At 44.3% G+C, this 57,671-nt stretch carries 47 protein-coding genes and 1 tRNA gene (1 of these 48 running past the window's edge); 26 read left to right on the forward strand and 22 right to left on the reverse strand.

The features are described 5' to 3' along the window. Positions 1 to 170: 170 nt before the first annotated feature. The 17 genes from BLS59_RS26115 (at position 171) to BLS59_RS26195 (ending at position 28,909) form a co-directional block, all read left to right on the forward strand. A complete protein-coding gene (locus tag BLS59_RS26115; RefSeq protein WP_091154918.1) occupies positions 171 to 1,868 on the forward strand; it encodes an RICIN domain-containing protein in 1,698 nt (565 codons plus the stop codon). A gap of 45 nt (positions 1,869 to 1,913) precedes the next feature. Beyond that, the gene (locus BLS59_RS26120) at positions 1,914 to 3,299 is read left to right on the forward strand and encodes an SGNH/GDSL hydrolase family protein (RefSeq protein ID WP_091154922.1); all 1,386 of its coding nucleotides are present in this window, start codon (positions 1,914 to 1,916) and stop codon (positions 3,297 to 3,299) included. A 3-nt stretch (positions 3,300 to 3,302) separates the two neighbouring features. Then, entirely contained in the window at positions 3,303 to 4,148 is an 846-nt protein-coding gene (locus tag BLS59_RS26125; protein WP_240315346.1) for an alpha/beta hydrolase, read from the forward strand. Positions 4,149 to 4,640: 492 nt separating this feature from the next. Next, positions 4,641 to 6,398 carry a RagB/SusD family nutrient uptake outer membrane protein gene (locus tag BLS59_RS26130; RefSeq protein ID WP_091154924.1) on the forward strand — a complete coding sequence of 586 codons (1,758 nt, stop codon included), beginning with the start codon at positions 4,641 to 4,643 and terminating at the stop codon, positions 6,396 to 6,398. Positions 6,399 to 6,422: 24 nt separating this feature from the next. Beyond that, a complete protein-coding gene (locus tag BLS59_RS26135) occupies positions 6,423 to 6,866 on the forward strand; it encodes a DUF5004 domain-containing protein (protein WP_091154927.1) in 444 nt (147 codons plus the stop codon). A 28-nt stretch (positions 6,867 to 6,894) separates the two neighbouring features. Further along, positions 6,895 to 7,896 carry a DUF4961 domain-containing protein gene (locus BLS59_RS26140; RefSeq protein ID WP_091154930.1) on the forward strand — a complete coding sequence of 334 codons (1,002 nt, stop codon included), beginning with the start codon at positions 6,895 to 6,897 and terminating at the stop codon, positions 7,894 to 7,896. Between the two features lie 100 nt (positions 7,897 to 7,996). Beyond that, entirely contained in the window at positions 7,997 to 11,092 is a 3,096-nt protein-coding gene (locus BLS59_RS26145; protein WP_091154934.1) for a SusC/RagA family TonB-linked outer membrane protein, read from the forward strand. Positions 11,093 to 11,116: 24 nt separating this feature from the next. Further along, positions 11,117 to 12,820, forward strand: a complete 1,704-nt coding sequence (locus BLS59_RS26150) for a RagB/SusD family nutrient uptake outer membrane protein (RefSeq protein ID WP_091155285.1) — start codon at positions 11,117 to 11,119, stop codon at positions 12,818 to 12,820. 35 nt (positions 12,821 to 12,855) lie between these two features. After that, positions 12,856 to 15,975, forward strand: a complete 3,120-nt coding sequence (locus tag BLS59_RS26155) for a SusC/RagA family TonB-linked outer membrane protein (protein ID WP_091155291.1) — start codon at positions 12,856 to 12,858, stop codon at positions 15,973 to 15,975. Positions 15,976 to 16,289: 314 nt separating this feature from the next. Further along, entirely contained in the window at positions 16,290 to 17,465 is a 1,176-nt protein-coding gene (locus BLS59_RS26160) for a prolipoprotein diacylglyceryl transferase (RefSeq protein ID WP_091154938.1), read from the forward strand. A gap of 28 nt (positions 17,466 to 17,493) precedes the next feature. After that, positions 17,494 to 18,696: a DUF4185 domain-containing protein gene (locus BLS59_RS26165; protein ID WP_091154940.1), complete on the forward strand. Its 1,203-nt coding sequence runs from the start codon at positions 17,494 to 17,496 to the stop codon at positions 18,694 to 18,696. Between the two features lie 597 nt (positions 18,697 to 19,293). After that, positions 19,294 to 19,956, forward strand: coding sequence for an SGNH/GDSL hydrolase family protein (locus BLS59_RS26170; RefSeq protein WP_091154943.1), 663 nt, complete (start codon positions 19,294 to 19,296; stop codon positions 19,954 to 19,956). Positions 19,957 to 20,035: 79 nt separating this feature from the next. Beyond that, positions 20,036 to 22,318, forward strand: coding sequence for a GH92 family glycosyl hydrolase (locus tag BLS59_RS26175; RefSeq protein ID WP_091154946.1), 2,283 nt, complete (start codon positions 20,036 to 20,038; stop codon positions 22,316 to 22,318). A gap of 21 nt (positions 22,319 to 22,339) precedes the next feature. After that, positions 22,340 to 25,303, forward strand: a complete 2,964-nt coding sequence (locus BLS59_RS26180) for a discoidin domain-containing protein (RefSeq protein WP_091154949.1) — start codon at positions 22,340 to 22,342, stop codon at positions 25,301 to 25,303. 333 nt (positions 25,304 to 25,636) lie between these two features. After that, positions 25,637 to 26,872, forward strand: a complete 1,236-nt coding sequence (fucP, locus tag BLS59_RS26185; protein ID WP_091154952.1) for an L-fucose:H+ symporter permease — start codon at positions 25,637 to 25,639, stop codon at positions 26,870 to 26,872. A gap of 108 nt (positions 26,873 to 26,980) precedes the next feature. After that, positions 26,981 to 28,003, forward strand: a complete 1,023-nt coding sequence (locus BLS59_RS26190; RefSeq protein ID WP_091154955.1) for a LacI family DNA-binding transcriptional regulator — start codon at positions 26,981 to 26,983, stop codon at positions 28,001 to 28,003. Between the two features lie 6 nt (positions 28,004 to 28,009). Next, entirely contained in the window at positions 28,010 to 28,909 is a 900-nt protein-coding gene (locus tag BLS59_RS26195; RefSeq protein ID WP_091154959.1) for an alpha/beta hydrolase, read from the forward strand. Between the two features lie 11 nt (positions 28,910 to 28,920). Here the strand turns inward: BLS59_RS26195 and BLS59_RS26200 are convergent, their stop codons facing one another. Next, entirely contained in the window at positions 28,921 to 29,241 is a 321-nt protein-coding gene (locus BLS59_RS26200; RefSeq protein ID WP_091154964.1) for a hypothetical protein, read from the reverse strand. Between the two features lie 194 nt (positions 29,242 to 29,435). Between BLS59_RS26200 and BLS59_RS26205 the strand changes: the two genes are divergently transcribed. From BLS59_RS26205 to BLS59_RS26215, 3 genes are read left to right on the forward strand one after another with little or no spacing between them, the layout of a single operon-like run. Then, entirely contained in the window at positions 29,436 to 29,840 is a 405-nt protein-coding gene (locus BLS59_RS26205; protein ID WP_091154967.1) for an EVE domain-containing protein, read from the forward strand. Continuing rightward, complete coding sequence (locus tag BLS59_RS26210) at positions 29,840 to 30,958, forward strand: carbohydrate-binding family 9-like protein (RefSeq protein ID WP_091154970.1); 1,119 nt, start codon at positions 29,840 to 29,842, stop codon at positions 30,956 to 30,958. Before BLS59_RS26205 ends, BLS59_RS26210 begins: the two co-directional genes overlap by 1 nt. Positions 30,959 to 30,961: 3 nt before the next feature. Then, the gene (locus BLS59_RS26215) at positions 30,962 to 32,035 is read left to right on the forward strand and encodes a family 10 glycosylhydrolase (protein WP_091154974.1); all 1,074 of its coding nucleotides are present in this window, start codon (positions 30,962 to 30,964) and stop codon (positions 32,033 to 32,035) included. A gap of 392 nt (positions 32,036 to 32,427) precedes the next feature. On the opposite strand, the gene BLS59_RS26220 is transcribed toward BLS59_RS26215, so the two are convergent. The 9 genes from BLS59_RS26220 to BLS59_RS26255 form a co-directional block, all read right to left on the reverse strand. Then, entirely contained in the window at positions 32,428 to 32,877 is a 450-nt protein-coding gene (locus tag BLS59_RS26220) for a MarR family winged helix-turn-helix transcriptional regulator (protein ID WP_091154977.1), read from the reverse strand. Positions 32,878 to 32,960: 83 nt separating this feature from the next. Then, complete coding sequence (locus BLS59_RS31850; RefSeq protein ID WP_162842779.1) at positions 32,961 to 33,134, reverse strand: C1orf53 family protein; 174 nt, start codon at positions 33,132 to 33,134, stop codon at positions 32,961 to 32,963. Further along, positions 33,134 to 34,075 carry an MBL fold metallo-hydrolase gene (locus tag BLS59_RS26225; protein ID WP_091154979.1) on the reverse strand — a complete coding sequence of 314 codons (942 nt, stop codon included), beginning with the start codon at positions 34,073 to 34,075 and terminating at the stop codon, positions 33,134 to 33,136. Before BLS59_RS26225 ends, BLS59_RS31850 begins: the two co-directional genes overlap by 1 nt. Continuing rightward, on the reverse strand, positions 34,072 to 34,668 hold the full coding sequence (gene coaE / locus BLS59_RS26230; protein WP_091154982.1) for a dephospho-CoA kinase: 597 nt from the start codon (positions 34,666 to 34,668) through the stop codon (positions 34,072 to 34,074). The genes BLS59_RS26225 and coaE overlap by 4 nt, the downstream gene beginning before the upstream one ends. After that, positions 34,669 to 35,616 (reverse strand): CdaR family protein, encoded by a 948-nt coding sequence (locus tag BLS59_RS26235; RefSeq protein ID WP_091154985.1) that lies wholly within the window; start codon positions 35,614 to 35,616, stop codon positions 34,669 to 34,671. A gap of 128 nt (positions 35,617 to 35,744) precedes the next feature. After that, a complete protein-coding gene (gene yajC, locus BLS59_RS26240; protein WP_091154989.1) occupies positions 35,745 to 36,071 on the reverse strand; it encodes a preprotein translocase subunit YajC in 327 nt (108 codons plus the stop codon). A 12-nt stretch (positions 36,072 to 36,083) separates the two neighbouring features. Further along, positions 36,084 to 36,548, reverse strand: a complete 465-nt coding sequence (locus BLS59_RS26245) for a DUF1573 domain-containing protein (RefSeq protein WP_091154992.1) — start codon at positions 36,546 to 36,548, stop codon at positions 36,084 to 36,086. A 9-nt stretch (positions 36,549 to 36,557) separates the two neighbouring features. Next, a complete protein-coding gene (locus tag BLS59_RS26250) occupies positions 36,558 to 37,505 on the reverse strand; it encodes a transcription antitermination protein NusB (RefSeq protein WP_091154994.1) in 948 nt (315 codons plus the stop codon). Positions 37,506 to 37,556: 51 nt separating this feature from the next. Then, positions 37,557 to 38,642 carry a Glu/Leu/Phe/Val dehydrogenase dimerization domain-containing protein gene (locus BLS59_RS26255; protein ID WP_091154997.1) on the reverse strand — a complete coding sequence of 362 codons (1,086 nt, stop codon included), beginning with the start codon at positions 38,640 to 38,642 and terminating at the stop codon, positions 37,557 to 37,559. 582 nt (positions 38,643 to 39,224) lie between these two features. On the opposite strand from BLS59_RS26255, the gene BLS59_RS26260 reads away from it, so the two are divergent. Both BLS59_RS26260 and BLS59_RS26265 read left to right on the forward strand, forming a co-directional pair. Further along, complete coding sequence (locus BLS59_RS26260; RefSeq protein ID WP_091155001.1) at positions 39,225 to 41,021, forward strand: ABC transporter ATP-binding protein; 1,797 nt, start codon at positions 39,225 to 39,227, stop codon at positions 41,019 to 41,021. A 121-nt stretch (positions 41,022 to 41,142) separates the two neighbouring features. Then, on the forward strand, positions 41,143 to 41,475 hold the full coding sequence (locus tag BLS59_RS26265) for a DUF3276 family protein (protein ID WP_091155005.1): 333 nt from the start codon (positions 41,143 to 41,145) through the stop codon (positions 41,473 to 41,475). A 90-nt stretch (positions 41,476 to 41,565) separates the two neighbouring features. Here the strand turns inward: BLS59_RS26265 and BLS59_RS26270 are convergent, their stop codons facing one another. Further along, positions 41,566 to 42,066, reverse strand: coding sequence for a DUF5362 family protein (locus BLS59_RS26270; protein ID WP_091155008.1), 501 nt, complete (start codon positions 42,064 to 42,066; stop codon positions 41,566 to 41,568). Between the two features lie 80 nt (positions 42,067 to 42,146). Next, positions 42,147 to 43,520: a magnesium transporter gene (mgtE, locus tag BLS59_RS26275; protein WP_091155012.1), complete on the reverse strand. Its 1,374-nt coding sequence runs from the start codon at positions 43,518 to 43,520 to the stop codon at positions 42,147 to 42,149. A gap of 261 nt (positions 43,521 to 43,781) precedes the next feature. Here mgtE and ychF point away from each other — a divergent pair, with 261 nt between their 5' ends. Continuing rightward, entirely contained in the window at positions 43,782 to 44,885 is a 1,104-nt protein-coding gene (gene ychF / locus BLS59_RS26280) for a redox-regulated ATPase YchF (RefSeq protein ID WP_091155016.1), read from the forward strand. Between the two features lie 144 nt (positions 44,886 to 45,029). Here ychF and BLS59_RS26285 read toward each other — a convergent pair. Next, positions 45,030 to 45,101 (reverse strand) — tRNA-Arg (locus tag BLS59_RS26285). A 210-nt stretch (positions 45,102 to 45,311) separates the two neighbouring features. On the opposite strand from BLS59_RS26285, the gene BLS59_RS26290 reads away from it, so the two are divergent. The 3 genes from BLS59_RS26290 to BLS59_RS26300 all read left to right on the forward strand — a co-directional run bounded on the left by BLS59_RS26290 (position 45,312) and on the right by BLS59_RS26300 (position 50,278). Then, a complete protein-coding gene (locus tag BLS59_RS26290; protein WP_091155020.1) occupies positions 45,312 to 46,988 on the forward strand; it encodes a hypothetical protein in 1,677 nt (558 codons plus the stop codon). Positions 46,989 to 47,090: 102 nt separating this feature from the next. Next, positions 47,091 to 49,661 carry a M1 family metallopeptidase gene (locus BLS59_RS26295; RefSeq protein WP_091155023.1) on the forward strand — a complete coding sequence of 857 codons (2,571 nt, stop codon included), beginning with the start codon at positions 47,091 to 47,093 and terminating at the stop codon, positions 49,659 to 49,661. A gap of 101 nt (positions 49,662 to 49,762) precedes the next feature. Next, positions 49,763 to 50,278, forward strand: coding sequence for a hypothetical protein (locus tag BLS59_RS26300; protein ID WP_091155026.1), 516 nt, complete (start codon positions 49,763 to 49,765; stop codon positions 50,276 to 50,278). Here BLS59_RS26300 and BLS59_RS26305 read toward each other — a convergent pair whose 3' ends face one another. The 9 genes from BLS59_RS26305 to BLS59_RS26345 all read right to left on the reverse strand — a co-directional run. After that, the gene (locus BLS59_RS26305; RefSeq protein WP_091155030.1) at positions 50,279 to 50,647 is read right to left on the reverse strand and encodes a DUF1801 domain-containing protein; all 369 of its coding nucleotides are present in this window, start codon (positions 50,645 to 50,647) and stop codon (positions 50,279 to 50,281) included. A 3-nt stretch (positions 50,648 to 50,650) separates the two neighbouring features. After that, on the reverse strand, positions 50,651 to 51,058 hold the full coding sequence (locus BLS59_RS26310; protein ID WP_091155034.1) for a hypothetical protein: 408 nt from the start codon (positions 51,056 to 51,058) through the stop codon (positions 50,651 to 50,653). A gap of 73 nt (positions 51,059 to 51,131) precedes the next feature. Next, positions 51,132 to 51,800 (reverse strand): hypothetical protein, encoded by a 669-nt coding sequence (locus tag BLS59_RS26315; RefSeq protein ID WP_091155038.1) that lies wholly within the window; start codon positions 51,798 to 51,800, stop codon positions 51,132 to 51,134. A gap of 96 nt (positions 51,801 to 51,896) precedes the next feature. Further along, complete coding sequence (locus BLS59_RS26320; RefSeq protein ID WP_091155042.1) at positions 51,897 to 52,283, reverse strand: response regulator; 387 nt, start codon at positions 52,281 to 52,283, stop codon at positions 51,897 to 51,899. Positions 52,284 to 52,373: 90 nt separating this feature from the next. Next, positions 52,374 to 52,979: a TetR/AcrR family transcriptional regulator gene (locus BLS59_RS26325; RefSeq protein ID WP_091155045.1), complete on the reverse strand. Its 606-nt coding sequence runs from the start codon at positions 52,977 to 52,979 to the stop codon at positions 52,374 to 52,376. Positions 52,980 to 53,030: 51 nt separating this feature from the next. Beyond that, complete coding sequence (locus tag BLS59_RS26330; RefSeq protein ID WP_091155049.1) at positions 53,031 to 54,572, reverse strand: DHA2 family efflux MFS transporter permease subunit; 1,542 nt, start codon at positions 54,570 to 54,572, stop codon at positions 53,031 to 53,033. A gap of 66 nt (positions 54,573 to 54,638) precedes the next feature. Further along, on the reverse strand, positions 54,639 to 55,382 hold the full coding sequence (locus BLS59_RS26335; RefSeq protein ID WP_091155053.1) for an SDR family oxidoreductase: 744 nt from the start codon (positions 55,380 to 55,382) through the stop codon (positions 54,639 to 54,641). A gap of 563 nt (positions 55,383 to 55,945) precedes the next feature. After that, a complete protein-coding gene (locus tag BLS59_RS26340) occupies positions 55,946 to 56,539 on the reverse strand; it encodes a LutC/YkgG family protein (protein ID WP_091155057.1) in 594 nt (197 codons plus the stop codon). Continuing rightward, a protein-coding gene (locus tag BLS59_RS26345) for a lactate utilization protein B (protein ID WP_091155060.1) crosses the window boundary here: on the reverse strand, positions 56,536 to 57,671 show its 3' portion. 250 nt of this gene lie beyond the right edge of the window; only the last 1,136 of its 1,386 coding nucleotides appear in the window; its start codon lies off the right edge, out of view — the gene reads right to left on this strand; its stop codon occupies positions 56,536 to 56,538. The genes BLS59_RS26340 and BLS59_RS26345 overlap by 4 nt, the downstream gene beginning before the upstream one ends.

The following is a 57,671-nucleotide window of genomic DNA, read 5'->3' on the forward strand; positions in this document are numbered from 1 at the left end:
AAAGGTGAAAGGTGAAAGGTGAAAGGTGAAAGGTGAAAGGTGAAAGGTGAAAGGTGAAAGGTGAAAGGTGAAAGGTGAAAGGTGAAAGGTGAAAGGTGGGTCGATTTGCTAAATCGATTTATAGTTTTTTTGAAAAACCAATTGTAATAAAACCATATACCTAAACAATTATGAAAACAAAATTACCTGTCTGTTTAGCACTCTGCTTGCTTGCCATGCAAGGGTGTAAACATGATAAATCGGCCGATCCTGCTAAAACAGCGGGCAATGGCGATAAACCTGTAACCACCTCATCGGGCGTGGCCGTGGCGGCATACGGTACATTTTATATCACCAATGTATCAAGCGGTAAAATAATGGAGGTTAATGGCACCGGGATGCTTAATGATGGTAACGGCGTGCAGCAGTATCAATACTTAGGGCACGGTGTATCTACCAATCCCAATCAAAAGTGGATCATTATACAACAAGGTACAGGCGGCATAAGCAGTACAACAAAGTTTAAGCTGATGAATGTAGCCAGCGGTAAATACCTCGAAGTACCTTTGGCTACCACCACAACCGGCATTGGCTTATGGCAGGATAAAGCCAATACCAATGATGCGCAGCAATGGTATATCCAGGAAGTAAGCGCCGGTATTTATAAGATAATTAACGTAGGCAATGGGCTGGCGGTAACCAACCAAAACGCTTCAACCAGCAATGGTACAGTCATCACCCAGGAAACCTTTGCAGCCGGCAATACCGCCCAAAACTGGGCGCTTACCGGTATAGATGCCGAGGCCTACCGCGACGATGATGTGGTGAATTTTTTCCACCGTAAAAATGGTACGGTAGCTTTTGATGAAGGTAAAAGTATTCCGCTTACCTATGGCGCCAACAATGGTAAAGTGCTTTGGATAACCGAAGATACCTATGCGGCAGACCAGCTGCAGGCCAACGGGCAGCTATATTGCCAGTTTTTTAAATACCATAATTCGGCATTGCTGCAGCCGGCAAGCCATAGCTGGGACCAGGCCTTAACGCCTAATATTACCACAACCAATTCGCCGGTAAGTAATCTGGAGATCATTGAAAGCCCGGGCGATCATAACAGCACTTACCGCTGGCCGGGTGCGGGTATCGAGGCCGATAGCCATGTCTTTATTTATACGTTTGAGTCGGCAAACGGCACTTCACCCGAAAATCAGTCGATATATGACATCACTCAAAATCCCGCGGGATTAAACTGGGGAGTGGCTACGCGTATCGCGCCAAACGGCATGTCGGGCCAAACGGATGTTATTTTCTCCAACGGAATGGTAAAAAATGCCGGTAAAGACACTATTTACATTTACGGCAGCAAAAGTGTTTACTTTAACTCTACCAATATATTCCTGGCAAGGTTCCCGGTAAATAACCCCGCCAGCTGGACGTTTTGGACAGGTACCAGCTGGTCGTCATCGCTTACATCGGCATCAACCGCAGCTATAACCGTTGGTACGGCTAATACCACGCAGCAAAATGCTACTATCTCCTATGTTAACGGCAAGTACGTGATGATGCAAATGGACCTGGGTTACTTTTGCGACCCAGCCAGTCATGATATTTATATGTCGACAGCTACCAGTCCTTTTGGCCCGTTTACAGCACCTAAACGTGTATTTACCATTAACGATACTTACAACGGACATCTGGCCAAATATTATACGCCATCTATTCATCCCGAATTTAATAACGGGCATAACGAGCTACTGGTTACCTATAGCCTGAATTACAATGCCGACGGCGGTAGCTGCTCTACTAATACTTGTGTAAACAATAACCAGGACCCTAACTATTACCAGGTTAAAGGTGTTAGGGTTCCCTATTCGCTAATAGGTTTATAGTGTTAAAAATGAGTGAATTATATTATACATCAACTAAATAAAAAAATGAGAAAGGCTTTATTACTGCTCATCATCTTCAGCACTGCTTACCGTGCAAATGCCCAAAAGATAGGGCCATTTCATGCCGGCGACCGCATTGCCTTTGTAGGCAACAGTATAACCGACGGCGGGCATTACCACTCGTACATCTGGCTGTATTATATGACGCATTTTCCTAATATGCGCATCACCTGTTTCAATGCCGGTATTGGCGGCGATGCCATTAACCAAATCTATGACCGGTTTGATGATGATGTTTTCGCCAAAAAGCCCAACGTTTTAACACTTACCTGGGGTATGAATGATACCGGTTATTTTGAATGGTACCGTGCCGATGCGCAGGATTTTATGGACAAAAGGATCCAGGGATCATATAAATATTACGCGCAGCTGGAGGATAAGCTAAAGCAACGGCCGGATATTAAGAAGATCTTTATTTTAGGATCGCCGTATGATGAAACTTCCAAATTCACTACCAAAAACACCTACCCTAAAAAGAGTGCCTTGTTTTCAAAAGTTATTGATTTTCAGCAGGATGCAGCTAAGAAAAATAACTGGGGATATGTAGATTTTTATCACCCAATGACCGCCATAAACCAGCACGAGCAGGCAAAAGATTCTACCTTTAGCCTTACACCCAACGACAGGATTCACCCTGATAACGACGGGCATTTGGTAATGGCCTACCTGTTTTTAAAAGCGCAGGGTTTGGATAACCAGGCGGTGGCCGATATCAGCATAAACGCACAAAGCAAAAAGGTTTTAAAATCTGTTAACTGCCGCATTAGTAATGTTACGGCCGCTACCGATTCGGTGGGATTTAATTACTTAGCTAATTCATTGCCATATCCTATAGATACCATTCCGCGTGCATGGGGCAACCGTAAGAAACAGGCGGACGCGCTTAAAATTGTGCCGTTTACGCAGGAGTTTAACCAGGAAATTTTGGCCGTAAAAGGACTTAAAGCCGGCAGCTACAAAGTAACCATAGATGGCGAGCAGATTGGAACATGGAGCGCCGAAAAACTAACCGAGGGTATAAATATGGCCGAAATTACCACCACGCCGCAATACCAGCAAGCCATCCAAATTCGCGAGCTTAATGAAGAGCGCTGGGATATTGAGCGTCGTATCCGCATGTACAACTGGATGCAATTTGACTTTTTGAAAGGCAAGGGTTTGCTGCATAATGATAGCAATGCCGCTATGGATACCGTAGCCAAGTATGCGGTGAAAGATATATTTGTAAATGGTAATAAAGATAACTACGCCCGTGCCCGTTATAAAAGTGTAAGGGATGCCTGGCAAATGGAACAGGATGTGTTAACAAACCAGATTTATGCTATTAACAAGCCTCAAAATCATCGCATTAGCATCACCGCTGTTAAATAACCTATGAACTTCGAAATTATGAATACTACTAAACGAATTTATTTGCTGCTTACCGTTTGCCTTGCTTTAATTGGGATCAAGGGTAACGCGGCAACGGTTGATACCGCGTTAACGCACAGCGCTGCCATGAATAAGGATATCAAAGCGGTAGTTATTATACCCGATGGTTACACCAAAAGTAAAAAATTCCCGGTGTTGTACCTGCTGCATGGCTTTAGCGGTAACTACAGCGATTGGATCAAGAAAGTACCCACTATTGGCAAACTGGCCGACGAATACCAGATGATAATTGTATGTCCAGACGGCGCTTTTGCAGGCTGGTATTATGACAGCCCCGTTAGTAATGAGTGGAAATATGAAACCTACGTTGGTACCGAGCTGGTAAGCTGGGTTGATAAGCATTACTCCACCATTAACGATAGGGCAGGGCGGGCCATAACAGGTTTAAGTATGGGCGGCCATGGTGCTATGTACCTTGCCATAAAACACCAGGATACTTTTGGGGCGGCAGGCAGTATGAGCGGCGTGCTGGATATCAGGCCATTTGCAGAAAGTTTCGGTATTGCGCAGGTACTGGGTAAATACAGCGATAAACCGGCCATATGGGATCAAAATACGGATGTAAATTTGATAAGCCTGTTAAAACCTAACGCGCTCAGTATTACGTTTGATTGCGGGTATGACGACTTTACCTATAAGGTAAACCTTGCCTTTCATGATAAATTATTAGCACAAAAAATCCCGCATGATTTTACGGTGAGAGCCGGTTCGCATACCTGGGAGTATTGGGGTAACTCCATTAACTACCAGGCGTTGTTCTTTAGTCGTTTTTTTAACAAACAGCAGTGAAAATTATAAGTGGTCTAAATTTGATTTAGATTATTTAAGTATCATATAAAATTCATTGCCATTGACTTTAGTCAACGGAATAATTCCCGGAAAACGAGGGCTTTAGCCTAAATTTCACTTGGGTAATTGGGCTGAAGCCAGCAATAATGCATTTCATTGCCGTTGACTAAAGTCAACGGCAATGAATAACTTTCATTTTTAGGCAATTTCTTAACGGGCTTATAATTTAAAGCATTATTAGCCAACAGGATTTTAATTTTTACGAGCGTTTTTTGCAAAGAAAATAAAATTAAAAAAATCAGATAAAAAATTTGCTAAATCGTTTTTATAACTTAAATTAGCATTCAGATTTACACATCTGTTATAAACCAGTTAATACTAATATTCTTTTAAGCCAGTTCAATAATTAGATTACCTATTTGCTAAATCGATTTTTAGATTTTGTAACCAGGCATCGCTCTATATAAATGTTATTGCATATAAACTTATAATATGAAAAAAATTTACTCCCAGTTTGTTGCTTTTTCAGTTGTCGGGGTTGCGCTGTTCTATATGTCGTCATGTAAAAAGGATGGCTTTTTAGGGCAAACCCAAACCTCAAACCTTACACCCAATAATGTTTTTACCGATAGCGCCCGTACGGTGGCTTTCCTTACTAACATTTACAACAATGTAGGTTTCAGCTTTAACCCGGGCCGGTTTTTGTATGGTCCGGATCTGGCGCAGGTTACCAATGGTGGTTTGGATGCTGCGTCTGACGAGGCTGAGGTGTTCCTGCCGCAGGGTTCAACAGCGCTGGCCTTTGCATCGGGAACTATAAACGCTGCCGTAGTAACAGATGATGCATATAAAACAAGCTATACAAACATCCGCTCGGTTAACCAGTTGCTGGCCAACATCACCAAATCGCCCATAAACGCGTTTGTTAAAACCCAGATGAAGGCCGAAGCCCGATTTCTGCGGGCATGGTACTATGCTATTTTAGTGAAACATTATGGCGGCGTGCACCTGGTTGGCGATAGTATTTATACTTATACAGATCACATTCCCGCTGCACGTAACACCTATGAGCAATGCGTAAACTATATTTTATCTGAGTGCGATGCGGCAGGTAACGACCTGCCCGTAACGCAATCGGGCATAAACTACGGGCGGGCATCAAAGGGGGCATGCCTGGCTTTAAAATCACGCGTGTTGTTGTATGCTGCCAGTCCGCAATTTAATGATCCTTCATTAACGGCAGCTAATACATTGGAAGGGCTCACCGGATATCCAAAGTATGATCCCGACAGGTGGAAACTGGCTAAGGCCGCTGCCGAAGCCGTTATTGGCACCGGGTCATACAGTTTAGTGGTTGATAATGCCACAAGGCCCGGCTTCGGTTTTCAATTTTTGTTTACCAAACCGTTCAATACCGAATATATTTTCGCGGCTATGCGTCAGCGCGGTAATGCCGATTTTGAAAGCCTTTGGGATCCGCCATCGCGTAGCGGCAGAAACGGCGCTTTTCCCTTACAGGGTTTGGTTGATGCTTTCCCGATGAGTAATGGATTGCCTATAACCGACCCGGCATCGGGCTATAACCCACAGGACCCGTACAAAGATCGCGACCCGCGTTTAGATAATTCTATCATTCATGATCAAACACCATTGCTGGTTCGTTTAGGTGCTTCATTTGAACCTATAGATATTTTTATTGGCAGCTACCAGGGCCGAAACACCGGACCCGATGCCGTAAGGGTGGGTACCCGTACCGGCTACTATACCAATAAAATGCTTGACCCCAATGCCGTATCCCAGGATTTTTTACACGGAACTGACCGTGCCTGGCCGCTGATGCGCTACGCCGAGATCCTGCTGAATTTTGCCGAAGCCACCAACGAGGTTGACGGCCCTACAGGAGATGTTTACACTGCCATTGGAAATATTCGCCAGCGTGCGGGCTTAGTTCCTTTTGCGCTGCCTGCCGGCTTAGATAAAAATGGTATGCGGTTGGCCATCCAAAACGAACGCCGTATTGAGCTCGCTTTTGAAGAGCATCGTTTTTGGGATGTAAGGCGCTGGAAAATTGCCGATCAGACGGATAATATTCAAACCATGGGTATGGAGGTTGACAGGGATAATAACACGGTAACCTATAAAACTTTCCCGGTTCGTAAACGCAATTTCCGCGCGGCCATGTACCTGTGGCCATTGCCCGAAAGCGAAGTGGCAAAATCTCCGGAGGTAAAACAAAACCCAGGTTATTGATCATCAACAGTAAAAATAATTGCAATGAGAAAAATTTACAAAGCACATAAGATTTACATTTTACCCATCCTGGCGGCTATAATAATGCTGGCCTCATGCAAAACCGAAAGGGTATTGCCGGTAACAGAATCTGTAAAAGACATCAGCGGCAGCTGGCAGGTAATAAGGGCCACCCGCAACGGTACCGATTTAACCAACATTATTGATTTCAGCAAATTCAGGGTGAACTTTAAGGATGGCGCTTACACGCTGGTTGACCGCTTGCCATTTTTAGTGAACAAGGATGGTGCTTATACGCTGGATGATCCGCAGTATCCTTTTAAAATAACCTTTATAGCTACCGGCGCGCAGCCTGTTGCAACCGCCTTCACTTTCCCTATTGTAAATGGCAAAAGGCAGCTAAGTTTAACGTTTAGTCCGGGTTGCCCCAATAACAGCTATGTGTATGTACTCCAGAAAACCAATTAACCGATAAGCCAATTAACAGAAAATATTTATGAGATCATATTTACATATTAAAGGTAAAGGTTTGTGGAAGTTTTGCGCTTTTGTAACCCTGGCCATTTTATTAGCCTGCTGCGGCGAAGAAATTCAAAGTGTCGACCAGCCCTCAACCGCCGTTGCCGGTTCAACTATAACCGTAAAGGTAACCGTTAACATCCCAACTGCGAGCAATGGCGGGCCCGATAACCTGGTGCTGGGCATATTGGTGCCCAAAGCCTGGAATATCAAACAGAATACTACTATTACTTACAGTGGTCCCTCGGGCAGCGGTATTATGACGCCTATCCAGGAAAGCGTGTTGCCTAAAAATGGCAATGGCCTTACCTGGGCAGCTTATATGAAACAAACTTTTAAAATTGCGGGCAACCTTATTGATGATATGGAATGGGTACCCTTCCAAACAGATAAGGGCTATACACATGATGGTACAACATTAAGCGGCGTACTTAATATACAAATGAAAGTAGGGGCCGATGGAAATAATACCCTTTGCAAGCTGGCCTATGTAATTACTGATACAGGTAATGGTTTCACCAGCAACCAGTTTGGTACCTATTACAGCGAAAAGATAGTAGAAGACTGCTTTGAGGTAACCGGCGGCTCGGGCGATCTGATTGACTTTTGTAACCCGCAGCTCACCATTGTTGATCCGCCGAAGTCACAGGATAATGATCTGGTAACGATGACCTTTGATGGTACAGTAGCTTCAACCCAGCTTGATGGTGCACCGGAAGTATACTTATGTGCCACAGCCTATACCAATGATGGTAAAACCATAAACGTGTGCGAACAAACCGATAAAACAAAGTTAACGCAAACATCGGCCGTTAGTAAAAGATACCAGCTTACAATTTGGCCGCACACATTTTTTGGACTTACAGATGCGCAAACGATAGTTAAGATGGAGTATTTCCTTACGGATAAAACCGGCACCAAGAAGGTAGGCTACGGCAATACCGCGGCGCCGTTTGTATATACGTTCAAATGCCAGTAAACCAATTATAAACATGTCATCATCCGGCGAAAACGATTGCCGGAAGCGGCATTGCTAAAACGATATTTTAATCTTTTGCCAACAATTTAAATCCTATACTATGGCTAATAGTTACTTAAAGAAAAGCCTTACAGGTTTCGTGATATTGATGCTTATACTGGTAAAAACCGGTTATGCAGCTATGCAGGATACCACCGGGAGGGTTAGCGCCCATCCCGATTGGATAAGCGGTACCGTGCTTGACGAATACGCGAACCCGTTAAAAGGGGTAAAAGTTACCATCAAGGGTAAAAAAGCTGATGCTGTTACCACCGGCCCCGACGGCAGGTTTGAAATAAATGCCGCTCTTAATGATCAGCTGATATTTACCGCGCCAAATTACAATGCCCGTTTAATTACCGTTAAAGGTAAAAATGCAGTTACTGTAAGGCTGATAGATACCTATATTCAATCGCCGGAGAAAATTGATGTGCTGTACGGTACAAAAAAAGTATCCGATAATTTGGGTGCGGTATCCACTATTTATACCAATCAGTTAACTACCACACCGGCTACTTTATATACATCGGCTTTGCCGGGCCAGCTGCCGGGTTTGTTTACCCATCAGTTTACCGGGTTTGGTGCGCCGCAAACCGCTTCCCAAACTGTTGGCGATTTTATTGGTAACGTGGTACAGCACAATAACTACTCGGCCAATGATAACTTTGAAATTGGTTTAAGCCTGCGCGGTCAGCAACCCATCACCATAATTGACGGTGTACAGCGCGAAATTTCTTCTATAGACCCGGAGAGCATCGAATCAGTATCGGTATTGAAAGATGCCTTGTCAAATATATTGATGGGAATCAACAGCTCGCGCGGGGTATTGCTTATCACTACAAAACATGGCAGGCCGGGTGCGCCCCGTATTTCGTTCACTGCCCAAAGTGGTACGCAAACACCGTTAGATCTGCCTACGCCTTTATCTGCATATCAGTATGCTTACCTGTATAATGAGGCGCTGCAAAATGATGGCAAACCTGCCCTTTATAAGGCCGACGATTTTAACGCCTACCGTAACCATACCGACCCCATTGGCCATCCCGATGTAAACTGGTTCAAAACCATCCTGCGCGATAATTCGCCCATGACCGCCTATAAGCTTAACGTTAACGGTGGTACAGGCGTGGCCCAGTACAGCGTATCCTTAAACTACTTTGATCAAAAAGGGATGTTTAAAACAGACCCAAGCGTGGGTTATAACACCAATAACGACCTTAACCGCTACATCATCAATTCGGACCTGAGTGTGGCCGTAAGTAAAAAATTCACGGTTGATCTGCAATTGTTTGGCCGTATACAGCAGGTTACACAGCCGGGCGGTGGTTTTGGCAATATCTTAACAGATTTGTACAGTACACCAAATAACGCCTACCCAATCCGTAACGGTAATGGTTCGTTTGGTGGTACCACACTGTTTTCTAACAACCTGTTATCCGAAACCGAATTTTCGGGCTATCAGCGCACAAACAGTAATGATGTAATGGCCAACCTCGATCTTAATTATGATTTGAGCGGCATTACCCAGGGCCTGGCCTTCAAGGCAAAAGGTAACCTGGCATTTGAATCGCAAGGACTTTTGAGCAGGGGGCTGGTAAACAGCGCCTTCCTTTTTACTAAGGATAGTACTTATGCTGCTGTTAATTCACCGGCTTCGCAGGTAAATTCGTTCAGTTCGGTATCAAGCGCGCGTTATTCATATGCACAGTTAGCCGTTAATTACGACAGGCAATTTGGCAAGCACAACGTAACCGGTATGCTGATGTATGATACCCGCTCGGCAGTGTTAAACTTCGATCTTTCGGGCGTTACCACAAACCGGGCTGCAAAAGTGGGTTATAATTACGATGGAAAATACTTTGTGGAAGCATCTGTTAACAGCAGCGGTTACAGCCGGTATCCGCCGGGCCATCAGTTTGGTTTGTTTTACGCCGTTGGTTTAGGCTGGCAAATGGGTAAAGAAGATTTTATGAAGGATGCCACCTGGGTAACTTCATGGAAATGGCGAGCCACATACGGTAAAACAGGTAATGGCAACATTGATAATTATGGCTACTATAACTTTTTGCAAACCTACAGCAAACCCAACGGCTATGCTTACGTATTGGGTACCACCCGTGCCGGTATCCAGGGCTTTCAGGATAATGGCCTTGCCAATCCTTTTGAGGAATGGGAAAAAGCCCGCAAACTGGATATAGGTACCGATATATCCCTGTTTAACGATCATTTTAAAATTACTGCCGATTACTACCACGACAGGTATTATGATGTAATGCAGATTCGTGGAAACAGCATAGCGCTTTTAGGTATCCAGTATCCGTATGAAAACATCGGCATTAACCTGTATAAAGGTACCGAGCTTTCGTTAACCTACCAGGATCATATCAACAGCTTTAACTACTTTATATCAGGCAACGCATCAATGCAAAAAGTAATTGATGTGTATAGCGATGAAGAACCGCAGCCTTACCCGTGGTTAAAACATACCGGCCAATCGCCGGAGGCTATCTGGGGACTTACTTCCTTAGGCTTTTTTAAAGATGCAGATGATGCCGCCAAAAGCGCTACCACAACCGGCTACACCGCGAAGGCCGGCGACGTGAAATATAAAGACCTTAACAACGATGGTGTTATCGATCAGTTCGATCAATCCATTATAGGCAATAACAAGCCATTGCTTTATTACGGTACCTCGCTGGGCTTCAATTATAAAGGTTTCAGCTTGAGCGTAATACTGCAGGGCGTTGCCAACAGGCAGCTTATTTATAATAATAATTTGGTTAACGGCTTTACGGGTGTGGGCTTTTTAGGCCTTACGTTCTCGGGCCAGGGCTACGATGCCTTAACCGGCCGGTGGACACCCGAAACCGCTAACACGGCAACTTTACCGCGCCTGAGTTTAGGTAATTCAAATAACGGCCTGCAATCAACCCTTTACCTGCGATCTGCAAATTATATGCGGCTTAAAAACGCCGAGGTGGGCTACAACCTGCCTTACGGGTGGGTGCACAGGCTAAGGTTATCTGGCATACGGGTATTTGCCAATGGCGAAAACCTGCTTACCCTATACGGCTATAAAGGGGTAGACCCTGAGGTATACGGTACTGCCTATCCAATGCAGCGGGTATTTAACGCGGGTGTAACCGTTAAGCTTTAATTTTTGGCTATTAAAATGATGATCATGAAGAGATATAAAAATATAACCATTGCAGCTATTGGGGCCGTTATACTCATGGCCGGTTGTAAAAAATATGAGCAATTCCCGGTTGATAAGGTTACGCTGAATTATGTGTTTGATAGCCGCGATTCATTGGGTACTAATGCGCAATCGTTCCTGTATTCCATATATGGGGTACTGCAAAACGGGCACAACCGCGTAGGCGGCGATTACCTGGACGCTGCTTCAGATGATGCCATGTCATCGGCATCGGGGCCGTCAAACCAGGTAACAATGTTATCAACAGGGGCATATAATTCATATACCTTACCAGCACCTGAAAACTTGTGGGCCTTGTTTTACAGTGGCATCCGCAAATCAAACGAGTTTGTAACCAATATTGATGTGGTGCCGGTGATGGCGCAGTACAATGGTAAATCAATGAAATATGCCTGGAAAGCCGAAGCGCGCTTTTTAAGGGCCTATTTTTATTTTGAACTGGTAAAACGCTATGGCGGTGTACCCTTACTGGGCGACAAAGTGTTTACCATAAAGGATGATGTATCGTTGCCGCGCAATTCATTTGATGATTGTATTAAATACATAACCAGCGAATGTGACGCCATTAAAGGCGATCTGCTGAACAATCCGCTTTCATCTAATGATTCGCACCGGATAACCCAGGGGGCGGCGCTTACCTTAAAAGCACGCGCGTTGCTGTATGCCGCAAGTCCGTTATTTAACGGCGGTAATATTGATGCCAACAATACTTTAACGGGCTATACATCGGGCAGTACCGCACGCTGGGCAATGGCATCGGCAGCGGCTAAGGATGTAATGAACCTTAACGCTTATAAGCTGCTTGACAATTTTAAAGACGTTTTCACCACCCAAAACAATACCGAAATAATTTTCATGCGCCAGAATGACGATGGCAATGCGGTGGAAAGTGCCAACGCGCCGATAGGTTTTACCGCCGCCGCCGCTAACGGACAAACCAGCCCAAGCCAGCAACTGGTAGATGCTTTCCCGATGGACAGCGGTTTGCCCATTACCGATCCGGCAGCAAACTATAATGAAAACAACCCATATGCTAACCGCGATCCGCGCTTAACCTATACGATTTTCTATAACGGCGCGCGCTGGTTAAACACCGATCTGCAAATTTATGAAGGCGGCCAAAGCAAGCCAAACAGTTCGTTACAGCAAACAAAAACAGGCTACTATATGCGCAAATTCATGGGTGCATCTGAAAATGTAGCCTCTTTTGCCAAGCACCCTGAAGATTGGCTGATCATGCGATACTCGGATGTAATACTGATGTACGCCGAAGCCGAAAACGAAGTTAACGGCGCTACCGCGGATGTTTATAACGCGCTCATCTCTATTCGTAAACGGGCGGGTATAACTGCCGGTGCCGATAACCTTTACGGTTTAAAGGCAGGTATCAGTAAAGAGGATATGCGTACCGTTATCCAAAACGAACGCAGGGTAGAGTTCGCCTTCGAAGAGAGCCGCTACTGGGATATCCGCAGGTGGAAAATTGCCGAAACGGTTATGAATCAGCCTATAAAAGGAATAACTATCGAAAAAATAGGATCGAGCTTAACCTACAGCATAGCACCGGTACTTACAGATAAATTCGTTTCGCCAAAAATGTACCTGTACCCTATACCGTACGACGAAGTATTGAAAAATCCGAACATGAAACAAAATCCCGGATGGTAATCCCTAAATCATATAACCCAATTAATAAAGCAGTTATGAGAAAAATAATACTTTTCTTTCAAATAATTATAACCATGCTTCCGGTGATGGTGTACGCGCAAAACAAAACCGTAACAGGTAGCGTGCGCGATATTACAGGCGTTTTGCCGGGTGCCTCAGTGGTTGAAAAGGGATTACCTGCCAACGGTACCATTACCGATAGTAATGGTAAATTTTCCCTAACCCTTAAAGGACAATCAAATATCGTTATCATAAAGTTTGTTGGCTTTATTCCGCAGGAATACAGTTTTAAGCTAAAAAACACGGCCGATATTATCCTGCAAACCAATAGCAACGGTTTAGATGAAGTAGCTGTAGTGGGCTACGGTAAAAGATCAAGGCCTACCAACACGGGCGCGGTAAGTTCCATATCCGCCGCCGAGATCCGTACGGTGCCAACAGCCAACGTTCAAAACGCGCTAACAGGTAAACTGCCGGGCTTTTTCTCGCAGCAGGCTTCGGGCCAGCCGGGTAAGGATGCATCTGACTTTTATATCAGGGGTATCAGTTCACTCAATCCGTCTGGTAACCAGCCATTGATCATTGTTGACGATATTCAGTACAGCTATGATCAGTTACAGCAGATCAACGTGAATGAAATTGAAAGTATATCTATATTAAAAGATGCTTCTACAACCGCTATTTATGGTATAAAAGGTGCCAATGGTGTATTGGTGGTAACTACCCGTCGTGGTAAATTGGGTACCCCCAAATTTAATTTAAGGGTAGAGAGCGGCGTTCAGCAGCCTACCAAAACGCCAACCTTCCTTGATTCTTATAACTCGGCATTGCTTATAAATGAAGCTTACAAAAATGATGACCTGCAATTGCCATTTACCGATGCGGACATTCAGCACTTTAAAACCGGCGACGATCCATACGGCCACCCTAATGTTGATTGGTATGATAAGATCTTCAAAAAATACTCCTACCAGGTAAATACCAACCTGGATATATCTGGCGGTAACAGTACGGTAAAATATTTTATATCGGGCGGTGCCTTAAAACAAAACGGACTGGTACGTGACTTTGCCGATCCGCAGAGTTTGGTGAATACCAACTATTATTTCGACAGGTATAACTTCCGTTCCAACCTCGATCTGAAAGCTAATAAAACGCTCGATCTGCGGTTTGACCTTACCACTCGTTTCTCCGATTTGAACCAGCCGTATAACGAAAACGCGGTAGGAGAGGTGTATAATTTTACCAAGGAAACGCCTTTTACAGCGCCATACCTTAACCCCAATGGCTCATACTCTTATGCTTATTCAACCTTTAACCCCGAGCATTTGCCAACGCTTAACGCCAGGCTTGCCACAGGTGGTTATCAGCATTCACGCCGTACCGATTTTAATGTACTGTTTGGTGCTACCCAACGGCTGGATGCTTTAACCGACGGACTTTCGTTAACCGGCCGCGTGGCTTACTCCAGTATTGAACAGTTCACCAAGCAGATCTTTAACGGCGGTATCCCGGCTTATCATTATGATCCGGTGAATGATCAGTACCGCTTAAGGCCAGGTGCTACTTATGTGTATCAAACCTATGCTTTAACCGGCAATACAGACATCAATTCGAACAATTACGATTTGCAGCTTTACGCAAACTATGATCGTTCGTTTAACAACACGCACCATTTTACAGGTTTGTTATTGTTTAACCAAACATCCCAAACTTATAATGCACAGCCCCTGCTTGCAGCAGAATCAGTTGCGGTACCGCAAAAATTCCAGGGTATATCCGGCAAATTAGGGTATGATTACAAACAGAAATACCTTGCCGAATTTAACATTGCCTATAACGGTACCGACAGGTTTGCCGCCAATCACCGCTTTGGGTTTTTCCCGGCCATAAGTGTGGGTTACAACTTATCAAAAGAGAAGTTTTTCTCGGATGCTTTCCCAACATTTAGCCTGTTTAAATTAAGGGCCAGCTACGGGTTGGTTGGTTCTGATGCTGCTCCGGGTAACCGCTACGTATATAACCAGTTTTATTACCCGGCAGGCAGCTATTATTTTGGAGAAACACCGGGGCCATACAATGCCATATATGAAGGTGCTTTGGGTAACCCCAACGTTGTTTGGGAGCGTGCCCGCAAAACCGATATCGGTTTGGATATGAACTTATTTGGCGATAAAATTTCGGCTACTATTGATTACTTTCATGATATCAGGTATGATCAGTTGATCACCCCGGGTAGTGTGCCAGAAATTTTGGGTGTTGGCCTCCCTGCTGTAAATATTGGTAAAACCCGCAACCAGGGGTTTGATGGCCAGGTAACCTATCATAGTAACGTAGGCAAGGTGCAATACAACATTGGCTTTGTATTCTCGTACGCCAAGAACAAAATTTTGTTTGAAGACGAAGCGTCACCTGCATATCCATGGCTGGCCAGAACCGGCCGACCTATAGGGCAGCAATTTGGTTATCAATTCGAAGGATATTATACCGCGGCGGATATAGCAGGTATCCCCGTGTATGAGGCCAAAAACAGCGGATCCAATAAGGGTAACCCTATTGCGATCCCTGATAATGGCGAAATGCCCAAGCCCGGCGATCTGCGCTACAAGGATTTGAATGGCGATGGCATTATCAGCGTGTTTGATAAGGGACCTATCGGTAAGCCAAACTTGCCAAATACCTCGCTGGGATTATCATTGCAGGCTGTTTATAAAGGCTTTAGCGCAAGCGTACTGTTGGCTGGTTCATTTAATTATAGCTTTGCCGTATTAGGTACAGGTATCGAGCCATTTCAGAGCCAGTTTCAGCCCATTCACCAGGAACGCTGGACTCCCGAAACTGCTTCGACAGCCGCTTTCCCAAGGTTAACCACAAATCCAACGTCAATTAATAGCCCAACTTCTTATTTTTCTGATTACTGGCTTATTAACGCTTATTATGTACGCATTAAAACGGTTGATATTGGTTACCAGCTGCCAACAAAGCTGCTGCCGTTTAAGATCAACAACGCACGTATTTATTTAAGTGCTTACAACTTATTCACTTTTGATAACTTCAAGAAATATCAGCAGGATCCTGAAATAGCCACCAATACTGCCGGCGATGCCTACATCAATCAGCGTGTGCTGAATATTGGTATCCAGGCAGGGTTTTAATATCTAAGCGGACAAAAGACTTACGAAGTTTTTAAAACTTCGTAAGTCTGCTCTGCAAAAGGACTGTTATGTTGAGTTTATTGAAGCCTTGGTTTCTGAAGGTTTGGCGAGTTATAGGAAAAGGGCTGTCATGCTGAGCCTGTCGAAGCATAGCGGGCATAGGCCTCTGCGCACAACCCTTCGACAGGCTCAGGGTGACAGTCCTTTATACTATGTTGAAGCATTGCAAACATCTTTTCCGGCATCATCATTTCTCTCAAAAATCTCCCATATTTTCTCACGCAGCATGGTTTCTTTTTTATTAAATTAGTACTATGTTTCCAACTATAGGCCACCTTATTTATTACCTGTTTGGGGTGCGGTTCACCTTCCCTGTGCAAACGCTGGGTTTGCTGGTGGCCTTTTCGTTTTTGTTTACCTACATGGCTTTCAGCGCCGAGTTTAAACGATATGAGGCCAACGGCAAAATAAAGGCCTATACCCGCAAGATAATGACCGGTGAGCCTGCGTCGCTGATGGAACTTACGCTTAATTTTCTGCTGGGTTTCCTGTTTGGGTTTAAGGTTTTCGGCGCTATGTTTAATTACACGCTGTTTCTGGACAATCCGCAGCGCTATCTTTTATCGTTAAAGGGGAGCGGCGTAATGGGCGTGCTCATAGGCGTGGTTTTTGCCAGCTGGGTATATTTCGATAAAAAGGAAAATGTACTGAAAAAGCCAAAACTGGTTAAGCAAACGGTGCATCCATACCAGCTTATGGGGCTTATTTGTTTTGCCTGCGGTTTTTTCGGCTTTATTGGTGCAAAACTATTTGATACGGTAGAGCATCTTAATAATTTTATTTATCACCCTTTAGCAACCCTTTTTAACGTTACCGGGTTTTCCTACTATGGCGGCCTTGTATTTGGCGCGTTCACGTTTCTTTATATAGGTCATAAAAGGGGTATGAAGCTGGTCCATCTGGCAGATATCGGTTCGCCGGGGATGATGCTGGCCTACGGCATAGGCAGGATAGGATGCCAGTTATCTGGTGATGGCGACTGGGGAATAGTTAATAACCATCCCAAACCGGCTTTGCTTAGCTGGCTGCCAGATTGGGCATGGTCGTTCAGGTATCCGCATAATGCGCTCAATACCGGGTTGCCCATCCCTGGCTGCGAGGGTAATTACTGCAGCCAGCTGGTGCAGGGCGTATACCCAACTCCGCTTTACGAGTTGATTATCTGCCTGTTGTTTTTCGCGCTGATGTGGACATTCCGGAAAAAGATAGTTACACCCGGCCTTATGTTTTTCATTTTTCTGATCCTTAACGGGGGCGAACGTTTGTTGATTGAGCAAATCCGTATCAACCCCAAATTTTATTTATTTGGCATTGGCTTTACGCAGGCTGGCTTTATTGGGTTTTTAATGTTGATAGGCGGCTTAACAGGTTTAGCTTTTTTAGCAGTAAAGCTTAAAAACAAGTTGCATAAGCCATTAACGATAGCTTAATTTGTATAGCCAATTCGCCTTTCATAAAATGAAAAAGTTTGTTTTTGCCGGTATTTTATATTGCTTGAGTATTGTTGCTTTGGATGCCGCCGCCCAAACAAAACCAGGCGCTGTAAACCTTACCGATCTTAAATTTACCGTTCATGAAGCACCCGAATGGACTGCCCTTTTAAAACGTGATTCTGGCTGGTTTGGGGGCGATGGCATTTACACCATTCCGCTTAACGGAATTGAACATAAACAAGCCGGCGAAAAAGATAAGGTACTGTTCATTTTTAGCGATAGCATGATAGGCGAAGTGCGCGAAGGAACTCTTACCACGGGTTTTAAAATGATACATAATTCGGTGGCCTACCTCAACGGTAACAAACCTGCCGCCAATCAAATGAAGTTTTATTGGGATGAGGATAAGGCAGGTCAGCCCGAATCGATATTTATTCCGCGTACTACAAAAACCGACAGTACAGATTACTATTGGCTTGGCGATGGTTTTGTGAACCAGGAAATGGCCAATACCACCTATATTTTTGGCTATCGCGTACGCAATGTAAGCAGCGGCGCATTCGGCTTTAAAGAGGTTGGTAATACATTAATAAAAATTCCTGCCGGCAGCAAGCCGCCTTATAAAGATCTGCAGCAAATGGATACGCCGTTTTATTTAACCGATAAGGATGGCGATATAGGCTCATTTGGCGCGGGTATCTATGCAAACACCGCTAAAACGGGTGCACCCAAGCCCGATGGCTACCTGTACATTTATGGTGTACACGGTCAGCGTAAAAACATGATGGTGGCCCGTGTTTTACCCAAAGATTTTGAAACGTTTAAAAAATGGACTTTTTATGATGGCACGGCCTGGGTGAGCGATATGAATAAAGTCGCCGATGTTACCGATAATGTATCAAACGAGTTAAGTGTTACCGCCTTGCCCGATGGTCGCTACGCGCTGGTTTTCCAGGTAGGTGGCATGAGCACCGCGGTGGGGCTGCGGATAGGGGCAAGTCCGGTAGGGCCGTTTGGGCCAATAATAAAACTTTGGGATTGCAAGCCCGACCTTACTGAGAAAACCTATGTAGTTTATAACGCCAAAGCCCACCCAAGCCTCTCAGCCCCCGGCGAGCTCCTCATCAGCTACAATATCAATTCCGTTGATTTTATAAATGATCTTAAAAAACAGCCAAACCTTTACAGGCCAAGGTTTATACGGGTGAAATTTGGAAGTATCAAGTAGTTAGTATCAAGTATCATGTACTTAGAAACTGTTGAAAATTAAAATATTCATTGCCGTTGACTTTAGTCAACGGTATAGGAAAGCGTATTACTGGCTTTAGCGCAATTATCCAGACAGGATTTGGGCTAAAGCCCCTGTTCCCTGTCCTTAGTCCGTTGACTAAAGTCAACGGCAATGATTTTTTCTAATACATAAATTAATCCAACTCAGGTTTAGACGGCTTCTTAGCATGGTACTCTCAGTGAATACAAAAAAGGTGATGCTTGATACACGAGTAATAACCCATGAGTAGGAAGATTAAGCATAGAAACGCAATGGCTTGTGCGATTCCCTCCCTTGGGAGGGTGGAGGGAGGGGTTTCTACATGAACAAAGCGGACAAACCCCTCCCTGCCACTACAGAATCCTACGCACCCCTCCCCAAGGAGGGAAGAGCAGCGGCAAAACTAGCGTCGCTGTCTACCCATGGGCTATTGCTGATACCCGCTACCTGATACTATCTTCACATAAAAATGCAAAAATCTTGATACTTGATACTAACTACTTGATACTTCTTTCTATATTTACTAAATCAATTTAGCATAAACCAAAAAACAATATGAAAAAACTTATTTTACTGGCCGGTTTAATAGTTCTGGCTGGTTTTACGCCTAAAAAACCGTTTAAAGTAGTGTTCTTCGGCGATTCAATAACCGAGTATGGCGCGCAGCCCGGTGGGTTCATCACCTTATTGCGGGACAGGCTGAAAACCGAACAAAAGGATAAAGATTACGAAGTAGCCGGTGCCGGTATAGGCGGCAACAAAATATATGATCTGTATTTAAGGTATGAGGACGATGTGCTCACCAAAAATCCCGACGAGGTGGTGATTTGGGTAGGGGTGAACGATGTTTGGCATAAACGTTTATTTGGTACCGGTACCGATTGGGACAAGTTCGGCAGGTTTTACAGCGCGCTTATCAAAAAAATGCAGGCTAAAAATATCAAGGTAGTGCTTTGTACCCCGGCCAGCGTAGGCGAAAAAACAGACTTCAGCAATGAACTGGATGGCGACCTGAACAAATATTCCCAGATCATCCGCGACCTGGCTAAGCAATATAATTGCGACCTGGTAGATTTCAGGTATACTTTTCATGAGTACAACCTCAAAAATAATCCCGAGAATAAAGACCATGATATTTTAACCAAGGATGGTGTGCATCTTAATGATGTGGGCAACAAACTGGTGGCAGACATATTTTATAAAACCTTAATCAAATAAGGTTTTATTTATTCATTTGCTAAATCGATTTATTTTATAAATTTGTCTATCCAATTAAAGTAACATCTTTTAAAATCTAATGAAAATAAGATCATTTGCCGCCGCTGTATTTACCATGTGGTTTAGCCACGCCCATGCGCAGGAAACTAACCTGGTTAAATATGTGAACACCCGGCAGGGTACTAATACCAAGTATGAGTTTTCTTACGGTAATACCTATCCGGCAACGGCCCTGCCATTTGGTATGAACACCTGGACGGCCCAAACCGGTAAAAACGGCGACGGATGGAAATATCAGTATTTTGAGCATACCATCCGCGGTTTCCAGCAGTCGCACCAATGCAGTTCGTGGGTAAATGATTATGCGGTGTTTTCGCTGATGCCGGTTACCGGTAAATTGGTTGTCAATGAAGATGCAAGGGCTGCATCCTTCAAGCACGAAAATGAAACCGCCCAACCCAGCTACTACAAAGTAAAACTCGACAATAATATTACCACCGAAATGACGCCTACAGAACGCGGTGCGCATTTACGTTTCTCGTTCCCGAAAGGTGCAGGCTCGTACCTGGTGCTGGATGGTTATACCAAAATGAGCATGGTAAAGATCATCCCGCAGGAGCACAAGATCATTGGCTATGTAAACAACTGCCGCTGGGCACCGCAGGGTTTTAAAAATTACTTCGTGATCACCTTTGATAAGCCCTTTGCCGATTACGGCGTATGGGAGAATAAAAAGAACCAGCTATCGCCCAAAAGCTTAACCGGCGAGGGCGAAGGCATTGGCGCATACCTGAAATTTAAAGATGGCGAAACTGTACAGGCCAAAGTAGCCTCATCCTACATCAGCCCCGAGCAGGCCGAACTTACCCTGCAAACAGAGCTGGGCCAATACCGCACGTTTGATGATACCCGTAAAGCCGCCGATAAGGTATGGAACACCCTGCTTGGTCGTATTGCTATTGAGGGCGCTACCGAAGATGAAAAAGCAACTTTTTACAGCTGCCTTTACCACGCTAACCTGTTCTCGCACCAGTTTTTTGAGTATGGGAAGGATGGTAAACCTTATTATTACAGTCCGTATGATGGTAAGGTGCATGATGGTTACATGTACACCGATAATGGTTTTTGGGATACCTTCCGCGCGCAGTTTCCGCTTAATACTATAATTCACCCTAAAATGCAGGGGCAATATGTGGCGGCGCTGTTAGATGCGCAGGAGCAATGCGGCTGGTTGCCTGCATGGTCGTTCCCTGGCGAAACGGGGGGGATGCTGGGCAACCATTCTATCTCCCTTTTGGCCGATGCCTGGGTAAAGGGCATCCGCACCTTTGATCCAAAACGGGCTTTGGAAGCTTATTATCATGAAGCTACCAACAAAGGCCCCTGGGGTAGTGCCAATGGTCGCCCCGGTTGGAAGGAATATTTTACAGATGGCTACGTACCATTTTCGGAAAAAACGCAGGGTGCTACCGCCTGGACACTGGAGTTTGCCTATGATGATTTCTGCGGATACCAGCTGGCTAAACAAACCAATAACGAGTACTACCAAAATGTTTTTGGCAGACAGATGTATAACTACAAAAACCTGTACGACCCCAAGACCCGCTTTATGCGCGCCAAAGATGCCAAAGGCAACTGGATAGAACCATTTGACCCGATGGATTGGGGCGGCCCCTACACTGAAGGTAACGCCTGGCATTGGACATGGTCGGTATTTCAGGATGTGCAGGGGCTTATTAATTTGATGGGCGGCGATAAAAATTTTACCGCTAAGATCGACTCTGTATTTACCGAACCGGGAACCATAAAGGTTGGCGGCTACGGGCAGGTGATCCACGAGATGACAGAGATGGCTAAATTTAACATGGGTCAGTATGCACAGGGCAACGAGCCTATTCATCACCTGCTATACCTGTACAACTACGCTGGTCAGCCCTGGAAAGCCCAGCAGCACCTGCGCGAGGTAATGGACAAGATGTACAATGCCACAGAGAATGGCTACCCCGGCGATGAGGATGAAGGGCAGATGTCGTCATGGTACGTGTTGAGCGCAGCGGGCATTTACAGCGTATGCCCCGGTACTGATGAATATGTGATTGGCAGCCCGGCGTTTAAAAAAATAACCATCACGCTGGAAAGCGGTAAAAAGTTTACCATAGAAGCCAATAACAACAGCAAACAAAATGTGTATATCCAGTCGGCTACGCTTAATGGCAAACCATATACGCACAACTTTATAAAATATGCCGATATCATGAACGGCGGCGTGCTGCATTTTGAGATGGGCAATAAACCCAACACCACCCGCGGCCTTGCTGCTGAGGATAAACCCTTCTCCCTATCAAGAAATACAGCCAACTAAACAAAAGCACCTACAAACATTATGCACATAAATTTTACCCCGTTTTTTAAAAAGGCAGTTTTTTTAGCTGTTATAATTGTGGCCGGTTTCAGGGCCTCGGCACAAAATATTGTTTACCTCAACAGCTCTGCACAACAAAACTGGAAAGTTAAGGCCCAGGCCGAAGTTGGTGCCGATAGTGCCAATATTTACAAGCCCGGTTATAACGCTGCCAACTGGGTAAAGGGCGTAGTTCCCGGTACTGTTTTTAATGCCTATGTAGAAGCCGGACTGGAGAAAGACCCCAACTTTGGCGATAATATTTACAAGGTTGACAAAACAAAATACGACCGTAATTTCTGGTATCGTACCGAGTTCCAGATCCCGGGGAGCTATACCAAAGAAAAGATCTGGCTTAATTTTAAGGGCATCAACCGCAAGGCAGAAATTTACCTGAATGGCAAGCAAATCGGCAGCCTGGATGGTTTTATGCAGCGCGGTAATTTTGATGTTACCAACCTGGTGAGCCGCAATAGTACCAACGTTTTGGCGGTACTGGTTTACTGCCCGCTAACACCACTGGTTAACTACGCCAGCCCAACCTATATCCCCAGCGCCAGCTGGGATTGGATGCCTTACGTACCGGGACTTAACTCCGGTATTACCGATAAGGTTTACCTGAGCAACACGGGCAATATCACTATAAAAGATCCCTGGATCCGTACCGAGCTGCCAACAAATACCCGTGCCGATGTATCCATCGCTGTAGGGGTAAAGAATAATACATCGAAATTTCAGTCGGGCGTGTTAAGCGGGGTTATTAATCCGGGTAATATTGAATTTTCTCAAAAGGTATTTATAGGCGCAAACAGTACATCAGAAGTTAAGATAGATAAAAAACGCTTTGAGGAACTGGCTATCAACAGTCCCAAACTATGGTGGCCAAACGGTTACGGCGAACCTAATTTGTACACCTGTCAACTTACCCTAAAGCTGGGTGATGAAGTATCGGATAGCGAGAACATCAAATTCGGGATAAAAAAGTACAGTTATGATACCGTTGGCAGCGTGCTGCATTTATATGTGAACGGTACCAAAATATTTTTAAAAGGCGGCAACTGGGGCATGGCCGAGTACATGCTGCGCTGCCGTGGTAATGAATACGATACCAAGCTGAAACTGCACAAGGAAATGAACTTTAACATTGTGCGCAACTGGATAGGGTCGACCACGGACGACGAGTTTTACGATGCGTGCGATAAGTACGGTATGATGATCTGGGATGATTTCTGGCTCAACTCTATCCCCAACTTGCCAAACGATGTAAATACCTTTAACGCCAACGCGGTAGAAAAGATCAAGCGTTTCAGGAACCACCCCGCCATAGCCATCTGGTGCGGCGATAACGAGGGCGACCCTATGCCGCCGCTTAATGGCTGGCTGCGCGAGGATATCAGCACCTATGATGGCGGCGACAGGCGTTATCAGCCCAACTCGCACGCCGGCGGTTTAACCGGCAGTGGTCCGTGGACAAACTTCGACCCGCGCTGGTATTTCAGCAGGTTCCCTAATGGTTTTGGCGGAACGCCCGGCTGGGGCCTGCGCAGTGAGATAGGCACGGCGGTATTCACCAATTTTGATAGTTTTAAAAAGTTTATGCCGAAGGATAAGCTTTGGCCGCGCAACGAGATGTGGAACCTGCACTTCTTTGGTCCATCGGCAGGCAACGCTGGGCCCGATAGATACGATGATGGTATAAATAACCGCTACGGCAAGGCGACTGGTATTGAAGATTATTGCCGCAAAGCACAACTGCTTAATATAGAAACCAACAAAGCCATGTATGAGGGTTGGGAAGATAACATTTGGGAGGATGCATCGGGCATCATGACCTGGATGAGCCAGTCGGCCTACCCATCATTGGTATGGCAAACTTATGATTACTATTATGACCTTACCGGCGCTTACTGGGGTGCCAAAAAAGCCTGCGAGCCCTTGCACATTCAATGGAACCCGGTTAACAACTCGGTAAAAGTGATCAATACCAGCGGCGGGAATGAAACCGGCTTAACCGCCCAGGTTGATATTTATAACAGCGATGGTAAAGCGGTGAGTGATTATCACCGAAGCAAACAGGTAGATGCGCTATCAAATGGGGCTACCAACTGTTTCACCATTAATTTTAAGGAAGAACATACCAACCTTGCGCTCAATAAACCTGCCGTAGCCTCATCGTCAGAAAATAGCGAAGCGGCTTTGGTTACCGATGGTAATTCGGGCAGCAGGTGGGCCAGTAAGCAAAATGATAATGAGTGGATCTATGTTGATCTGGGTTCGGTACAGGTGGTAAACGGCGTAAAACTAAACTGGGAAGAAGCCTACGGAAAATCATTCAAGATCCAGGTATCTGACGATGCCAAGCAGTGGAAAGACGTATACGAAACCGGCGATGGACATACTGGCGTGCAGCAGATCACTTTTGATGAAACGAGGGGCCGCTATGTGCGTATGTACGGGCAGCAGCGCGGTTCGGGCTGGGGTTATTCACTTTGGGATTTTGAAGTGTATGGCGGCGAGCCCAGGAGTAATGGTCTTACCGATGTGCATTTTATCAAACTAAAACTGACCGATAAGAACGGCAAACTGGTATCTGATAATTTTTACTGGCGGGGCAACAAGCGCACCGATTTTACCGCACTTAACAAACTGGGGAAAGTTAACTTAAAAGTATCGTCGAAAATTACTAAAGCCGATGGTAAGTATTATATCAATGCAACTATTACTAACCCGGCATCGTCGCCAGCGATAGCTTTTGCCATAAGGGCACAGGCCGTGCGCAAAAGCAATGGCGGGCAAATATTACCGGCGCTGATGAACGATAACTATTTTTCGCTGGTAAGAGGCGAATCTAAGGCGATAAAAATTGAGTTTGATGCCAGTGTATTGGGTAATGATACCCCAACCTTGCTGGTGCAGCCTTATAATGATCCTGTAAAAGCGGAGTGATATTAAATAAAAACAATTGTCATTCCGAACCCTTGGAGGACAGGGATATAGTGAGGCAAGGGTGAGGAATCTTATACTGTATGCATTGTTTAGCATGTTTGAAACAAGGCGTATAAGATTCCTCCTCATCCCTGGCGCACAATTTCCCCGCTGATTCGTTCGGAATGACAACCGGTTTATTGCAATTTAAGATTTTAAAGATATGTTCGCTCGTAACCTACTAAAACGTTTGAGATGTGCTTAAAACGAAATTAAAGTTTGAAAAATATATACAGGTTTAAAAGATTTGAATTAATTTAACCCCGCCAATTAATTCAATCTAAAACCTGTTGTATGAGTACCAAGCCCAATTTTACCGAAAGTAAATACATAGTAGTTTTAATATTTGTCACCTCGCTGTTTTTAATGTGGGGTGTATCTATGACTTTGGGCGATACCTTAAACAAGCATTTTCAAAATGTGTTGCACATAAGTAAGTTCCGGTCAGCTTATGTTCAGTTGTCGATATTTGGTGCTTATGCGGTAATGGGCATACCTGCTGGTTTGTTTATGAAGCGATTTGGGTATAAAAATGGAGTATTAATGGGACTTGCATTTTACGCCTTGGGTGCATTTCTTTTTGTCCCTGCCGCAAATGCAGAATCTTTCGCGTTTTTTAGAATTGCATTATTTATTTTGGCCTGCGGTATGGCAACTTTAGAAACCGTAGCACACCCATTTGTAGCCGCCCTTGGCGATCAACGTACAAGTGATCAGCGTATAAATTTTGCCCAGGCATTTAACGGAGTAGGAGGCGTGATTGGTCCATTTGTAGGGAGTTTTATACTCCAAAGTGGCTTAGAGCATTCAAATGATCTGATTGCCGTTAAGCATTTATATATCATTATAGGTTGTGTTGTAGCTGCTGTTGCATTGATGTTCTCATTTGTTAAAATACCAGCTATAACCGATTCTCACGTTGTTGCTGAAGATGCTTACGCAGTTGCTGGTGTTGAAGATGCAGATGTTAGTTTATTTAAACAAAAACATTTCCTTTTTGCTGTTGTGGCACAATTGTTTAATGTGGCGGCGCAGGGCGGTACCTGGGCATTTTTTATAAATTACGGTTCTGAAGTGATGCATTTCACAGACTCGCATTCTGCTCGGTTTTTCTCTTTCAGCATGGTAATGATGATGATAGGGCGGTTTGCAGGTACAGCGTTAATGCGTTTCATTAAGCCATACAAGCTGCTTTCTATATTTGCAGCAGGCAATATCATCATGTGTATAATTGTAGCGCAGGGATTTGGCTGGCCATCTTTTGTGGCGCTGCTGTTCATTAACTTTTTCTTCAGCATCATGTTCCCTACCATATTCAGCCTTGGGTTAAAAGATCTTGGGCCAAAAACACAACAGGCATCATCCTTTATTGTAATGGGTGTTGTAGGCGGGGGAGTATTTCCATTACTAATGGGACTTATTGCTAATCATAACGTGGCAACAGCTTATTATATGCCGATTATTTGTTATGTGGTTATCTTTTTATTCGGGTTCCTTTATCCGCGTTTAAACAGAAAAGTAACTGCGTAAACTTGGTTAGTAAACCGATTTATCATTTAAATAAATCGGTTTACTAATAGTGTTGTAATTACAATATTTAATATATTACCCTATATTTGAATTAACTAATATAAGCGGGTGAAAAAGAAGTTATCTATTGTTGATATTGCCAACCAGTTAAACGTATCTAAAACTACCATTTCATTTATACTAAACGGTCGTGCCAAGGAAAAGCGGATAAGCGAAGAACTTGTTGAACGGGTAATGAAGTATGTGAAAGAAGTAGGCTACAAGCCCAATTCGCTGGCCAAAAGTTTACGTACGGGTAAATCAAACACCATTGGGTTAATGGTGGAGGATATCTCCAACCCCTTTTTTGCCAGCATAGCACGCTTAATTGAAGACAGGGCCTATAAGAACGGTTACAAAATAATTTATTGCAGCACTGATAACGACACGCACAAAACCCAGGAACTGATAACCATGTTCCGCGACAGGCATGTAGATGGCTATATTATGGCCCCGCCCGAAGGGATAGAGGAGGATATTATAGCGCTGCTTAAGGATGGTATGCCGGTGGTAATGTTCGACAGGCACCTGCCCATGGTAAATACCGACTATGTAGAAATTGACAATCTTTTCAGCACCTATAACGCCACCCGCCACCTGATAGATCAGGGGTATAAAAACATTGCCTTCGTTACTTTCGCTTCGGAACAAACCCAAATGAAATCCCGCGTGCAGGGGTATAAAGACGCATTGGGTGCATCAAACCTCAAACAAAATATACTTGAGGTAGTGTTTAATCAAAACGAAGATTTGATCATTGAGCCGATAACCGATTTTTTAACCAAGAATAAAAAGCTGGATGCCGTGCTTTTCGGAACAAACCATATTGGTACCTGCGGCCTCAAGGTTATCAGCGCCATGGAACTCAGCATCCCTAAAGATCTGGCGGTTATTTCTTTTGATGATTATGATGTGTTCAAGCTACATTCGCCGCCGGTAACGGCCATAGCGCAGCCTGTAGAGGAGATTGCCGATAATGTGATAACTGTATTGCTCAATAAACTAAATGCCCGTATGGAGGCGCAGAGGCCGCAATCCATCACCCTTAAAACCGATCTTAAAATCCGTAAATCATCCCTGAAAATAAAATAAACCGTTATGGGGCGTAAATTAACAGCCTTTTACTTGGGCCTGCTGGCCGTTTTTGTTTTGCAGCAAGCCAATGCGCAAGTGGTTGATACCCTCGCGCTCAATAACGTTAAGCTTTACCGCAGTATTCCCTATGGTAAAACCGACCCTAATCAAAATATCGATCTTTATGTTCCGCTGAATGCCGCTAAGCCAATGCCCACCATTTTGTGGATACATGGCGGTGCATGGGAGGGAGGCTTTAAAAATTGGATAGATGTGGCTTATTTAACCCAACATGGTTACGCTATTGCCAGTATCGAATACCGTTTTTCTCAAACAGCCAAATTCCCGGCCCAGGTTATTGACTGTAACGAAGCCATTTATTTTATGTGGAAGAACGCTGCTAAATATGGCCTGGATACTTCGCGTTTTGTAATAGGAGGGGCTTCGGCAGGAGGGCATTTAGCTTCGCTTATCGGCATGAGCGCCAACAACCACATGGCGTCGTTTTATAACGATGTGAAGAAGGAAAGCAAGGTAAGCCTTAAAGCGGTGCTTGATTTTTATGGTCCGGCAGATTTTAATGCCACCCACGGTAAAGCCGTAGCGCTTGATCATGACAGCCAGGCTTCGGTAATTACCAAACTGCTTGGCGCTTCTATTTTAGACAGGCCCGACTTGGCGAAAATTGCAAGCCCCGTTACCTACGTTGATAAACACGACCCGCCGGTACTAATACTTCATGGCGATGCAGATGAATTGGTGCCATTTTTTGAAAGCCAGTTATTTAACAGCTGGCTTAAGTTGGCGGGTGTAAAATCGCAATTGGTAAAGCTGCCGGGCATTGGTCATGCTGGGCCTGCTTTCTCCGATCCCGAACACCAGAAAATAGTACTTGATTTTTTAAACGAGGTGTTAAAAAAGTAGCTGCAAAGCGTTTATTGTTTTGACTGCTGATACTTATAATGCAGGTGCTTCAACGTTTCTGTCGAAGCTTCATCGGCAGAAGTACCATAACCGCTCACCAAAATTCCTTTTTCGCCGGTTTTTGATGCAAGCGCATAAACGGTTGCTTCATCGGCCGGGTCAGATGCGCCTTCGTACCGGTACAGATCAACTATCTCAAACTCATCTGCCGAGTAAGCCTGTTCGCCAGCCTTTAGCTGGTTTTTCTCCAGGTTAAAATCAAGCGTAAAGCCTTGTTTTTTTAATTGCTCAATGGCCTCGGTAACGGTGGCGTAGTGAAATTGCTGCTTCATGAGATTGGATGTTTGGTATAGGTAAAGCTAAACAATAATGAGGATAGGTTTCATACCTCAAATTTAATCAATAATTATAGTCGCTTGCTGTATTTTCCAACTTTTAAACATTCGCTCTTACTATCTTTTTACAAAAGTCTGCGCACTTTATCCACGCTTTTTAACATCTTTACCAGTGTAATAACTATACTACTATGCAGCATTGGCTTGTAAAATCCGAACCGGTAAAATATAGCTGGGAAAAATTCAATAAAGATGGTCGTACTTTTTGGGATGGCGTGCGCAACTACCAGGCGCGCAATAACTTAAAATTGATGAAAGAGGGCGACCTGGTATTGTTTTATCATAGTAACGACGGTAAGGAAGTTGTAGGCATAGCCAAAATTGTAAAGGAATTTTACCAGGACCCCACAACTGAAGATCCTAATTGGGTAGTGGTGGACCTATCGCCGGTAGAAACGCTCAAGAAACCGGTAACCCTTGAAGTTATTAAAGCCGATGAACAACTGAAAGATATTGGCCTTGTGCGCCAGGGTCGCCTTTCGGTAATGGCCCTAAAACGCGAGGAATTTGACCGGATACTGGAACTGGGCAGCTAATGCGTGCCGTAAATACAAAGGGGTATTTTATCGGGCTGATGCTATCAGCCTTTACGCTTTTGAGCTCGAATGAGGCAAGTGCGCAATCGCCATTTAAAGGGCTCGAAAACCTGTTTACTGTTCCGGCAGGCTATGTGGTAAAACATACAACAGCCGCTCCGGTTATTGATGGCGACATAGACGAAACTGTATGGCAGCAAGCCCAATGGACAAGCGATTTCGTTGACATTGAAGGCGACCTGAAACCCAAGCCACCTTTACAAACCAACGTAAAAATGCTTTGGGACGATACCTGCCTCTACATAGCCGCCCGGCTAAATGACCCACAGGTTTGGGCCACATTAAAGGAGCACGACCGGATAATTTTCAAGGATAATGATTTCGAATTATTCATTGATCCCGCAAATACTACCCATAACTATTATGAAATTGAGGTAAACGCATTCAACGCTATCTTTGATTTGTTTCTGCCAAAGCCCTATCGCGAAAGAGGAGGCCCCGTTAGCGGCTGGGATGCGCACAACATGCGTACGGCGGTAAAAATACTGGGTACGCTTAATAATCCGGCAGATACCGATAAGGGTTGGACGGTGGAAATGGCTATCCCTTTTAAATCCATCAGTATGGCTTTAAATCGTAATGCCCCAAAGTCGGGAACTATCTGGCGCATCAATTTTTCACGGGTGCAGTATAACACCACTATAGAGAACGGACGCAACGTAAAACTAAAAGATAAGCAAGGGTATGACATGCCCGAGCACAATTGGGTATGGACTGCGCAAGGCGTTATAAATATGCACTTCCCCGAACGCTGGGGTTACCTTCAATTTGCCAAAGATGGGGCTGATACCACGTTTGTGCTGCCGTATTCTGAAGAGCAAAGGAAATATTTATGGCTGGTTTATTACCGCGAAAAAATGTGGTTTCAGCAGCACCATAAATACGCATCGTCATTAAAAAAATTAGGTTTGAAAAGATCTTATAACATTTTAAATAAATTTAATAACTTACGGCTCGAAGCTACAACGACTCAGTTTGCGGCTTTCATAAATGTTAAAGACGATCAGGAAACCTACACCATTAACCAGGATGGGTTTACAGAAAAAATCAGACCTTAAACCATGAATAAGCGCCAATTTTTAAAGGCCGGTTTATTAGCCGGTGTTGCTGCACAATTGCCATTATTAAGCAATGCCTCCGTTATTGATACCGCCAATAAAAAGAAGCCAATGAAAAACTGGGTTTGGATAAACCCCAACCTGAAAGATACCGACGAGGACCTTAAAGCTAATTATACGGCCTATAAAGCTGCCGGTATTACCGGTATTTTTTTTGAGAACGACAGCGAACGCCATTTTCGCGCTGCCAAAGTGGAGGGCATGGAGGCTCACCGGTGGATCTGGACGTTTAACCGGGCCGAACTACTCACTCAGCACCCCGAGTGGTACAGCAAAAACCGTAACGGCGATTCATGTGCCGATAAGCCACCCTATGTAACTTACTACCGATGGCTTTGCCCATCGCGGCCTGAGGTGCAGCAGTATCTTACCGAAACAGTTGATAATATCCTGAAGCTGGATTATGTTGATGGCATCCACCTGGATTATGTGCGTTATTGCGATGTAGTGCTGCCCGTAAATCTGTGGGATCATTATAAAATTGAGCAAACTAAGGAACTGCCTGAGTATGACTATTGCTATTGCGAAGTTTGCCAGGCAAAGTTTAAGGAGCAGTATAACCAGGATGTTAAAGCGATCCAATACCCGGATGCCAGTCTTTCGTGGCGGTTGTTCCGGTATGGTAACATCATCCGGGTAGTAAACGCGGTATCGGCAGTTGCGCGGCAGCATAAAAAGGCCATTACGGCGGCCGTATTCCCAACACCCGAAGTTGCCCGCCGCAACGTACGGCAGGACTGGACAAACTTTCACCTCGATGGCGTATGCCCCATGATATACCACGGTTTTTATAAAGAGGGCGTAAGCTGGATAGGCGATGCCGTAGCCGAGGGCGTCCATTTTCTCGCCGGTAAATTCCCCTTGTACGCAGGTTTATACCTGTCTGATTTTAAGAATGACGATGAAGTACGCACCGGTATTCAAAACGCGTTACGCAATGGTGCCGCGGGTGTATCGTTTTTCGGCAAACTAACACCCGGGGTATTGGATATCCTGAAGCATGAAACGAGGGTGTAGATAGATGTGCAGATTATAAATTTCAGATGTGCAGATGATTTTGTCTGAACCGGGATTCTTCGGATTTAGGGATTGCCTTGATTTTTGTTTCGAGTTATTGTAATAAAACGGGATTTGTCATGCTGAACGTAGTGAAGCATCTATTCGCCTATTTGCATAGTTTGCGAGTAGATCCTTCGTACCTCAGGATAACAAAATAAAGATATAATATTACAACTTGTCATTGCGAGCGGAGGGTGGCAATCTCGTCATAACAACCGTGCAATGTGGTTAACCGTACTACGGGATTGCTTCGTACCTCGCAATGACAAGGTGTAGGAATGGTACATTTGAAATCTATAATCTGCACCTGAAATCTGCACATCTGTAATTTGAGATCTGCACATCAAAAACTATCCTCTTAGCTTATCCAGCAGGTCGCTTAGTTTTTCGGCTTCTTCTTCGGTGAGGTTATTTTTTAGGATTTCGCGGGTTTTAAACTCTTCGTCTATTTTGGCGAGGATTTGCAGGCCGGTGTCGCTGATGCGGATATCAACCGCGCGGCGGTCTTTATTATTGGTACAGCGCGATACAAGCTCCTTCTGGATCAGCCTGTCAACAATCCGCGATGCATCAGACATTTTATCAACCATACGCTCCTTTAACAGGTTAATAGTTGCCGGTTTTGGGTATTGGCCGCGTAGTATCCGCAGGATGTTAAACTGCTGCTGGGTAAGGTTATGCTTATCAAAATGGCACCTGAAAAAGTTACTTAACCAGCCAGATGTGTAGGCTATATTAATTGCTACTTTGTGGTAGTTGTCCTCAAAATTGGTGCTTTGTATTTCGTCGTCTATCCGCATAATAATGTAACAATAACTAATTGTGCAAATATGTTTAAATATTTTTAAATTGTTGTTATCGCGCTCAGTATGGTAGTAAAGAGTTAATCCTTTATATCGTTATCATGCTCATCCTCTGTTGGTTTGGGTTTTCCATATCCCCAGGGGCAGTGCAGGCACTTGTTTTTACAGCAGTAACCACGTTTAAGGTGATATGCTTCGGTAAAAACAAAATTGCCGTCGTTGTTTATGTAATAATCAACCCCTTCCTGCAGCATTAGTTAAGTATTTTAACAAATATATCATCCTTAAAATGATTTTTTAAATGCCGGCCATCGCCATGCAGCGTCCATACCTGTTTGGGCTGGGTGCGGGTGATGGTTTCCAGTATATCGTTCCAGTCCACATGGTCTGATATAAAAAGGGTATCCTGCTGGTTCACCTGCAGGTTTTTCCAGCCCGATGCAAACAAGCGTTTAACCCCCGTAGCCCTAATGTAACTGTCGAAGGTAAAAGGCGGTACAATGTATACAAACTCGTCCTGTACCTTCATCAGCTTGCGGCCATACATCTGGTATTTGCCCGGCGAGTAACCCATGTGCTCGTAAATAGCATTAATAGGCATTATACGGTGATGCACCAATATCTTTTTCTGCGGAGCATGGGCAGTGATGAGGTTTATCAACCGCTGACTTTTACCCAGCCCGTACGCACCCAACAGTATATTGCTTTTAATGTCGTTTATCTTTTTTATTTCCTCAACAGGATCGGGATGTATAACAGCCGGATCGGCAAAGGTGCTCTCGGTAATCAGCACATCTGTAGTAACCCATTCAATGGGTTCGCAGGTAGCATCGGGTTGCAGTTTGTAATCGCCGGTGTACAGGTAGCGGGTACCGTCATACTCCATCAGCACCTGTGCCGAGCCCAGCATGTGGCCCGCGGATATAAAAGTGATCTTTACGTTGCCAATGGTAAATGGCTCGTTGTAGGGCGTTATATGGAATACCTTGGCGGCCGTGCGCTCATACCTTAGCTGCATAATGGTAGCCGTGGCGCGGGTGCAATACACCTCGTTATTACCGCTAACGGCGTGGTCGGCATGGGCATGGGTAACTACCGCGTGTTTGGCGGGTAGTTTTGGGTCGAGGTAAAAATCGCCATACTTACAGTACAGGCCATTTTCGCCATCTATAATCACAAAATCATCTATTATCATTGGTTGGTAGCGAGTGCTAAATACTGACGGTGCAAAGCATGCACTTGCGGAATAACCAGGTGCTTATCGTCATTTATAATAAAATCATTAGCCAGTTGCTTTTTATCTTTTTCGGATAGCTGGCGGGCCTCGCGTTTTTCTACATCGGTTTTTGATACGCCATCGCGCTGCATCACGCGGGCAATGCGCATTTCAAGTGGGGCAGTAACTAATATAGATCGATCGCAGGTTTTGTAGGAACCGCTTTCAAATAAAATGGCGGCTTCCCTTATAATGTAAGGGGCGTTGGCCTGTGCCTCCAGCTTATCAAAGGCCCGGAAAACGGCAGGATGCACCAGCGCGTTCAGCTTTTGAAGGTCGACATCATTATTAAAAACAATGCCGGCAATGTGTTTACGGTTAAGTGAGCCATCCTCAAAATAGGATTCAGTTCCAAAGGTGTGTTTAATGGCTTCGATAAGAATTTCATCGGTTACCATTACCTTTTTAGCTTCATCATCAGCATAAAAAACGGGGATGCCCAAAAACTCAAATATTTTTGCAACGGTAGTTTTACCGCTGCCTATATTGCCTGTTAAACCTATTTTAAGCATTTACTTTTTTACAATGAAATCAATATTTGCCGGGAGGACCTTCACTACTTTACAATACGGTGGAAAGTGCGACAACTTAACCGGTAACGAACTATAGCCATGTTCCTGCCAAAGGTCAAGATCGGCGGTGGCCTCAAAAAGATCGTCGTTCATATCCTTGTACCGGCTTAACGAGGTGGTGAACGTAACCTTTACCTTTTGCGGAAAAACCTTTACGTTGTAATATTTATGGTTGTTAATTAGCTTAACAGGAATTTCGATGGTTTTTTCGGTAAACTCATCAACGGGGATAATTACCTGTACAGTTTTGGGGTATACATTCAGGTTGCCTTCCTTAACGGGTTGCAGATTTACGCGCCTGTTTATGGTTTCATTGATATGGCCGCCGGTTATTGAATCTGTTTTCCAGTTATCCAGTTTTTGCAGGCGATCAACCGGGCCGCTCACAGTTACATAAGCCGGGCGGATAATAATATCGCCGGATACGGCAAACTGTTTCTGGTATTTTAAGCCCATCATGGCCAGCACAGGTACTTTCTTGGTAAGCCTGTTTGAAAAATCAAAGTAAAGCGTATCGGGATCAATGGAGATGATCTGCTGGTTGGTTTCCTTTTTGGCATTGATCTGTGTGAGCTGGGTACTCAGCACCACAAAGTTGCGGCTCTCCAGTGTATGCAGGTCAACAGTAACCGGCTTGGTTTCCGGGGTCATTTTTGAGAATACCATTTGCCAGCCCGTGCCCGAAACTGTTGCAATAACCGTATCGGCCTGTAAAGAGTGAAAGGCACGTTTTTGCGGAGCGTTCTTAAAGGTTAGTACCTCCTGAACAGTATAGTTGTAAGAGTTTGACAGTGTAGTAAATACCCAGGCCAGCACCGCAAGCACCAGGCACGTAAAAAATGCCGATAGCCGCCTCCGTTCTGTTGTTGATAATTTTACTATAGCCATTCTTTTAGGTAAAAGGGTAAAGGTGAAAGGATAAAGGTTTTATTAGAAAGGGGAAAGGCGAAAGAGCAAAGGTAAAAGCAAACGCCTCGTACCAATTACCTTTCGCCTTTAACCTTTTGCCTTTAACCTTACTTTACAACCGCAGGTGTATTCAGTGCTTTTGAAGCATCTAAAGATATAGCCGATTTATCAAAACGAATTTTTCCGTTCTCAACCTCAACTAAAAAAGTAGCTTCATTAAGGTCGATGATGCGGCCGTGGATACCGGCGGTAGTAACTACCCTGTCGCCTTTTTTAAGTTCATCTACGTATTTCTTTTGATCTTTTTGTTTTTTAACCTGTGGGCGGATCATGAAAAAGTAGAATACCGCAATAATTAATACCATTGGTATTAACGTACCGTAGCTTCCTAATGGTCCGCTGGCTGCTGCCTGTAATAAAATAGTTGCTATCATTTTTTAAATTAATTATTTTTTTGTTTCGGATTGTGCTGGTGTAGTAACCTCGCCAACTAAATGCACCATGCTTTGGGCAGGCACTGTATTGGCAGTAATGGTAATTTGTTTATCCTGTAAACCTGTTTTACCGGCACTGTTAAAAGTAACTTTAATTACACCGTTTTCGCCCGGTTTAATGGGGGTATGCGGCCAAACCGGGGTAGTACAACCGCAGGTTGCAACCGCATCGGTAATTATCAGCGGCGATTTGCCGGTGTTTGCAAATTTAAAATCATAACTAACCTTGTCGCCTTGTTTAATTTTACCAAAATCGTGGCTTGGGGTTTCAAACTTCATTGCAGGCGCTTCGGCAGCGTTGGCTGTAGTTGCAGTTTTTGTGGAGTCGCCGCCGGTATTTGCCGCAGTTTTGCCACCCTGGTTACAGGCCGATAACATTACGCCTGCTGTTAGTAAGCTCAAAAATAATTTTTTCATTGTTTATTGTTATTCAATTAATCCTCTGCCTATTTTTTTGATTTTATTGTCGGCTTTTAAGTCAAACAAAATCTTGTCTAAGATACCGTTTATAAATGAATTACTTTTAGGTGTGCTAAACTCTTTAGAGATTTCCAGGTACTCATTTATAGTAACCTTTACCGGTATCGAGGTGAAATTAACAAACTCGGTAATAGCCATTTTCATGAGCAGGGTATCCATCATGGCAATACGCTCGGGCTCCCAGTTAGTGGTTTTGGCAGCTATAAGTTCCTGGTATGGTTTATCAAAACGGATGCTTTTTTCAAACAGGTCAACCACAAATTCGCGGTCTTCTGTCCAGTTGCCGGTAATTTCGGCCAGGTTGTTAAGTTTGGCATCATCAAAGGCAAAGTTTTTGAATGTTTTGGCTATCAGCGCTTGTAATACATCTCTGTCTACCGGCCAAAAAATAAACTTGTCCTCAAAAACCTGCTCGGCTAATGACGATTTAAGGATTACTTTCTTGAAAATGAATTTGATAATGTCTTTATCCGTTTGGATGGTGTCGCCGGTTTTTGCCAGGTACTCGGCATATTCGGGTGAGTTTTTAAGAATAATGAACAGCGATTTTGCAAGCTCGGGTTCAAAGTGCCATTCAACCTTATATTTTTTTAAGGCGATAAGGTAATCCCGGTTGTCGTTTAATGAAAGGATGAACCTGTTGCTGAGTATTTTAACGTCGGCATTAAGGTCTTCGGCGGTGGGGAGGTGTTTGTTGGCGCGTTCTGCGGCGTCATTTTCGGCGTAAGCAACAACTTCGGCAATGAGCGACAGCATCCAGATGTACATTTCAAAAACCTGGTCTATGCTGTGGAGCATATTTTTTTCGTTTGCGCGGATGTCCTGTGTATCCGATTGATGGAACGCGTATAACGCTTGTAATACCTTTACCCGTAGGTGCCTTCTGTTTAACATGTTGTAAGAACGATTTTGCCTGCCTTTCGGTGGGCTGGTTAAATTAATATATTAATATGATGATTTTACTTTTTTAATGTCTGTAATGCGTTTCTCGGCAATTTTATTGGCCGCTTCAATAGTAGAAATGTTTTCTAATTTAGAAAGTTTTAAAATATTACGGGTTGCCTCGTAAATATTTTCGGTAAGCTGTAAAGTGCGTTTTTTGCTGAAGCCCATCAACTCCGAATAGCAGTTGATGATACCACCCGCGTTGATCACGTAATCGGGCGCAAAAAGTATGCCTTTTTCCAGCAGCAACTCACCATCTTTTGCTTCATCCAGCAACTGGTTATTGGCCGATCCGGCTATGATGCTGCATTTAAGTTTATTGATAGTTTGCGCATTTACTGTGCCGCCCATAGCGCAGGGAGCATAAATATCGGCATCTATATCAAAAATACTGTTGTTTGATACAGCTTCGGCACCAAATTTCTTGGAGATCTGCCTTACCCTGTCTTCGTTGATGTCGCTGGCGTAAACCTTAACATTTTCATCGCGCAACAGGCGTACCAGGTGTTCGCCAACGTGGCCAATACCCTGTACTATTACCGATTTTCCGGTAAGGCTGTCGCTGCCAAACTGTTCTTTAACACAGGCTTTTATCCCCATAAAAACACCTTGCGCCGCAATGGGTGATGGATCGCCGCTGCCGCCCAGGCTTTCGGGGATGCCGGTAACATGCTCGGTTTCCATGCGAATGTATTCCATATCGCGCGGATTGGTGCCCATATCTTCGGAGGTGATGAACTCGCCATTGAGGTTTTTTACAAACCTGCCAAATTTGCGCATCATCGCTTCGTTTTTATCCTTGCGCGAATCGCCAATGATTACAGAATAGCCGCCGCCCATATTAAGGCCGGCAATAGCGCATTTGTAGGTCATGCTTTTTGAAAGGCGCAGTACATCGTTTAAGGCATCACCTTCTGTTTTATAAGGCCACATGCGGGTGCTGCCAAAAGCAGGGCCGAGGGTGGTATCATGAATGGCGATGATGGCTTTCAGATTGGTATCCGGATCACTGCAAAATACCACTTTTTTATGCCCGAAAGTATCGAGCTGGTTGAATATGGATTGCGTTGACGGTTGTACAGGCATTAGTTACGGTAGTAAATGTTTTAAGGCGGCACAAAAGTAAAGGTTTTTTTTATTGTGACAAAGTTTAGTTGCGTTATAGGTGGTGCGAGGAGCGGGGGGCGTGGTGCGGGGATAATCAGAACCATACCTCGCGCGGGTTTAGCGCAGCGTAACCTGTATGTGGTATTGAGTAAGCTTCCAGCCTACGTGGTGGCTGAAAGCCGGAACAATGCCATAGCACGGGCTGAAAGCCATAAGTGTTCGAAATAAATAAAACGGTTGTCATTTCGAACGAGGTACGAGGAGAAATCTTCTGCGATATGCAAGTGGACTCAGTATTTCGTTGAAGATTTCTCCTTGCCCCTCACACACAATTCCCATGCGGGCTCGTCGAAATGACAACCTTTTTATAGGTCTCTAAGGTTTTGAACACTTATGGCTGAAAGCCAGCACCAGTAAAAGTACATACAGTTAAGTATGATAATAAAACCATCACAACATTCTTACACCGTTCCGACTTTTCCACACAACCAATCCATCCAAATTTTAATACTTTTGATCTTTCGGACTTTCGGTCTGCCCGACTTCCGGACTACATAAAACATGAAGGACCTCGCATACCTCAATAAATTTTTTTACAAATACCGCTGGCGGTTAATTCCGGGTGTGCTGTTTGTAATTATATCCAATATTTTTGGTGTGCTGCCGGCGCAGGTTATCCGCGTGGCGTTTGACCTGGTAACCGAAAATATAGGCGCTTACCAGCTTTTTGCCGGTTTCAACAGGCAGGGCATGATCTATGATATTTTTGGCAGCAGCCTGATGCTGTTTGGTATACTTGTTTTGGTGCTTGCATTACTGAGGGGTTTGTTCCTGTTTTTTATGCGGCAAACCATCATCCTCATGTCGCGCCATATTGAGTACGATCTTAAGAACGAGATCTACAGCCATTATCAGCGTTTATCACTTGCGTTTTACCGCCGCCACAATACCGGCGATTTAATGAACCGTGTTACCGAGGATGTAAGCCGGGTGCGTATGTACCTGGGGCCGGGCATTATGTACACCATAAATACAGTAGTGTTGTTTGTGCTGGTTATTTACGCCATGTTAACGGTTAACGTAAGGCTGGCTATATTTTCGGTATTGCCGCTGCCCATTCTGGCGGGTATCATTTACTACGTTAACAACGTCATCAACTTTAGGAGTGAGCAGATCCAGGAACGTTTATCGGCGCTGTCGAGCTTTGTACAGGAGAATTTCTCGGGGATCAGGGTTATAAAATCATACGTGCGCGAGGGGTTTGTAAGGAAAAACTTTGCTGCCGAAAGTGAGAATTACAAAACGCATTCCATGGCGCTGGTAAAAGTGCAGGCCATGTTTTACCCCATTATGCTGCTGCTGGTTGGCCTCAGCAACGTAATCACCATGTACGTTGGTGGGGTAGAGGTAATGAAGGGCAACATTACATCGGGCAACATTGCCGAGTTTATAGTTTACCTGAATATGCTCACCTTTCCGGTAATTTCGCTGGGCTGGGTTACGTCGCTTATCCAAAGGGCTGCAGCATCGCAAAAACGCATCAACGAGTTTTTGCATGAACAGCCCGAGATCATATCTACCAAAGCTCCTATACATCATGTTAAGGGCGCAATTGAATTTAAAAATGTGTCGTTCGTTTACCCGGATACCGGCATTGAGGCTTTAAAAGATGTGTCGTTTACGGTAGAGCCGGGGCAAATGGTGGCTATAATTGGTCGCACAGGGTCGGGGAAATCAACCATAGCCAACCTGGTCATGCGCATGTATGATGCCACCGGCGGCCAGGTTATGGCAGATGGCGTACCGCTGCAGCACCTTAATTTGGAAGGCTACCGCTCGCAGATTGGTTTTGTACCGCAGGAGGTTTTCCTGTTTTCAGATACCATTGCCAATAATATTGCCTTTAGTGCCGATGTGCTGGATATGCCCGTGGTAGAACAGGCCGCCAAAGATGCAGCGGTTTACAACAACATTATGGAACTGGAAGAGGGCTTTACCACCCTTATTGGCGAGCGTGGCGTTACGCTATCCGGCGGACAGAAGCAGCGTGTTTCTATAGCCCGTGCCATTTTTAAACATCCGCAGGTATTGATATTTGATGATTGTTTGTCGGCGGTGGATACCCGTACCGAGGAGGAGATATTGAATAACCTTGGCCGTGTAATGCAAAACAAAACAAGCATCATCATAGCTCACCGTATATCTACCATAAAAAATGCCGATAAAATACTGGTGATGGATAACGGCCGCATCATTGAATACGGCAACCACCAATACCTCATGCAGCTTAAAGGTACCTACTTTGAACTGTACGAAAAACAACTGCTGGAGGAAGAGGAGCAGGCCCCTAAAATTTAATTTTTCGCACAAAAAACGGCCATATTGTTTCAAAAACCGCAATAAAATTCAATTAAATACTTGCAGTTTGAAATTTTATTTATATTTATGCCAACCAAAACTAATTACAGGTAAATTCATTATGGGAGATTTTGACAATAGAGAGCGTGAAGAGGTATTTTCAAAGAAGGTGAGAGCCGGGAAGAGGACTTATTTTTTTGACGTAAAAGCAACCCGATCAAACGATTATTATGTTACTATAACAGAAAGCAAAAAGCGTTTGGAAGACGGTGTTTTTATTAAACACAAGATATTTTTATACAAAGAGGATTTTGAAAAATTTGCCGAAGGTTTAAAAGATACGGTTGACTACATAAGGGCCAACCAGGATGTTGTTGAAAAACGCTACGAGTATTCTGAAAACCCAGAAGTTGCCAAAGCATCTGCCGATGAAGATTTTTCGTTCGAAATATAATCGAAACAAACTAAACTATATTATAACAAAAAAACCTGCCCTAAAGCAGGTTTTTTTGTTGGATATTGGTTTGGTATGTTCTTCAGTTGGTTAAAAACCCGCGGCACTTTTCATAGTTGCAGCAAAAATTATAACGCCTATAAATGACAGTATATATATTGCTATGATAACTATGGTTACAATTCCCCAAAGTTTAAAAAATGATTTAAGCTTTTCTAAGCCTTTAGTTATCAGTGCACTGTCTTGAAATTTAATGCCTGCCTTAACTTTTGTGGCAAATTGATAAATGTAAAGCGCGAAGAAAAAATAAAGCAGATCTATTAGCAGCGAAAAAACTATGACACCACCACCCATGCCAGCCATCATTGCCGTTGCAGGATTGTAAGGCATAAATTTAGCCATCTGGGAAACTATAGCTCCGAAAGATAGCGAGAATATTAAAAACAAACCGCAAAATATAAAACCAAGAATACCTAAAAAGGTAGCCCATTTAGTTGCTGTAGCTAAATAATACTGCGCCTCTTTTGTTAGCACAATTTCTGGTTGAGGAAAAGGTTCCGGAAGTTTTTCTGGTGTTTCAATTACGTCCATTGTTTTATGATATTGTTTAGTGTTTAAGATTACTCTAAAATATAAACTATAAGTTATAAAACAAGCTATGTGGGTAAATATTAAAGCAATGTACCCTTCATAAATAGTAACGCTATGGAAAAATAAATAATAAGACCGGTAACATCAACCAGGGTGGCCACAAAAGGGGCTGATGATGTAGCGGGGTCGGCACCAAGTTTTTTAAGAATGAGGGGCAGCATGGAGCCTGCTAATGATCCCCATAAAACTACGCCTACTAATGCGCAGCCTACCGTTAAGCCTACCAGCATCCAATATGGGCCGTAAAGATGCGGCCACACCATAGCAAAAGCAAAAATACGGAAGAAACCAATGGTACCCAGCGTAACACCAAGCATCAAACCCGAAAGTATTTCACGGCGCATTACACGCCACCAGTCTGCTACAGTAACTTCGCCAAGTGCCATAGCCTGTATAATTAAAGTTGATGCCTGCGAGCCCCCATTACCACCGCTTGATATAATAAGCGGGATAAATAGTGCCAGCACCACTGCTTTTTCAATTGACTTTTCAAAGAAGCCCATGGCTGTAGCTGTTAACATTTCGCCTAAAAACAAAACAATAAGCCAGCCTACACGCTTTTTTACCAGGCGAAACAGGTTAATATCCAGATAAGGTTCTTCTAAAGCCTCGGTACCACCAATCTTCTGAATATCTTCGGTATATTCTTCGTTGGCAATCCACAAAATATCATCAACGGTAACAATGCCCAGCAAAATCCCTTCGTTATCAATAACGGGCAGGGCGGTGCGGTTATTCATCCTGAAAACGTTGATGGCTTCTTCCTGCGGATCGCTGGCACTCAGGGAGATCAGCCGGCCATCCATTAGGTCGCTCACCTTGGTTTCGGGTTTTACCAGCAAGATCTCGCGGATGCGGATGTCATCAAGCAATACACCGTTTTCGTCAATTACGTAAATAACATCAATGGTTTCGGAGTTTTTACCGTAACGGCGAATGTGCGATAGCACGCGGGTAACATCCCATGCTTTTTTTACCGCTATATAATCCGGCGTCATCAAACGGCCAACGCTATCCTCCTCATAACCTAAAAGCGATAACGCTTCCTTACGGTTCTCTGGCGATAGGTGGAGGATGAGTTTTTTAACGGCATCGCCATGTAATTCGGCAAAAAGAGCCGTACGGTCATCCGGCGGCAGTTCGTTTACCAGATCTGCAACCCGTGGGCCCGAAAGTTTTTTGATGATACGCTCCTGCGTAGGGAAATCAAGGATACGGAAAACATTTACCGCCCGGTTAAGCGAAAGGGTTTCGATAAATTTAGGGCCATGTTCAGGCAGTTCGCCAATAAGTTCTTCAACGTCGGATATATTGAGGTTGTTCAAATATTCCTGCAATTGGGTACCGTCTTCCTTTTCCAGTAACAATTCTATTTGCTCAACCATCTCTTCCATATTAAAGCCCTCTTTTTTTACATCTTATGATAAACCTGTTTGTGGTTTTTTAACGACGGCAAAAGTCGTTTATTTTTTCAAATTACGGTGCAAATTTTTCTGTTATCTTTGCGCAAATTTCATTAGGTCATTAAGTAGTTGGTCATTAAGTGATTGTTGGATATTTGCCATTCATTTACAATAACTTACGCTTTTACAATTGAGAGATTTGGGATTTAGAGTTTAGGATTTCAAAATTTAGTATTTATAGTTTAATACAATATGGGTTTACAATGTGGGATAGTGGGTTTACCAAATGTGGGCAAATCAACACTTTTTAATTGCTTATCAAATGCCAAGGCGCAGGCGGCCAACTTTCCGTTTTGCACCATTGAGCCAAACGTGGGCGTAATTACGGTACCGGATGAGCGTTTAACAAAGCTTACCGAAATAGTAAAGCCAAAAAGCATCGTGCCAAACGTTATTGAAATTGTGGATATTGCCGGTTTGGTTAAAGGCGCCAGCAAAGGCGAGGGTTTGGGTAACCAGTTTTTGGCCAACATTAGGGCTACTAACGCTATTATTCACGTACTGCGCTGCTTTGATAACGATAACGTGATTCATGTTGATGGCTCGGTTGACCCGATCCGCGATAAAGAGATCATTGATACCGAACTGCAGCTGAAAGACCTGGATTCGATAGAAAAGAAAATTCAGAAGGTAGAGAAAATGGCCAAAACCGGTGGCGATAAAGAGGCTAAAAAAACCTTTGATGTTTTAACCGTTTATAAGAACCATTTGCTGGCCGGTAAATCTGCACGTACTGCCCCGGTTGAAGAAGAAGACAAAGAATATATTGCCGATATATGGTTACTTACCGCCAAACCGGTAATGTACGTTTGTAATGTTGACGAAGGCTCTGTAGCTACCGGCAACGCTTATGTTGACAAGGTAAAGGCCGCCGTGGCCGAAGAAAAAGCCGAAGTGCTGATCATATCTGCCCAGATAGAAGCCGAGATTGCCGAACTGGAATCATACGAAGAACGCCAGATGTTCCTGAACGATTTGGGTTTGGAAGAATCGGGCGTAAACAAGCTGATAAAAGCTGCTTACCGTTTGCTGAACCTGGCCACCTACTTTACCGCCGGTGTACAGGAAGTACGCGCCTGGACAATTACCCAGGGCTTTACCGCACCACAGGCAGCGGGCGTTATCCATACCGATTTTGAGAAAGGTTTCATCCGTGCTGAGGTTATTAAGTACGATGAATTTGTAAAGTATAACGGCGTTGAAGCCACCATTAAAGATAACGGCAAACTGGGCGTTGAAGGTAAAACCTACATTGTACAGGATGGCGATATTATGCACTTTAGGTTTAATGTGTAGGTTTTTTGAGAGACAAAAGATAAAGGAATAAGGATAAAAGAAAAAAGATGAATTAAAATAGTTAGTCCTTGGTCTTTTATCCAAAAGTCCTTGTTCCCAATAAAAAAGGGTTTTGCTGAATAGCAAAACCCTTTTTTATTCTTGTGCTCCCGACGAGATTCGAACTCATATCGATGGTACCGGAAACCATAATTCTATCCGTTGAACTACGGGAGCATTGGCGCAAATATATAAAATTGATTTAAACCATTTGCCAATTTTAAATTACCTGCCTTACTTATAATTTACACATACAGACAGTGGGGGATAGCTATCGTTAAACTACATCTATATTTGTTAATGGTACAGTTTGCAACTGAATTGCCAATCAACCAATTACTAACTGCAATGCCTCGCGCGGCAAAAATCTACTTATTAAATTAAACCATGAATAGCGTAAAACTAAAAATGTGTGTTGTTTATAGCTGCCTGCTATGTTTATTGGGGTCGGCTTTTGCCCATCCGATACCGGCGGGTGCGGACAAGGACAAACCCAAAATAGTGAACATTGTAAACTTCATTCGCCTGCTTGAACCGCGCGACGCACAGATCACCGAAGATGTGCTGTACCAAACGGTGGTTAAACAGGTAGAACTGATGAAAAAGTATAAGCTTGGCGGCACGTTTTTGCTGCAATATGATGCGCTGATGGACCCGCGTTATCAAAAGCTTTTAAAAAGCCTGCCGCGCGATAGTTTTGAAATTGGAGCCTGGTGGGAAATTCCGCAGCCCTTGGTTGAAAAGGCAGGGCTAAAATGGCGCGGCCGGTACCCTTGGGACTGGCGCGCTAACATCGGCTTCTCTACCGGCTATTCGCTGGCCGAGCGCGATAAACTGACCGACGTGTATATGGCCGATTTTAAAAAGATCTTCGGCTACTACCCAAAATCGGTAGGCTCGTGGTTTATTGATGCGCATAGCTTAAGCTATATGTACAAAAAGTATAAAATAGTGGCCTCAAGCAACTGTAAAGATCAATATGGCACCGATGGTTATACCATGTGGGGCGGTTATTGGAACCAGGCTTACTATCCCAGCAAAATAAATTCATACATGCCTGCCCAAAACGAGGCCAACCAAATTCCCGTGCCCATCTTCAGGATGCTGGGCAGTGACCCGGTTCGTCAGTACGATGACGGACTTGGCACCACAAGGCAAGGCGTTACCACCCTCGAACCGGTTTATAAAGATGCAGGGGGCAGCGCCGCCTGGGTCGATTGGTATTTTAAGGAATTTGTACAGGGCGAATCGATGGAGTTTGCCTATACGCAGGCCGGTCAGGAAAATTCATTTACCTGGGACGCAATGGCTAAAGGACTGGAGCTGCAGATGCCGCTGATAGCCCATTTACGCGATGAAGGCAAAGTAAAGGTGGAAACCCTGGCCGAATCGGGCAAATGGTTTAGTGCGCATTACAAGGTTACCCCGGCAACGTCGGTTACTGTAAATCATGATCTGGAAGGCAGCGACCGCAAAACGGTTTGGTTCAACAGCCGGTTTTACCGCGTAAATTTATTGTGGGATAAAGGCACACTGCGTTTCCGCGATATTCATTTGTTTAATGAGAAATTACCTTCGGTTTATGAAAAGGAAGCGGCTACATCAAACGAGTGCGTTTTTTTTACATTGCCTTTGGTTGATGGCTACATCTGGAGTACGCCTCAAAAAATTGCAGGGCTTGCATTTAAAGCCACGATAAACGGTAAGGAAACATTATTGGAAGGAGGCGACCCCGTAGTTACTAACCCCGCCGAAGGAAAACTGCATATCTCCTGGCCGCTTAAATCTGTTGAGGGTTCACTGGAATTTGATATTGATGAGCAGCAGGTAAAAATGAAGCTGATAAGCGTAAAAGTAACCGACTGGTACCTCGACCTAACTACAGCTGAAAGTGCCAAATTGCCCTTCAAAGCAATTAATCCACATAGCATAGATTGCCAGTTTGAAGGTATGGATTATGGCATCTCTGCCTCGCAGGGTACGTTCTCTAAACCGGATAATGCGGTTTTCAGGATCGCGTCGCAAGCAAATGCCATCAACCTTAACTTGTCGGGCACAAAATAGGGGCTGCATTTTGTAAAAAACTTGTGCGGACCGGCTTTTAAAGCCGGTCCTTTTACTTTAATAGCTATAAAGGGTTAACTTTAACAATTAAACTATTACAAGGTGAAGGGATTTTTTACAAGTGTTATTTTATTGGTTTCTATAGGTACAATTGGTTATGCGCAACAAAGTAGCGAACCCGTAGCTGTTGAGCCCGGTGTTTCTTTTAAGCTGGCAACTTATCGCCATGCAGTAATCAGTAATATTCAATACCTCCTTGATTTTAACATACCAGCAAAAAAAGAACGTAACATAACGGTAGCCGGTAACGTTAGTTTTGATTTGACCGATGTTACCCAGGACTTACAATTAGATTTTAAACCAGGTTCGGATCATATATCGGCAGTTTTGGCGAATGGTGTTCATATTCCAGCAGTATCCAAAAACGAACATTTAATTATAGACAAGCAATTTCTGCATAAAGGCCGAAATACCATAACAACCGAGGTTAAAATAGGTGAGGAAGGCTCTCTCAACCGCAATGCCGATTTCCTGTATGCCCTTTTTGTACCCGACCGCGCCCGTACGGTATTTCCATGCTTTGATCAGCCAAATCTGAAAGCCCGGTTTTTATTAACCCTGCATGTGCCGGCAGACTGGAAGGTTTTGGCCAACGCCGTAAAAAAAGATTCGGTAGTTACCGGGGAAAATATTACCTATCACTTTGCCAATTCAGATAAACTGCCCACGTATCTATTCTCGTTCACCGCGGGTAAATACACTTCGGTAAAACAAATGTTGGGCAAGCGTGGTGCCGAGCTTTTATATCGCGAAACCGATCCGATCACCATAAAATTTAGTGTCGATTCGATATTTAAAGCACACGAGGATGCCATCAGCTTTTTAGAAAAATGGACCAGCATACCTTTCCCTTTCCAGAAGGTGGGTTTTGCTGCCATTCCCGATTTTCAGTTTGGTGGCATGGAGCATCCGGGTGAGGTGCAGTACAAAGCATCGGCCCTGTTTTTGGATGATGGTGCTACCAAAGATCAATTCATAGCGCGATCAAATGTTATCTCGCACGAAACCGCCCACATGTGGTTTGGCGATATGGTTACAATGGATTGGTTTAATGATGTGTGGATGAAGGAGGTATTTGCCAATTTTATGGCCGATAAGGTAACCGAAAAACTCATGGGCAGCGAAACCTTTAACCTTAAGTTTTTGCAGGATCATTACCCCGCCGCCTATGGTATTGATCGTACGCCGGGCGCAAATCCAATACGTCAGCAGTTAGATAATTTGCAGGATGCAGGCTCGCTTTATGGCAACATTATTTATCATAAGGCACCAATTATGATGCGCCAATTGGAGCTGCTGATGGGGAAGGATAACTTTCAGAAAGGCATCCGCGAATACCTCAAAAAATACGCCTACAGCAACGCCACCTGGAACGATCTGATCGCTATACTCAGCAAATACAGTACAACCAACCTGTACACCTGGAACAAGGTTTGGGTTAACCAGCCTGGCAGGCCGGTTTTTGAATACAACGTTAATTATACGGGCAATAACATCAATAAATTTACCATCAGTCAGCACCCCGAAACAGGGGAGGCCCGCATCTGGCCGCAGGTGTTTCATATTACGTTGGTATATCCAACGTACAGTAAATCATTGGCTGTAAATATGAGCAAGCAGCAAATAGCACTGGCCGCCGCGCAGGGTATGCCCAAGCCACTGTACATTTTATTTAATGCCGATGGTATGGGTTACGGATTATTCCCGGTTGATAAAAGCATGACGGGCAGTTTGTTTACGCTGGCAAGTCCGTTGCAAAGGGCCTCGGCTTATATAAACGCTTATGAAAATATGCTGGCCGGTCGCTCATTTAAACCGGATGAATTGTTAAAACTGTTTACCCTTGGCATAAGCACCGAAAAAAACGAAATGAATTTGAGGATGCTAACGGGCTATATCACCAATATTTACTGGGGATTTACACTGCCTAAAGACCGGCTGGCCTTTAACCCAACCCTGGAAGAAAACCTTTGGACGGCCATGCAGCAGCAAACGCTGCCCAACAACAAAAAGGTATTATTTAAAGCTTACCAGGATGTGTACCTGAGCCACGATGCACAAAGCAAAATGTACAACGTATGGCAACAGCAGCAAGCCCCTGCAGGCGTTAAACTCAATGAAGACGATTATACCTCGCTGGCACTTACACTTGCCCTTAAAAGTGATACCGCTACCTCAGTCATCAAACAGCAACAAGCCCGCGTAACCAATATCGACCGCCGAAACAGGCTCGATTATTTGATGCCCGCCTTATCTTTGAATGTAGCCGAAAGAGATGCTTTTTTTAATGGCTTAAAGGAACGCAAGAACCGCCAGAAGGAGGCCTGGGTAACCACTGCGCTGTATTATTTAAACCACCCGTTAAGGCAGCAAACCTCCATCAAATACCTGCCCGAAAGTTTGCAGCTACTGGCAGAAATTCAACGCACCGGCGATGTGTTTTTCCCGCAATCGTGGTTGGGTTCCGTATTCGGCAGTTATCAAAGCAAGGAAGCCTACCAGGTGGTGAACGATTTTTTAAAGGCTAATCCTGATTATAACCCCAAACTGCACGACAAAATTTTGCAGGCAACAGATAACCTGTACCGGGCACAAAAAATGTTGGGTAACTGATACCTCGCATACTGGATATAGCAGTGGATTTAATGTTTGATTATTATTGAGTTAAAATGCGATGCTCATCTTAACACTTTTTATAATCATCATTTTTCTGCATGAAACAATTTTTACGTAGTGTTATTTTAGGGCTGTTATTTTATTGTTGCAGTAAGGCACATGCCCAGGAACCGGTACCGCAAGCATATCCCAGAGTAATGATGTATATGAGCGTTTCGGAGCCATTGATCTTTTTTTCGGACGGTCGGTTCAGCAATAATTTTTCACACGGCTCAAACATTACCTTCCCGGTAGGCGTAAACCTGTTAAAGAGCGATGAGTTTGGGATCAGTTTTGAAATATCCCCGGCAATACGCATTGAAAAAGGCTTGGCAAAAACAAACGGACTTCTTTTTCATCCTGGTACCATGTTCAGGTTTAAGCACGGGTTTACGTTAATAACCAGAGCAGCTTTTGACAGTAACGGTCGTTTTGGGTTTACGCCGGTTTACAACCTTATTATACGTCGTGCCAAATTGTGTAATTACTTCATAGCGGCATCAAACCCGGTGCGTTTCGGCAATAACCAGCCTTCATCCATCGGGTTAAACTTCCAGATAGGTACAGCGTTTTGATCATTTTATTTTTATCACCCCATTCCGGTACAAATCCAAAGCATTGTTCAGGATGTGTTCAATAATTTCAACGGGCAGATCCTCATTAGCATTAAACAGTATGATTTTCATGCGCGAGCGGTTTTCTACAATGAGGCTGGGGTGGTTGAATCGTTGCCCTTCTACCAGGCCAATGTAGGGTTGCTTGTATTTTTTATGTACCCATAAATAACAAAACATTTTGCCTTTGTAACAAAAAAAGGGCATGCCGTATTTCCATTCGGCGGTAATGTTTTTGTCTTGTTTCAGGATGATTTCGCGTAGGGCAAGCAGGCAGCCCTGGGTAGGTTCGGGCTGTTGCAGGTAAAAATTATCAAGCTGGACAGACATAGGTTACGCCAGCGTTTTCCGCTTCACCAATTTTGATGCTATAAAAGAAAATAAGCCCAAAACCAGGCCCGAGGCGACGCCAAACATCACTACCCCCAATACAAATACCGCAACCCGTGGCGGCACCGGAATAGCAGGATGAAGGTAAAGTTTGGCTTCGGCGGCGTGATGCGCCATATAGGCATCAAACAAAATAACATGCGCCAGGGAAATCCATACCGAGTTTACTATACTCACCATTAAGCCGTTAAAAAAGAAGTTTTGGGTACAGTTTTTAGCTATGAGATAAGCGGAAACAACAAATATGGGCAGCCAAAAAAAGCCTTCATTGTTTGATGGGATAAGGTACACCGTTGCAACGCTCATGGCCAGGCCAAACAGCGATAGCAAAAATATAAGTTTCCAATTCATGGTTGTGCAGGTTTAAAGTTTATATAAAGCTATCTAAAACAAACTGCAAAACAAATGGAAAACACACTGGTCATTAATGAGGAAATTGTAGCGGTACTATAATATACATTACCAACATCATTGTAGTGATAAGCATCAAAAAATATACAAATATTTTAATATCATTAAAGGTACGCCCTTCTTTTAAAACCAAATTACGTACAGGTTCTGACACAATGAGCGCAGCGCAGAGCGACACCATAAAACCCAACGCTAATTTGGCACCCAAAAAAAAATGAAGTGGGTTGATTTTACCACCGGTTTTAAGAAGGCCAATAATATCCGGAAGGAACAAAATGTTCCAGATAGCTACGATAGCAATTGTTGCAGATGTTTTCATGGCGAAACCACCTGTTGCCTGCATAGTGGTTATGGCTATGTCATCGTAAACAGACAGCGGCTCTTTATTAGCAAGAAAGCCCGTTTCGTCTATTTTTCGCAGGAATTCGGCAGTATTAGTAAACGATTTAAATACAACGATTGATTTATAGCCCTTAACGGTATGGTTTATACGGATGCCCCTTGAAAAAGACCTATTACTGGAAGGTACTATTGATGTAACATCTGCCGGTCTGAATTGTAGATTGCCAAACAGGGAGAGATTCAGTTCCAGCTTATCTTTGGTTACTTTTAGTTTAGCAAAAGGCCACGAGGCATTTACGCGCCCGTAAGTTGCCCCGCCGGTTTCTTCAAATTGATACATGGTTTAGCTTTTGGCGAATGTTTGTCGCACATGATAAAGCTAATTTTTTATTTCGAAATAAATACCGGCAATTGTGTTTTTAAACACGCGCAACAATTACGCGTGTTCCATATCCAATCCCGATTTGGTGAAACAGCTTTTAACCGTGTCGCTTACATCGCGGATATCAAAGGGTTTGGCAATAAAAGCATCCGAACCATAATTACCCAATGACTCCAGCACGCGCGGATAGGCCGATACCATGATAACCGGGATGTGCGCCGTTATGGGCGTAGTTTTTAGCATGTGGCAAAGTTCGCCGCCATTTATACCAAACAATATGTAATCGAGGATCACCATATCGGCATTATAGTCAATGGCTTCTTTAACAATGTCATCCGCGAAATTCATAGTTTTTACCTCGTAACCCTCCGGCTCAAGTATATCTTTCATCACTTCGAGTATATCCTCGCTATCATCAAGGACCAAGATTTTTTTAGACATTTTTATACAATTGGTACGCTTTATAACGCCCGGCGACAGGCTTTTGTTTTTTGTTGCCGTATCATAATGGTGTAATAATTGAGTTACAGGCTATTGTTTTAATCCGCTTACCAACTCGCCTACAGTTTTTAAAACAGTATCCAAACTTGATGGATGGCCAGTTACCTTAGCTATCATAATGCCCCCTTCGATGAGCGCAATCATGGCCAGCGAAATTTCATTGGTATCGATACCCGGCCTGAACTCCCCTGCCTTAATGCCCGAATTTATAAGGTTTTCGATAGATCTTTTCCAGCGTACTATAGCCCCGGCAGCCCTCTCCTTTAAAATGAGATTGGTATCATCGGCTTCTACAGCGGTGTTCAGGATGGGGCAGCCTCCAACCGGAAACGACTTTTCCTTATTAAAAGTGTGATAAACCTGGGCGTAAACCATCAGCTTATCATGGTAGCTTGTTGCCTTTTGAATATGTTGCTGCACCTGCTTACGCACTTTGTCTAAATTATAATCAAATACGGCGGCCGCTACTTCTTCCTTGTTTTTAAAGTTGCCGTAAATGCTGCCTTTGGTAAGTCCGGTGGCTTCGGTAAGGTCGGATAGGGAAGTGCCTGCATATCCCTTTTTATTGAAAATGCCTGCCGTAGTTTCTAAAATAAACTGACGGGTTCTTTCTGCTTTCGACAATTCGTTTTCCATAATGCAAATGTACCAACTGGTATTTTAATATTGTAATTTTTGATGGCCCTATTAATGGTCCGAAACCAACACTATAGGCCTAACTTGTTTTTGCCGTTTTATAACCAGCAGCAAAAGTGGCATGGCTAATACAAACAACAGGCCGATAAACAAGTAGGCATCAAGGTAACTTAACAGGAACGATTGCTTATCAATACCGCTGTTTATTATGCCCATCGCCTTGTTTTTGGCATCCATAGCCTGCATCCCTTTGCCCGAAAAGTATTGCGTAAGCTTACTGATACGTGCCGTGGCTTCGGTATTATATATGCTGATGTTGGCTACCAGGTCATTACGGTGCAGCCCAAACCGTTTGGCAACATAGGTATTTATCATGGCGATACCGAATGAACCACCCAGTTGCCGCATCATATTATTCAACGCCGAACCCTGCGGAACATCCTTGGCCTCCAACCCCGAAACTGCCAGTGCCGTAAGCGGAACGGTTAAAAATGCCATACCCAAGGCCCTGTAAATAAGGTTGCTCGCCAAAATGCCCGGAGTAGCATCCAGATCTAACCCCGACATTTTATAGCTGAAGATGATGAACAGTACAAAGCCCGTAAATACGATGATCAGCGGCGACACTCCCTTTTTTAATAGCGACGCAGAAAAAAGCAGACCGAAAATTGCCAATATAGCTCCCGGTAACAAGGTAAGCCCTGTTATAGTAGGCGGAAACCCAAAGATGCGCTGCGCCAGCACCGGCGTAAGAAAAACAGAGGTGAACATGCCCACACCAGTTACAAACGTTAGTATGGCTGCCACTGCGAGCGATTTACTTTTCAGCACCCGCAGATCAATAACCGGGTTGGGGATGGTAAGTTCCCACCAAATGAAAACGGTGAGGCTTAAGACTGCCATTATCGTTAACACAACGATATAGCCGGCCGCAAACCAATCGTCGGTTTCGCCGCGTTCCAGTACGGTTTGTAATGATCCTATGCCAATAACCAGCAGCAGGATGCCCCACCAGTCAACGGCTTTGGCTTTCACTTTTATGGCAGGTTCGGTAACTAATAACAGGCTTGATACGGTTACGGCTATACCAATAGGTATATTGATGTAAAAGATCCAGGGCCACGAGTAATTTTCGGTAATAAAACCACCCAGTGTTGGCCCTATGGTTGGTCCTAAGAAAACGCCTATGCCAAAAAGCGCACTGGCAATTCCCATGCGGGCCTTGCCGTATACCTCAAACACAATGGCCTGCGATACCGACAGTAATGCCCCGCCGCCCATGCCCTGCAAAAAACGGAACAGTACCAGCGTCCAGATGTTGGATGCCATACCGCACATAGCCGAAAAGAACGTAAACGCAATGATAGATCCGATATAATAATTACGCCTGCCCAGGTTGGTAGTCAAAAAACTGGTCATGGGGATGATGATGATATTGGCTATTGCGTAGGCTGTTATTACCCAGGAAGTATCTTCGAGCGTGGAACCCAAATTACCGCTCATGTGTGATAGCGCCACGTTTACTATCGAGGTGTCAATGAGTTCCATCATGGCGGCCGCTATAACGGTAATAATGAGTATATTCTTTTTCATCGGATATAAGGCATATGGAAAATCCTATAATATACCAATTGGTATATTATAGGATAAAAAAATGAATTAGTTTCTTGGCAGGTTAATCACCCGTAAAGCTTCGTCGGGGTTTGAGAGGTATAGGCGATAGAAATCTTCGGTATTGGCAACCCTTATTTCGTAGTTGTTGGCTTCCAGGCTAACCAAAAATTCATCAGCAACCTGCGATGCCGGGATGCCGTTTTTGCCACCAATTTCTGCCGAAAATTCGGTATCAACCAAAGGGGGCATCAATTCAAAAACCTTTACGCTGGTTTCGGCCAATACAAGGCGTAAAGCACGGGTGTAAGCATGCAAGGCGGCTTTTGTTGCGCCATAAGTGGCCAAGCGAGTGCTTGGGGCAAATGCTACCACGGATGATACGTTTACTATAGCTGCTTCGGTTTGTTTTTTTAATGCAGGCAACAATTTTTCATTTAACCTGATCACAGAAAGATAGTTGGTCAGCATTTCTTCGGCAGCTTTTTCAAAGGTGTTGGTATCGGTAAGCAGGTTGTTAAGGTTGGCGGCACCCGCGTTATTGATCACGATATTAAGCGCCGGGAACTCGGTAGTTAACTTGGCTACCAATGCTTCTACGTTGTCGGCATTGGAGATATCGGCAGTAACAGCTGTTACATTTTGCAATTGTGCCGCAGCCTTTTCAAGTCGCTGTTTATTACGACCAATGATAATTACATGGTTGTTTTTTGATGATAGTGATTTTGCCAATTCAAAACCTATACCTGCACTACCGCCGGTTATAAGAATGGTGTTTTGTGAAGTTTTCATTTTGTTGCTATGTTGATCTGTTAATTTCAACACAACAAAAATATACCAATCGGTATATTTTTACAATAGGTAAAACTCATCTTTGTGTCATGATTATTTGTGGTTGATTTCTATAATTAAAGAGGTCTTTGTTATCGCATACCCGCCCTTGGCCGCGGGAGGGCCAGTTACTTTGTAGCCACAAAGTAACCAAAAGGCTTTCAGCAGAGCGGCTTCTTTGCCGCACAAGGCCTTTGCCCTGCAAATCAGTCAGAACCACGGACTGCAATTATTTGCCCCAACCCGCTCGATCTCGCCCTTCTGCAAAACTTGCTATGCCCCTGCAGCCGCACAAGCCACCATCGTTCTGCCAGCTTTCGCCCGAAGCTTATCTGCTGACGAGGAGGAGAATTGTTTGAACCACGATTCTTAGGATTAAAGGGTGGCCGGGATTTTTTATTTAAATGAAATCCTGTCAATTCACTAATTCGGTAAATTAGAGTTCAGACGATATTCCCACAAAAAAGCCTGCCGGTAACCAACCGGCAGGCTCAATTAAAATATATAAACTCAACTAAAAGGGGCTATGTAATAATAAACACGGATAAACTCCTTGGGCCATGTGCGCCGATAACCAGCGATTGTTCTATATCGGCAGTTTTTGACGGACCCGAAATGAATGCGCCGTAGCCATATCTGGCATCGCCAATTTTTTCATAAGCCTGCGCCATGGTGGGTACAAAATTGTTTTTATCAATCACTATGGCCAAATGCTGGGCTATAAATGGCAGTACCCGTATGTGCATCTGTTCTTCGGTGAGCCATAGTGCGCCATTTTCGGCAACGCCCAGGTTTGATTGCAGTATGGTAAGCTCTACGTTTGCAAAGCTGTGCGATAGCTCGTGCACTACGCTGGCCGCATCGGTATAATCTGTCAAACCCGCAACGCCTGATATTACCTGTACGCCGGGTTTAAATTCTTTTTGCAGGATGGTTTTTATAGCTTCCAAATCAGCCACTTCATACACAAAGCTCCCCCCCGCGCTGGCAATGGCGGTGTATTTTTCTACCAGGTTGGCATCAGTAGCGGTAAGCGATGCCAATACATTAAGATCGGGCAGTTCGGCGCTGGTAAACTGGTTGGCCTTTACGGCTGCTAATATTTTCTCGCGACTCATCGTTTTTCTCCTTCTCTTTTCTTGTACCATTCGCCAAATGATTCTTCGGGTGCTTTGGGCATTTCGCGGTGTTTGTACCAGGGGTTCATGCCGTTATTAACCGCAAACGGCGCGTATTTAAACGTAAACCTACCCATTTTGCCAGCCGCACGATATAAACCGGGAGATGACAGCGTGAATGCCATGCCCTTCATGGCCAGGGTTTTTGCTTTGGGGCTGTAGCCTTCCTGCACAATTACCTGTCGCCATTTATATAGCTGATCATGGATATCTATTTTTACCGGACACACGTTACTGCACGATCCGCAAAGCGTTGACGCAAAGGGCAGGTCGGCATATTTTTTCATGTCGAGGTTAGGGGCAAGGATACTGCCAATTGGCCCCGCAACTGCTGTATGATAACTATGCCCGCCGCTTTTGCGGTAAACCGGACAAGTGTTCATACATGCCCCGCAACGGATACATTTTAGCGAATTTCGGAAATCCTTACGGCCCAGCTGGATACTGCGACCATTATCCACAATTACAATATGAATTTCTTTACCGGCTTGCGGTTTACTGAAATGACTGGAGTAGGTAGTAATAGGCTGGCCTGTAGCACTGCGGGTAAGCAGGCGCAAAAACACACCCAGATGTTTCCTTTCGGGGATGATCTTTTCTATCCCCATGGAGGCAATATGGATTTCGGCCAGGTGGGCACCCATATCGGCATTACCCTCGTTGGTACAGATCACAAATTCGCCCGTTTCGGCAACCGCGAAATTTACCCCGGTTAATGCCGATCTCCGGGTTAAAAATACTTCCCGTAAATGCTGGCGTGCGGTTTCTGTAAGGATCTTCGGGTCCGATTCGCCTTTGGCTGAACCTAAATGTTCGTGAAATATATCGCCAATTTCTTCTTTTTTCTTGTGGATGCAAGGCAGTACAATATGACTTGGCGGTTCGCCCGCCAGCTGCACAATCCGTTCGCCCAGATCCGAGTCTATCACATCAACGCCCCGTTCTATCAGGTACTCGTTCAGGTGACACTCCTCGGTAAGCATCGATTTGCTTTTCACCATCCGGTCGATACCCCGATCGCTTAACAATTTATGGATTATCTGGTTATGCTCGGCGGCATCGGCAGCCCAGT

It is taken from the genome of Mucilaginibacter pineti (assembly GCF_900101875.1).
Classification (GTDB): Bacteria; Bacteroidota; Bacteroidia; order Sphingobacteriales; family Sphingobacteriaceae; genus Mucilaginibacter; species Mucilaginibacter pineti.

Coding starts and splice junctions, on each gene's coding strand:
- BLS59_RS26115 (WP_091154918.1), top strand. CDS start 171: ATGAAAACAAAATTACCTGTCTGTTTAGCACTCTGCTTGCTTGCCATG.
- BLS59_RS26120 (WP_091154922.1), top strand. CDS start 1,914: ATGAGAAAGGCTTTATTACTGCTCATCATCTTCAGCACTGCTTACCGT.
- BLS59_RS26125 (WP_240315346.1), top strand. CDS start 3,303: ATGAACTTCGAAATTATGAATACTACTAAACGAATTTATTTGCTGCTT.
- BLS59_RS26130 (WP_091154924.1), top strand. CDS start 4,641: ATGAAAAAAATTTACTCCCAGTTTGTTGCTTTTTCAGTTGTCGGGGTT.
- BLS59_RS26135 (WP_091154927.1), top strand. CDS start 6,423: ATGAGAAAAATTTACAAAGCACATAAGATTTACATTTTACCCATCCTG.
- BLS59_RS26140 (WP_091154930.1), top strand. CDS start 6,895: ATGAGATCATATTTACATATTAAAGGTAAAGGTTTGTGGAAGTTTTGC.
- BLS59_RS26145 (WP_091154934.1), top strand. CDS start 7,997: ATGGCTAATAGTTACTTAAAGAAAAGCCTTACAGGTTTCGTGATATTG.
- BLS59_RS26150 (WP_091155285.1), top strand. CDS start 11,117: ATGAAGAGATATAAAAATATAACCATTGCAGCTATTGGGGCCGTTATA.
- BLS59_RS26155 (WP_091155291.1), top strand. CDS start 12,856: ATGAGAAAAATAATACTTTTCTTTCAAATAATTATAACCATGCTTCCG.
- BLS59_RS26160 (WP_091154938.1), top strand. CDS start 16,290: ATGTTTCCAACTATAGGCCACCTTATTTATTACCTGTTTGGGGTGCGG.
- BLS59_RS26165 (WP_091154940.1), top strand. CDS start 17,494: ATGAAAAAGTTTGTTTTTGCCGGTATTTTATATTGCTTGAGTATTGTT.
- BLS59_RS26170 (WP_091154943.1), top strand. CDS start 19,294: ATGAAAAAACTTATTTTACTGGCCGGTTTAATAGTTCTGGCTGGTTTT.
- BLS59_RS26175 (WP_091154946.1), top strand. CDS start 20,036: ATGAAAATAAGATCATTTGCCGCCGCTGTATTTACCATGTGGTTTAGC.
- BLS59_RS26180 (WP_091154949.1), top strand. CDS start 22,340: ATGCACATAAATTTTACCCCGTTTTTTAAAAAGGCAGTTTTTTTAGCT.
- fucP (WP_091154952.1), top strand. CDS start 25,637: ATGAGTACCAAGCCCAATTTTACCGAAAGTAAATACATAGTAGTTTTA.
- BLS59_RS26195 (WP_091154959.1), top strand. CDS start 28,010: ATGGGGCGTAAATTAACAGCCTTTTACTTGGGCCTGCTGGCCGTTTTT.
- BLS59_RS26200 (WP_091154964.1), bottom strand. CDS start 29,241: ATGAAGCAGCAATTTCACTACGCCACCGTTACCGAGGCCATTGAGCAA.
- BLS59_RS26205 (WP_091154967.1), top strand. CDS start 29,436: ATGCAGCATTGGCTTGTAAAATCCGAACCGGTAAAATATAGCTGGGAA.
- BLS59_RS26210 (WP_091154970.1), top strand. CDS start 29,840: ATGCGTGCCGTAAATACAAAGGGGTATTTTATCGGGCTGATGCTATCA.
- BLS59_RS26215 (WP_091154974.1), top strand. CDS start 30,962: ATGAATAAGCGCCAATTTTTAAAGGCCGGTTTATTAGCCGGTGTTGCT.
- BLS59_RS26220 (WP_091154977.1), bottom strand. CDS start 32,877: ATGCGGATAGACGACGAAATACAAAGCACCAATTTTGAGGACAACTAC.
- BLS59_RS31850 (WP_162842779.1), bottom strand. CDS start 33,134: ATGCTGCAGGAAGGGGTTGATTATTACATAAACAACGACGGCAATTTT.
- BLS59_RS26225 (WP_091154979.1), bottom strand. CDS start 34,075: ATGATAATAGATGATTTTGTGATTATAGATGGCGAAAATGGCCTGTAC.
- coaE (WP_091154982.1), bottom strand. CDS start 34,668: ATGCTTAAAATAGGTTTAACAGGCAATATAGGCAGCGGTAAAACTACC.
- BLS59_RS26235 (WP_091154985.1), bottom strand. CDS start 35,616: ATGGCTATAGTAAAATTATCAACAACAGAACGGAGGCGGCTATCGGCA.
- yajC (WP_091154989.1), bottom strand. CDS start 36,071: ATGATAGCAACTATTTTATTACAGGCAGCAGCCAGCGGACCATTAGGA.
- BLS59_RS26245 (WP_091154992.1), bottom strand. CDS start 36,548: ATGAAAAAATTATTTTTGAGCTTACTAACAGCAGGCGTAATGTTATCG.
- BLS59_RS26250 (WP_091154994.1), bottom strand. CDS start 37,505: ATGTTAAACAGAAGGCACCTACGGGTAAAGGTATTACAAGCGTTATAC.
- BLS59_RS26255 (WP_091154997.1), bottom strand. CDS start 38,642: ATGCCTGTACAACCGTCAACGCAATCCATATTCAACCAGCTCGATACT.
- BLS59_RS26260 (WP_091155001.1), top strand. CDS start 39,225: ATGAAGGACCTCGCATACCTCAATAAATTTTTTTACAAATACCGCTGG.
- BLS59_RS26265 (WP_091155005.1), top strand. CDS start 41,143: ATGGGAGATTTTGACAATAGAGAGCGTGAAGAGGTATTTTCAAAGAAG.
- BLS59_RS26270 (WP_091155008.1), bottom strand. CDS start 42,066: ATGGACGTAATTGAAACACCAGAAAAACTTCCGGAACCTTTTCCTCAA.
- mgtE (WP_091155012.1), bottom strand. CDS start 43,520: ATGGAAGAGATGGTTGAGCAAATAGAATTGTTACTGGAAAAGGAAGAC.
- ychF (WP_091155016.1), top strand. CDS start 43,782: ATGGGTTTACAATGTGGGATAGTGGGTTTACCAAATGTGGGCAAATCA.
- BLS59_RS26290 (WP_091155020.1), top strand. CDS start 45,312: ATGAATAGCGTAAAACTAAAAATGTGTGTTGTTTATAGCTGCCTGCTA.
- BLS59_RS26300 (WP_091155026.1), top strand. CDS start 49,763: ATGAAACAATTTTTACGTAGTGTTATTTTAGGGCTGTTATTTTATTGT.
- BLS59_RS26305 (WP_091155030.1), bottom strand. CDS start 50,647: ATGTCTGTCCAGCTTGATAATTTTTACCTGCAACAGCCCGAACCTACC.
- BLS59_RS26310 (WP_091155034.1), bottom strand. CDS start 51,058: ATGAATTGGAAACTTATATTTTTGCTATCGCTGTTTGGCCTGGCCATG.
- BLS59_RS26315 (WP_091155038.1), bottom strand. CDS start 51,800: ATGTATCAATTTGAAGAAACCGGCGGGGCAACTTACGGGCGCGTAAAT.
- BLS59_RS26320 (WP_091155042.1), bottom strand. CDS start 52,283: ATGTCTAAAAAAATCTTGGTCCTTGATGATAGCGAGGATATACTCGAA.
- BLS59_RS26325 (WP_091155045.1), bottom strand. CDS start 52,979: ATGGAAAACGAATTGTCGAAAGCAGAAAGAACCCGTCAGTTTATTTTA.
- BLS59_RS26330 (WP_091155049.1), bottom strand. CDS start 54,572: ATGAAAAAGAATATACTCATTATTACCGTTATAGCGGCCGCCATGATG.
- BLS59_RS26335 (WP_091155053.1), bottom strand. CDS start 55,382: ATGAAAACTTCACAAAACACCATTCTTATAACCGGCGGTAGTGCAGGT.
- BLS59_RS26340 (WP_091155057.1), bottom strand. CDS start 56,539: ATGAGTCGCGAGAAAATATTAGCAGCCGTAAAGGCCAACCAGTTTACC.